The sequence below is a fragment of the Nitrospirota bacterium genome (assembly GCA_016207885.1).
Taxonomy (GTDB): domain Bacteria; phylum Nitrospirota; class Thermodesulfovibrionia; order UBA6902; family UBA6902; genus JACQZG01.
Map to the genome: position 1 here is coordinate 1 of JACQZE010000019.1, position 50,960 is coordinate 50,960.

Here is a 50,960-nt window from a genome sequence, read left to right on the forward strand (position 1 = left end):
CCGCTTTAACTCTTTCTGACTCAAAATGATAATGTCCTTTCGTGCCACCTTGCCTCCTTATCAAAAAGAGGCAGTTTAGCATTTCCAATTTAGGACATTTCTATTTTGGTGAATTAGGACATTATCATTTTGGCGGGACATCAGTAATATTAGAAAGACAAAACAACATCCCTCAACGTCTCCGCAGCTGTTTCAGGACAGATCGTATTTACATAAAGTCCTGAACCGAGTTCAAAGCCTGTCGGGATGCTCGTGCGAGGGCAAATCTCTATATGCCAGTGAAAGGACTTTGCGTTACCTGAGTACTCTGTCCCGTGCGGAAGTGAATGCAGGAAGAAATTATACTGAACTCCGCCGAGCACGGCATTCAGGCGCGCCATCGTCCTTTTGAACAGGACTGCGAGATCTGCAAGGTCATCCGGGCTTGCGTCAAGATAATCAGCCTGATGCTCAAGAGGTAAAATATGTATCTCCCACTCATACCTGCTTGCAAATGGTTTTATGGCGACAAACTTTTTACTGCGCTCTATGACAAACTGGCCGGCATTGACCCTGCGCCGTATCTCGCCTGATTCCCTGTCATACAGTAACGCCTCAAAGGTAAATGCCTCATCGATCAGGCTGCAGAAGATACATTGATGCGATGCCTCGTAATGCGCCTTGCTGCTGCGGACCTCGGCCTGAACATTATCAGGCACCACAGGCATTGCGATCATCTGGCTGTGAGTATGTCCGATGCTCGCGCCTGCAGCAGGGCCGGAATTCTTGAAGACGAGAACATACTTCAGGCGGCCATCAGAATGATAGAGCTGATCCATACGGCTGCGGTAGAGGGAGAAGAGAAGCGCAAGATGCTCGTCAGCCATTTCATGTATACGTATGCCGTGAGATGCGTGATCTATGACCACTTCATGGCGCCCGTAACCGTCGATGGTGTGCTGCAAACCATAAGCGAAATTAGGGTTCGTCATATCATCATCAAGCACAGGATAAAGGTTCTCCACTATGCGGAGTTCCCAGTCACCTGCAGCAGGCACCTGCATGATGGAAGCCGGTGTCATGGCCTCGTTCCCCTTGCAAAAAGGACAGGCATCTACGCGCGGCCGTGAATCATGCTGCACAGGCGCTTCCTCTTTTTTGGGCCGCATGCTGCGGGCAGTGGCAATAAGCACAGATTCACTCGGCACGATCGGATTGATCCGTATCTCGCGGATATTTTTTTTAGGCAAATCGGCCTTATCAGTCTCTCCGGTCATTTAAAACCTCCTGACGCGCGGCGTCCATTATCATGTCCTTTAAGTTTTTCGATATCCATGGGAAAGCGCGAAAGATGATTTATCTACACAAGCCTTCTGCTGATCAGGGGTTCAAGGGTTGATACTGTATTGCCTTTTTCAAAGATCGTCACCTTGCCCGTGCTTTCAGAGACCACTATGGCAACAGCCTTTGAACGACGGGTAATTCCTATGGCTGCCCTGTGCCTTGCTCCCAATCCCCTGAATTTCTTTGGCGAGGTTCCGCCTGCGTCAAGATGCCTGCCCGCCGCCTCAACGATCCCGTTTTCCGAGATAATTATCGCGCCGTCAAGTTTCGCAAGCTCCTTTATGCTCTCCACCACTTCGGCTAAACTTATCATCCTCTCTTTGCGGGGATAACCCTTAAAGGCATTGAAGACAGCCTGATGCGAAGACTTCAGGACATTCTCCGTATCGCCGATAACGAATATTGTGCCGACTGATTTACCCTCCCTGCCGAGAGCTCCGATGTCGAGCGCTATATCAACAACCGCCATTATCGTGTGGAACGCGCTGTTCTTGATTATCCCTCTTACATCGAATGGGAATTCCTCGCTCCATGAGAGCGAAAGGTCGTGAATTGTGACCGTGTCGAGATGGCTTTTCCCGGATGGGCCGAGGACGCAGACGACCTTGCTGTCAGTGTTTATCATCCCCTGCATCACTCCATGAAGGAACGCGTATTTGATCCTGGAAAAACGTGTCTGGTTCCCGGCCCAGCTCCTGATGATCGCCGAACATGAGCATTTGAAGCCCTGCGCATTTAAATTGAGGTTCTTTGGTATTACGAGGATAATGTGTTCCCGTTCAGTAATGCCGGATTTAAGCCACCAGCGGCATTCGGGAATGGTGTTCAGGAAGAGAAACATCTTCCGGCTTCCCGTCTCCCTCATCAGCCTCAGGGCATTTTCTATAATGGTCTTTCTCTGGTCTCTCATAATGTTTTAAATATCATATCATACTGAAGCTTTGGCAAAAAGGCCCATCGAAAAGCGGAGAGAACAGAGAGAAGTATCAGGATTTGATCAGCCTGAGATGCTGGCCGCTGATAATCACATCAAGAAATATTTCAACAGCATAAGGGTCAAACTGTTTACCTGAGAACTTCCGGAACTCTGCTATCGCGTAATCCTTGCCTGGTGAAACCCTGTAGGGCCTGTCTGAGGTCATGGAATCAAATGAATCAGCCACATGGATTATTCTTGACTGCAAAGGGATCTCATTCGCTTTTAAACCGTCAGGATATCCCGTGCCGTCAAAGCTTTCATGGTGGTGCCTGATTACAGGCACTATATCCCTCAACTGTTTGATGCCTTCGATAATAGCGGCGCCCTGAGCCGGATGCCGCTTTATGATCTCATACTCCTCACCTGTAAGCTTCCCGGGCTTATCAAGAAGAGCGTCATAAGTCCCGATCTTTCCGATATCATGAAGTATGCCTGCCAGCCAGATGTCCTTAAGATCATCCTCGTTAAAATTCATATTCCTTGCCATGAGTTTAGCGTATTCAGCCACTCTCTGAGAGTGTCCCTTTGTCCATGGGCTCTTTGCATCAAGGGCATTTACCATGGCCTTGACCAGCCCAGTAAAAAGCAGTTCAAGCTCTCTATATGAGTCGCTGACATCCTCCAGCATATTGAAGAAAGCTTCCCTGTTCTTCAGAAGGAGAGCGTCTTTATCGCTGTCTTCAGCCATTGCCTCCTTACCATAAAGTCCGTCAAACAGCTTCTCTGTATCGATCCCGGAGACATCCGGGCCTTTTTTATCTCCCTTCATGTCCCTCTGTCCTGTATTTTAAAAGCTCTTCATTTAATGTCTTTATATCTTTCTTTAATTCCTTCATTCTGAGTTCCCTGTTAACCGCCATTTCATAAAACTTCTCAAGGTCATCCACCCTCTTCTTGAGTTCCTCTTCTGATCTCTTGATCCCTGTAATATCCTTCATATAATGTACAGACCCCTTGATCTCACCGGCCTCGTCAAAGAGCGGCGATACGGAAACCATAAGATAACGTCCAAGGTGGTCGTCATTAATATCTTTTGTTACGGTCTTCCCGGCTTTCAGCATCTCAAGATGCGGACAACCGGCCATCGGCTCGCTAAAGTTATGGAACACTTCATAGCAGTGCCTGCCCACAATATCCTGTATCCGGACTCCGAGAAAGTCAGCCAGCGCTTTATTCGCCTTCACTATCCTGAAATCCATGTCATGAACAGTCACGAAATCAGCAATAGCATCAAATGTAACCCGCCACTCCTCAGCGGCATGAATTATCTTTTTTTCAGTCTCTTCCAGCTTTCTCTCACGCGTAACTTCCTTTATGGCCTTCTCCAGCACAAAAAAGAGCATCTCCATAAAGCCTTTATCCTTGACTATATAGTCCTTTGCTCCCAGCTTCATCATCTCTACAGCTATCTTTTCATCGCCGTGGCCGGTGACAATGATGAAAGGGACATCATTGCTCTTCTCTCTAAGCGCCTCAACAAGTTCGCTGCCCTTCATGTCCGGAAGCTGATAATCAAGCAGCATCATATCGATATTATTGTCAGATGCTTTTGCAATGGCCTCCCTGGCGTCAAACGCACACTCAACCTTCATCCCCGCACGCTCCAGAGTTTTCTGGATAAGAGAATTCAGCCCCTTATCATCCTCAACAATAAGAATGGTCTCCTGCCGGCCCGGTTTATTGTCTGATACCTTTCCGTTATTCATAAATCACCCATTATAAATATATCATAATTTTACCCGTCATCATATAGGAAATTCAGTATCCTCTTTTTCACGCTGTAAGGATGCCCCTTTCCCTGCCAACCCGATATTTTTATTAAGAAAAAACGTACATAGCGGAGCCAATGAAAAAAGCAGAGCCACAAGAACCGCCCTGATTATCAATGAGGCGACCAGAACCTCGGCTGTTTTCAGGCCGACGGCATCCCCTGAGAAAATAAGAACAGTTTCAGCAATGCCGAGAGAACCCGGGGTTATTGAGATCAGTAAGCTCATGGAATATAAAAGATTCATCAACAGGGCCTTTGCAATATCTATTTTAAGCCCCACGGAATAAAATGCCGCAAGCAGGATCAGCGTGGATATAATGATATTGACACAAGACAGCAGGGTCAATTTCAAAAGCAGTTTTTTATCATTTTTAATAATGTTCCAGCCTTTCAATATCTTATTTAAGCGAAGAAGCAAAAAACCGGCCGGTTCCTTAAAGGGAGAAGCAAAAAGGATAATACATGTCAGTAAGATAAAGAGCGCGCCGAAAATACCGGCTGCAATCAAGCTGCTAATATGATAAATATTATAAATATATGTAAGACAGAGTATCCCGGTTATTGAGACCGCAAGATAGTTGATTATATAGTTGCCTGCAAATCCCGCTGCAAAATCAGAATAAGAATGGCCGTGCCTTTTTTTAAGATAGACCGCCCTGAACCCTGCCCCGCCGCTGAACGGGGTAGTGTAGTTCGCAAAAGAGGAGAGGATCGAGATACCGAATGATTCCAATAAACCGAGGGTCACATCAAACTTCCTGACCAGTGCCTTTAGAAACATGCCGTTAATAAATAGAGATAATAGATTCAATAAGCCTAAAAGAAAGAGATAGCCGAAGCTAAGTTGGGATAGCTTATCAAAATCCCCCTCATGGTTCAGATAGTAATTTACTGCCCACCAGGCAAATATGCCGAGCAATAACAACCCGGCTATTTTCAATATCTTCTCTTTCATTTAGTAAATTCTATCAAGCCGGCACTCCGGCAATAATTTATAACTTTTCCAAATACATCGCCGCCATCTTGTTCTGCGGGTCAAGCTTCACCGCATACCGTAATGCTTTTGACGCGTTCTCCTTGTCGTTGTCATGGAAATAAGTAACACCAAGCAGGCCGTACAGCTTTGAACTGGCAGGCCAGAGATTTATCCCCTTTTTAAGAATTGAGATTGCGGCGGCATAGTCTCTCAGATTGAAATACGCGGCTGCAAGATTATAGTGTCCGAGATGGCTCTCCGGGTCAAGTTCCAGCGCTTTCTTGAAATTCTCCACCGCCTCAGGCAATTGTCTTAGCTGAAGATTTATGACGCCGGAATTGATATAAGGGACAGAATATTCGGGGTCTATTCTAATGGCCTTGTCAATATATTCCTTCGCCTTTTCATAATCATGGAAATAGTCTATATATATTACAGCGAGGTTATCATATGCCCCAAGATATGCCGGATCTATACGGATAACCTTTTCAAACTCAACTCGTGCCTTCTCGAACTCATTATTATCCAGATACGCCTTTCCGAGATTTCCGTGAACCCTTGCCTTATCAGGAGACTTTCCCGCGTTATCTTCCCATAGTGTGACCTGGCTGTTCCATAAATAGTTTCTTTCATGCGTCCAAAAGGCAAAGACAAAAATAGCCAGCACTATCAGCGCCATGCCTACTTTCTTTATTTGGGAATTTTCAAGGGTGATAACATATCCTGCAAAAAGCATTGCTATCCCCATGGAAGGAAGATAAAGCCTGTGCTCAAAAACAAGGTCAAGAGGGTAGATAGTTGACTCAACTGCCAGATTCATAAAGAACCACAGGATGCAGAACGAGAAAAGCGGGGTCTTTCTGGCACGGTAAATTGCAAAAGCCAAAAGCCCTCCCAGGAAAATAAGGGAGAAGAGCGTTGATATCGGAGAAAAAATGCCGGTGGACAAAGTGAAGTCATAATCAACATTCAGCCTTGAAGGATGCGGATAGAGAAGCAATGTCAGATACATGACAACTACCCGGAATTCTGTAATAAGCCTCTGATACGGTGTAATGCCTCTTTCAATATATCGTGCATTTATTTCCTTCAGAAAATCAGGCCCGAGGTAAACAAGAACCAGTGCCATCAGTGATATAACGGCAACGGATGAAAAAAGCAATATCTTCTTTCTCTTCTCCTTAAAAGAAAGCACCTCAAAAAAATAAAATTCATATAACACCACCACGAAAGGCAGCACAGCCGCGTTCTGCTTTGTGCTCAAGGCTATAACACCGCAAATGACCGAAAGGCAGGAATGCAACAGCCTTTTAGATGAACTGCTTTGCCTTGCGGAAATATAACTTATCAGAGAAAGGAGAAAGAAGAGTGAGGAGAGACTGGCAAGCCTCTGGACTGTATAGGTAACAGCCATGATATGGACAGGCTGCACGAGCCACAGCAATGAACCGGCAAGCGCTATCTCGCCGGAAACAGACTTGAACCTTTCCGGCGCTGAAGGCAACGAGAGGGTCATTTTTACCAGATAAAAAAGCGCTAACGCGTTAAGGATGTGAATGATTATGTTGAAAAGATGATATCCGAACGGGTTCAGGCCGCCGAGATAAAAGTTCATGGCAAAGGTGATAAATCCCGCTCTTCTGTCAAGATTGCTGTCAAACAGAATATCAAGCAGTTGTGGCAGCCTGGAGATGTTGATCATCGGATTATCCAGAAACGCGACATCATCAAAGATAAAAGGAGCGTTAAGGATATTTGAATACATCAAAAAAGCTATTGATGGTATCAGCAATAAGGCAAAAAGAAAGAAACGCCCTGAAGCAGGAGCTGTATTTTTTTTTACTTTTATTTTCACAATATCAAAAGAGAACCATCTTATTTTATTAACCTTACCAGCAGCCCCTTCAGGACTCCAAAACCAAACGACAGGAAAATCACAGGCAGGAAGAAGAGCAGCACAAACCTCTCCATCATGCTTTTCCCTATGACAGCGGAAATAAAAATATCCAGACAAAAAAAGATGGCCAGCGCATAAAGAATGCCGGCCGGATAAATAATAAAAAGGCCTGAACATACTGCCAGCAAAAAAAGAAAAGACCTGATAACAGCTGTAATTCTAACATGGCGGCCGTAGTAGTAATCTACAAACCTGGGGCCCCTTTCAAAAAGATGAACGATATTACTCCGAAGCCCTGACCTTTGAAGATATGTAATCTTGAGATCAGGGTTCCGGAATATTCTGTATCCTTCTTTGACTACATGTAAAAGCAGGCCGGTATCTTCATTCACATATTTACTTTCATAATTGATCATGGAGCAGGCTTCCAGAAATATATCTTTGGAAATAAAAAGCGACGTACTTCCCTTTGGAACCCTGTCAAAGTTCTCTTCAGTTATATAGTCATATTGATCAGAGTTTCTGAATGCTAAACCTCTTAACAAGCACAAGGCGATATCCCATTCATTTTTATTGCCTTCCACGGTTCTTGGTATCTGGACAGGATCATCGTATCTGCATATGGCATTGATAGCATCCTTATCAACAATGACGCGGCTGTCAATAAAAAAAAGGTTGTCATTCTCAGCTTCGCTTGCTCCGCGAAAGCGTGTATATGCCCTGCCCTTATTTTCTTCATTGCTTATCACCCTGATCCGGCATGAGTTCAGTTCACCGATAATATTCAGCGTATTATCGGTTGAACCGTCATCAACAACAAGTATCTCAAGAAGGTTCTCAGGATAATTGATAAGCAATATCGCTTCAAGGCATTGGCGTATCGTCTCAGCGCCGTTATATACAGGAACTATTATGGTGATATTCTTCATAATTAAATCAGGCAAATTTTCTTATCTCATCTACGATGATCTCTGAAGGGCTGAATTCAGCTTTTTTCACAGGAATAATAAAATCCCTGTAATTCTTAACAAAAGAATTGATGGCTGTATCTTCCATTTTAGAGAGGCATACATTCCTGTTAAGTCCTTCAAGCCTCTCTGTCTTTCTTCTGAGCAGAAGGCACGGCTTCCCCATGTAAAAACTCTCCTCCTGGTTGCCGCCGCCGTCGGTGACTAAAAACTCGCAGTGACAGACCAGCTTAATGAACTTAAAATAATCATAACGTCCGCGCATCTCGATGGCAGGATTTTCTTCCACCCTGCTGTACAAATTATACGCATGAAGTTTCTTCTCTGTAACGGGATGAAGGACAAAAAGAACTTTACAGCTTAAAGCAATATCTTCGACTATCTCTATGATCCGGTTCAGCCTTTTTTTATTGAGAAGATTTTCATATCTGTGAATAGAGACGATGCAGTATCTCTCTTCAGGAATATTTACATCTATATCTTCCATCTTCGCAACAGCCGCCTGAAATGTATCAAACAGCGTGTTCTCAAATGTGTTTACCTTAATGCCTTTGTGTTTCCTCAGGTTATCTATCGCCCAATGCCCCGGACAAAAGAAATAATCAGACAGATAAGATGTCAGCACCCGGGTTACCTCTTCCGGAAAGGGATGAAAAAAATCAGAGGAACGCAGCCCTGCCTCGATATGCGCTACTTTCAATCCAGCCATCCTGCCCATCAGGGCGCCTATGAGTGTGGTAATCGTATCACCGTGAACAAGCACCACTCCGGACCTGTCGACTCTGAATACCCTGTTTCTCGAAAACATACTCTTGCACAAGAGCCATGCTGACCAGATCAGCATGGAGAAGAGCGAAACAATATCCTTGCCGCTGTAGAGCACAATATCAGGTTTTTTCAGGCTGAAGGCATCGTGGAGTTCATCAACACCTTTTTTATGCTGTCCGGTGAAAATGTAATTGTAAGGGATGCCTCTTGACTGCATCATCTGCATCAAAGGCGCCGTCTTGATGAGCTGTGCCTTAGTCCCCAGTACGATGTGGATCATTAAAGCCCCTGGGTATATCCATCTTTTTCAGCCGGTACAATATCTTTTCCTGATTGATCCTGATCCTGTATAAGATGTCAGCTATTACTCCTGTAACAAATAATGCCATGGCATTAATAAAAAAGAAGGCCCCGACAAATCCTGACCATATCTGGCCGGAGAATCTCCCGGTGCTGAAATAATGGAAGAGAAGTATCGAGCCGAACAGAAGAGAGACAACAAAGAGAATGAACGCGATAGACCAGAAGAACCTGAGCGGCCTGTAATCCCTGTATGTCCGGAATATTATCTTCAATGTCTGAAGGACATAATTGGGAATGCTCGAGGCAACCCGCGATTCCCTGTCTTTAAAATATTTTACCCTGACCGGAACTTCGCGTATCCTCACCTTTTTGAATGTCAGGTCAAGGAATGATTCCTGTGTGTATGTGAACGACCCGAAAAGATTGAGCCTCATCAGCGTGTCTCGTGAATATGCCCTGAATCCGCATGAAACATCATAGAAACGTTTTCCGGATAACCTGCTGATAAGTTCTGACATCCTCTTGTTACCCCAGAATTTGATCTTCGGCATGTCAGGTATAAGTTCAGGGTTCATGAATCTTGAAGCGGTCACAAAATCAGCCTTGCCTTCAACTATCGGATCTATCAGCTTGTGTATATCAAGCGCTGAGAACTGCCCGTCCCCGTCAATGTTTACCATGATATCAAAACCATATTTCATCACATACTCAAGGCCTGTGTTAAAAACAGTTCCAACTCCCATATTGACATCATGCCTTAAGACAACGGCTCCGGATGAAGCAGCCAGTTCAGAAGTCCGGTCGCTGCTGCAGTCGTCAATCACGATTGTCTTATCTATAAAAGGCGGGAGAGAATCCAGAACATCCTTTATATGGCCCTCTTCATTAAATGCCGGTATGATGACAGCTACTGAATAACCTTTATACATTAACTATCCTTTTGCTTAATTCTGAAATATCTATTCGCATCTAATTGTATTATAAAGGTTAAGAAGAGAACAAGTTTAAATCACAAGAACAAACTGACATAAAATGGCAATTTTGATATAATTTATTACTTTTTTAATCAATTAAAAGATCGATCCCGGAGGATGAAATGTCAGAGGAACTTTATGATGTAATAATAATCGGCGGCGGGCCGGCCGGCCTCAGCGCGGCTCAGTATGCGTCAAGGTCAAAGCTCAGGACCGTAGTTCTTGATAAGTCCCCTACCGCAGGAGCGCTGGCATTCACGAGCAAGATAGCGAACTACCCCGGACAGGCTGCGCCGCTGAGCGGAACCGAGCTTCTGAATATCTTCCGCAAGCAGGCATTGGACTTCGGAGCTGAATATGTCGAGACCCAGGTTGTCGGGGTGAGCCTCGAAGCTGAAGTTAAAGATGTCATCGCCATGGACAAAATATACAATGGCAAGGCAGTGATCATCGCCACAGGTTCAATGGGCAGGAAGCCTTCCATAAAGGGGGAGGCTGAACTTCTGGGCAGGGGCGTGAGCTATTGCGCGATATGCGACGCGGCCTTCTATAAGGGAAAAACCGTATGCATTGTCGGAGACTCTGAAGAAGCTGTAAAAGAGGCTGACCTTTTGACAAGGTTTGCAGAGACTGTATATTTAATAGCTCCGGCAAAGGAGATAAAAGGAGAACATCCCGCGCTTGAAGCAGGCAAGATAAAAGTTCTCACAGGACACAAAGTGCTGTCAATTGATGGTGACGACGGTGTGACAGGCATCAGGGTGCTTAACTCTGAAACCTCTGAAGAGATGGAGATGCCTATGGACGGCGTCTTTGTATACCTCCACGGAAGCCAGCCGATCGTGGACTTTCTGAATTTTTCAGTTGACCTCAGCGATGAAAAGTGTGTGCTTGCAAACAGGATGATGGAGACCTCGATACCGGGCGTATTTACCGCAGGCGATGTCTCATGCACTGAAGTGAGACAGGTGGTGGTTGCAGCTGCTAACGGTTGCCTTGCAGCGCTTTCAGCAGAAAAATATATTCATCATAAAAAGAGAAGAAAGTTAGACTGGGGATAATCCTCATTCTTTTATCCCGATCTCTATCATCTTCTGCTTTATCGCCTTTATCCTGTCCCTGAGCTCGGCGGCACGTTCAAATTCAAGCTTCCGGGCCGCCTCTTTCATCTCTGACTCAAGCTTCTTTATATCTGCCTCATTGGCATATTCGACTGTCTCTTCCGCTACAGCGGGAACCGTCCAGTAGTCAGCCTCATATATTGAGCCGAGAATATTCTTGATATCCTTTATGACCGACTTCGGGGTTATCCCGTTCTTCCTGTTATACTCCTTCTGTTTTTTCCGCCTTCTCTCTGTCTCATCCATTGCAGCCTTCATCGAACCGGTGATATTATCCGCGTAGAATATGACCTTGCCGTTGATATTTCTTGCAGCCCTTCCCGCAGTCTGAATGAGCGACCTCGATGAGCGGAGAAAACCCTCCTTGTCAGCGTCAAGTATCGCGACGAGCGAGACCTCCGGCAGGTCAAGCCCTTCCCTCAGGAGATTCACTCCGATAAGCGCATCAAACTTGCCAAGCCTCAAATCTCTCAATATCTCAACCCTCTCAATTGTATCGATATCAGAATGCAGATATCTCGTCTTAACTCCGAGCTCTTTATAATGTTCAGAGATGTCCTCAGCCATCTTCTTTGTAAGGCTTGTCACAAGCACCCTCTCGCCCTTTTCCGCCCTCTCTCTTATCTCGCCGAGCAGGTCATCAAGCTGTCCGCTGACAGGCCTGATCTCTATAACAGGATCAATCAAACCGGTAGGCCTTACTATCTGCTCCACTATTCTCCGCTCTGATATTTCAAGTTCATACTCCGCAGGTGTCGCGGATATATAGATCACCTCATTAACTTTCTTTTCAAACTCATCGAACTTCAAAGGCCTGTTGTCCAAGGCAGACGGCAGCCTGAAACCATAATCTATAAGCGTCTGCTTCCTTGACCTGTCGCCCGCATACATCCCACCTATCTGAGGGATGGTCGCATGAGATTCATCAATGACGAGAAGATAATCGTCCGGAAAGTAATCTATAAGGCATGCTGAAGGTTCGCCCGGCGCCCTGCCGCTTAAATGCCTCGAGTAGTTCTCTATACCGTGGCAATAGCCGAACTCCTTCAGCATCTCCATATCAAACCTCGTCTTCTCCTCTATGCGCTTCGCCTCAACCTCTTTTCCCTGTTTAAGAAAATATTTTATCCTCGCCTGCATCTCGTTATTTATCTCTGCAAAGGCGTTCTGTATCCTTTCTTTAGATGTTATCCAGTGGCTGTTAGGGTAGAGCACCGTCTTTGAGAGCCTTCTTATTACCGCGCCTGTGAGAGAATCGAACTCAGATAATGCGTCAATATCATCGCCGAAGAATTCTATCCTTATGGCGTTCTCTCCTGAAAATGAAGGGAAGACCTCGACAATATCACCCCTCACCCTGAAGTCTCCCCGCTTGAAATCTTCATCATCCCTGACATAGAGCATCTCAACCAGCTTCCTCAAAAAGACGTCCCGCTCAAACCTCATGCCTGTCTCTATCTGCATATGCATTCCGAGATAATCTTCAGGAGAGCCGATGCCGTAGATGCACGATACAGACGCGACGATAATGGTGTCATTCCTCTCAAGCACCGCGCGAGTAGCTGAATGCCTCATCCTGTCAATATCCTCATTGATCATCGCATCCTTTTCAATATAGGCATCCACAGACGGCAGGTATGCCTCAGGCTGGTAATAGTCATAGTAGCTGACAAAATATTCAACCGCGTTTTCCGGGAAGAACTCCTTGAACTCTCCGTAGAGCTGCGCGGCGAGCGTCTTGTTGTGAGCGATTACAAGAGTGGGTTTATTGAGGTTTGCTATCACATTGGCAACGGTGAATGTCTTGCCTGAACCGGTCACGCCGAGAAGCACCTGATGAGCATGCTTTTTCATCAGGCCTTCAGTCAACGACTCTATCGCAGCAGGCTGGTCACCGGCTGGTTTGAAATCAGAGACGAGTTTAAATTTGTCTGTTGTCTTATTATTTGGCTTGGACATTATAATATGCGCATCATTTGTCAGATAAATTCAAATCGTTAATTAATATTTTAACATTTTCGCAAAATGAGCTTTTAATTGTATAATTCAGTAAATCAACGACCATGGGAACAAGATGAAAGAGGATATTTTTTCATATAATGAAGCTGTGAGTTTCGGCTGGGAGACGATGAAGAAGAATATTAAATTCTTTGTCATCCTTCTCTTTATAGCCCTGCTTATCGTGGAGCTTCCGGGATTTATCGGAGAACTTGCAAAGAAACAGGGGCTGACCTTTGTAGGAATTGTTTTAATGACCGCGGGGGTCATTCTGAATTTCGTGGTCAAGCTCGGCTTTATCAGGATCAGCCTGAACTTCTGTGACGGGGTGAAGAGCGAGTTTGATGAACTCCTCTCATCATTCGGCCTGCTCACGAACTACATATGGGCAACGATACTTTATGTGCTCATCATTGTCGGCGGGCTTGTGCTCTTTATCGTTCCGGGGTGCATATGGGCGGTCAAGTTCAACCTCTTCTCTTATTTCATGGTAGAAAAAGGGCTCGGGCCTATCGAAGCTTTAAAAGCCAGCGCGCTTGCCACTGAAGGCGCCAAGTGGGATCTCGCAACATTTGGAGTGCTTATGCTGCTTATCAATATCGCGGGATTTCTCTGCTTTGTGGTAGGGCTATTCGCTACGATCCCGACCACCATGATAGCTTACGCTTATGTTTATAAAAAGCTTGCGGCGCGCGCGGCATTGTTAAACGGACCGATGCCGCTGAATCCTGAGATCTAAACGAGCTTCTTTAAAACCCTCTCATATGCCTCAAGGTTGCTTCTGCCGAACAGGACAAATCTTATAAGCTTTATTTCAGGATGAGCATGAAGAAAATCTATCGCAGTTTGCAAGGCGATATTCGCTGCGTCTTCAACCGGATACCGGTAGGCTCCGGTGCTTATTGAGGGGAAGGCTATGCTTTTAATACCTTTTGATGATGCGAGGTTGAGAGAGTTTTGATAAGCATTACGGAGAAGCGTAGGTCCATTGTGTTTTCCGTCTCTGTAAACAGGCCCGACCGTATGTATGACAAACTTTGCTTTGAGATTTCCTCCTGAGGTAATCACAGCCTCGCCGGTTTCGCAGTGTCCTATCTTGATGCATTCCTCAAGTATCTTCGGCCCGCCAGCCCTGTGGATCGCTCCGTCAACCCCGCCGCCGCCGAGGAGAGTTTTATTCGCGGCGTTTACTATCGCATCAGTATCCTGCTTTGTTATATCGCCTTCAACGAGGGAGAGTGTGCTTTTGTTGATTTGGATTTCCATAAGTTCCTAAAAAAATCAAACTGTCCAGTCTACAACCTTTAAATGTTTTATCTTCCGGAACTCTCTTACATTATTGGTTACAAGGGTGATGCCAAGGCTCAGGGCATGCGCGCCTATCAGCATATCCATGGAGCCTATCGGATTCCCTCTCTTTTCAAGCGCTGCCCTTAGATCGCCGTAAGACCTGGCAACCTTTTCGTCAAAATCAGCTATCTCAAGCGGCAGAATAAAGGCATCCAAAGCCTCCCCGTTCTTTCTGACATGCTGACTTTTTGCCACGCCGAATCTAAGCTCAGCAAGCCCTATGGATGAGATGCCGATCTCTCCGACAGAATATGCCTTGAAACGTTTCAGCACGCTGGGCGGCTTCTGCTTGATAATGTAAATGCAGGTGTTTGTATCCAGCATAAACTTCATCAGAATATCTCCCGTGTCTGGGCTTTGGGCTGCTTCCTTTCCTTCATGAAATCATCAGAAAACCTGTCGAGGCTGTCAATCAGCGACTCCCATGAATCCTTTGCAGGGATCAGCATGACAATATTGCCTGATTTTTTAACATAAACGTGGTCGTCTTTGAACCTGAACTCTTTTGGCAGCCTGACAGCCTGGCTTTGGCCGTTCTGAAATATCTTTGCGGTCTTCATATATCACCTCCCGAGATAGTATATATTGAGAATATATATTTATTCAAGGAGTATGACGTATCTAAGCAACGTCAGCAATGCGGATTTTGCAATCTTCTGCAACCAGCTTCAGCATGGTTATTTGAACGCCTCAAAACCTTTTAAGTAATCGTCATAATCTATCGGAGATTCAATTCCGAATTCTGATAATAAATCTACTGCTTCGCTTACCGAGAGTTCCAACTTCTCAGACAAAGCGCTTAATGACAGCTTGCCCTCTCTGTAAAGTTTTATCATCAGAAATTCCCATCCGTAATCTATGAGTTCTCTTGCAACTGCAGACCTGTCTTTATGTCCTGTTTTGGACAGTTCATTGATTCTCTTTATCTCCCTGTCTTTAAGCCTTAAACTTATTACTGACATTATTTGCCTCCTTTCAGCCTTTTTGCAGCATCATCTATTATTCGTTTATTGTACCGCCCGTATAAAGATAATTTTTCGAGTTTTACGACTGCCATCTCTTTGTCAATTCTCCCTTTTCCCGCAAGGTTTATTAAAAAGTGAATTGCTGTTGTAAATTGAATATTCAATATCTTGCACGCTTTTATAGTCGGCAAATCATCCGCAGCAAGAGGCAGTTGCTTTTTTAATGCAATAGTAATCGACTCAGCCTCACCAGCATGAATTTTGAAATCTCTGCACAGCGCTGCCGCAGCTTCCTTGCTTGCAGTAACCACTTCAATTTTATGGTTATCAATAAGAGCCGAAATTAATTTGGCATCAAAAGTATCCTTGCGCGTGCATTCGGTTCTTACCATTTTTGGAATTATTATTTGAGTGTCATTTGAGATAACACCTAATAGTTCAGCTTTTGCCAGTAATATCAGAGTGGAAGAATCAAAAACCATTTTCATATGTTTACAATATACTACATGTGTAATTAATTAATCAACTTTTTAATACAAATTGCCAATAGTTAGCCTTATAGGGCAAAATACTGGCAAAAGTATCTAAGTCTCTTTAGTTTCAACAATATGTGAGATGCATCGTTGTTCCAAGGTATTACTTTGAGGATGACTTCACATATTCCTCTTAAACGTCAGTATCGCGATCACCATCATCACATTGGTAAAAACTAACAGGAAGACAATGTCATTGAAGATAACGTTCATGCCCGCACCCTTGAATAAGACGGATTTCAGCGCGTGTACCGCGTATACTTCTGGATTAACCTTTGCGAACGCCCTGAGCCAGCCGGGGAAACTCTCTATCGGATATATCGCGCCGCTTGGGAAGAAGAATATTACATTAAGAAAACCGCTTGAGAGGCCTACGATCCTCGGATGTGTTGCCCTTCCGAGGATGACGAACATGAGGCTCAGCAGGGCGAGAGTGGTTAGAACTATTATCATAAAGATGGAGAACATCTGCTCAATACCTTTTGAAAAAGGGATGCCTGTGATCAGCATGCTCGCTATCAATACTACAAAGGCTATCACAGTCGTTATCAAAAGGCCGCTTATGACAAGCCCTGAAACGATGTCAGTCTTGGAGAGAGGCGTGAGAAGGTAGCTCTCATCTATGCCTAAGAACCTGTCCATCACAAGGTTAAAAACCCCGGCTGTCATGGTGCCTAAGAATATCGCCATTATCACAACACCGGGCACGAGCGTCTGGTAGTAATCAACCATGCTGTAGATCTCAATGTTCCTTACATAGAACTCATAAGGCTTCTCCCTTACAGAAACATGCTCCTCCCGTACACTGTTTAATACACTGTTCACAAGCGCTTTGATAGTCACGGTGGAGACAGTATCGGTGTTGTCAAGAAAGAGTCCGACATCAGGTTCGCTCTTCAGGTTTGCCCTCTTGGTGAAATCAGGAGGGATTATCAAAGCTGCTTTATATGCCCCGTTCCTGACGCCTGTGAGAGCGGCATCCTGATCATTCAGCATATGGATCGAGACAGTTTTTGCGCCTGCCTCGACAGCCCTGAGGTTATCGATCAGCCTTCTTGAGTAGACTCCGGAATCCTGGTCTACTATCGCAAGCGGAAGTTCCTTAAGCTTTCCCTGAAAAGAGTTACCGAGGATAAGAAGATAGACCATGGGCATGACAAGGCTCATCATCACAACGATAGGATTGCGTATGAACTTCTTGATATCTCTCTCTATAACAGCCAGTAATCTGGTCATCTTGAAAGTTTTTGAGGCAGGCCCGCGCCGACAAAGAAGTTTATCTTCTTTGCGCCTTCCTCGCGTATTGATTTTCCTGTGTGATGTATAAATACATCTTCAATAGACAACTGGTGGATGTTCACTGATGTCACTATCCCGCCTGCCTCTTTCACATTATCAACAAGCGGCGAGAAATCAAGAGCTCCGTTATCCACGTACACCCGTAAAGTAGCTCCGTCTATCACAATATTATGGACAAAAGACAGCCCTTTTATCTTATCTTCAACCGGACTGATCTTTGAAATATCAGACAGTGTAAGGTAGATGATGTCATTGCCCGGAAGTTCGGATTTCAGCTTTGCCGGAGAATCAAGCGCTATTATCTTTCCGTTATCAATGATGGCAAGCCTTTCGCACAACGCCTCGGCCTCTTCCATATAGTGGGTGCTCAGGAATATTGTCAGCGAGTAATCTTTTCTGAACTTCTCAAGAAACTCCCACACAACACGCCTGCTCTGAGGGTCAAGTCCTATGGTGGGTTCATCAAGAAAGAGAACTTTCGGAGCGTGGACGAGAACGCGCGCTAACTCAAGCCGCCTGCGCATACCGCCGGAGTAGGTGGCGACAAGGTCATTCTGCCTGTTGGACAGGCCGATGATCTCAAATAGATCCTTTATCTTTTCCTTCCGCTCCCTTGACGGTATGCTGTAAAACCTGCCGTACAGATCCATGTTCTCATACCCAGTCAGGTCAAGGTCGCTTGTCAGAGCCTGCGGAACAACCCCTATCTTCTTTCTTACTTCCTGAGGAGACGCGGAGACATCAATGCCTGCGACAACAGCCCTGCCGCTGGTGGGTTTAAGCAGTGTGGTGAGCATCCTGATCAGTGTGGTCTTGCCCGCGCCGTTCGGGCCTAAAAAACCGAAGAACTCGCCATCAGGAACATTAAAACTAACATCGTCCACTGCGGCAAGAGTGCCGAACTTCTTCACCAGTCCGGAAACCTCTATGGCATTTGTCTTTTGCATAAGTTCATAAGTTCAACTGTTGATGCTTCTATTATTAATGTCGTCCTATCTTTCATGTTTTGTCATTCCGGCTTGTCCGGAATCTCTCTAATCCCCATCCTTGGATTCCCGACAAGCGGGAATGACGACTTTTTACGAGTTCATCAAATGTTAGTTCCCTAAAAACGCCTTCTTTACTTCCTCACTTTTTAGAAGATTGCAGCCTGTATCTTCCATGAATATGCTGCCTATCTTGAAAACATAACCTCTATGTGCTATCTCAAGAGCCATGCGAGCGTTTTGTTCTACAAGCAATATACTTGTACCTGTTTTATTTATTTCAATGAGTTTCTCAAAAATTGCGTCAACATATAATGGGGAGAGTCCGAGAGACGGTTCATCAGCAAGAAGCAGTTTTGGTTTTTGCATCAATGCCCTCCCCATGGCAAGTAACTGTTGTTCGCCGGTAGAAAGGACGCCCGCTTTCTGTTTTCTTTTGTCTTTCAATGAAGGGAACATATCCATGATTTTTTCTATTTCGTCATTAACACTATTCCCTTTATTATTAATTGCTCCCATTTCAAGGTTCTCAATAACTGTCATAGATGAAAAAAGATGTCTGCCTTCGGGTACAAGAGATATGCCTTTTAATACATGCTCATCAGGTCTTAGGTCTTTAATGTTTTCTCCATTCAAACGAATATCACCAGTTTTGAGATCAACCATTCCAAATACAGCCTTAAGCGCAGTAGATTTCCCTGCTCCATTAGGGCCGATCATCGCTACTATCTCATTTGAATTAACATTGAACGAGACATCTTCAATGGCTTTGACCGCTCCGTAAGAAACACTTATGTTCTTAGCATCAAGTAGCAACTTTTCTCCTCTTCCCCATATACGCATCAATCACGGCTTCATTATTCTGTATTTCGTTTGGTGTACCTTCGGCTATTTTCATACCATGGTTCAAAACAATGATCTTATCCGAAATGTCCATAACAACTTTCATGTTGTGTTCAATAAACAGTATCGTCTTGCCTGAAGCTTTAAGACCTTCTATAATCTCAAGCAGCTTAGGAATAGTATTTGGAAAAACGCCCGCTGTAGGTTCATCAAAAAGGTAAAAATCAGAATCTGTTCCAAGTGTCCTTGCTATCTCAAGAAGCCTTCTCTGACCGTGTGAAAGATTATTAGCAAGTTCTTCTCTCTTATTCTCAAGTCCAACCGTTTTAAGCAATTCCATCGCCTTATCTTTGTTTTCCCTTTCCTCTTTGAGCATAGATGATGTTCTGAAAATTGCCGCTGAAAGACTCTCACCGTTGTTGTAATCAAGTCCAAGTAATACATTCTCAAGTACAGTCATTTGAGGGAAAAGCCTGATGTTCTGAAATGTCCTTCCTATCCCAAGATTGAAAATCTTATGAGGAGCAAGGTGTGTGATATTTCTTTCATTAAATATGATCTTGCCTGATGCAGGTCTGTAAAAACCTGTAATAAGGTTGAACGTAACAGTCTTCCCTGAACCGTTCGGCCCGATCAGCGCAGTAATTGTTCCTTTTTCTATTCCAAAAGAAAGGTCATCAACTGCCTTGACCCCGTCAAAGTTTTTGGATAAGTTTTCTAAATTAAGTATTCCCATCTACTTAAACCTGTATTCTCCTATTATTCCCTGCGGCCTTTTAATCATTAAAACGATTAAGAGAAGCCCATATATCATTTGCCTGAGAGGAGCTGCAATAGAACTCGGCATTCCAAGAAACCTCAGCATCTCAGGGAAGATTACGAGTATCAACGCACCGATAAAAGAGCCCTTGATGTTTCCCATCCCTCCGAATACAACCATCAGAAGAACTGCGATAGATTCCATCATAGTGAAACTTGAAGGGTCAATGAAGGTTATATAATGCGCATAAAGGCTTCCTGCTATTCCAGCAAAAAACGCCCCTACAACAAAGACGATGAGTTTATACCGGTTAACATCTTTTCCTATTGAAAGACTTGCAACTTCATCCTCTCTAATGCTTTTGAGAATTCTTCCAAAAGGAGAGTCCACAATCCTGTTGATTATGAATGCTGTAATTAAAACAAAGACTATAACCAAGACAAGATACGCCCAGACAGGCTGAAGCTCAAAACCAAGAACGCTGAACTTTGGAATTCCCGGCAATCCCATTGGCCCCCTTGTCAAATCAACCCAGTTTTTTGAAATGGAATAAACGATGACTCCAAATCCAAATGTGGCAAGCGCAAGGTAATCTCCTTTGAGTCTCATTGAGGGGAATCCGATCACAAGTCCGAGTATAGAAGCAAAACAAGCTCCGACCAATAGCCCGATCCATGGAGATATGTCGTAATTCAAGGCAAGAAGACTTGAGGTATATGCGCCAACACATGAAAAAGCAATATGGCCTAAGGCAGGTATGCCTGTATAGCCGAGAATGAGGTTCAGGCTGAGGGTCAAGATAATGTATATACCTGAGATAATCAATATGTGCAAAAGATATTCCATTACAATCTTTCCTTATCGTCCTTCTTTCCTAAAATACCTTCAGGTCTGAGGAGAAGAAAAATAATTAAAACAGCAAAAGCAATTGTATCCTTCCATCCAGCCTGAATCTTCCATATTCCGAGGTTTTCCACAATGCCTAAGAAGAAGCCTCCAATCACTGCGCCGGGAATGCTCCCGATCCCTCCGATAATGGCAGCGATGATTCCTTTAAGAATTGCATTCATGCCCATAGTCGGCTCAATGTTCGTTTCAAGGGAGATTAGAATCCCTGCCATTCCCGCAAGCGCGGAACCGATGCCAAAGGCATATAAAATTATCTTTTCAGGATATATCCCTGATACACTTGCACCAATAGCATCATCAGCAACAGCCCTGATTGCCTTCCCCATCTTTGTTCTGTCAACTATAAACCAAAGGATTGCAAAAAGAATTAGTGAGGCAGAGAGAATAAGAATCTGAATTGGTGTTATGACTGCTGATAATATTTGATAACCCTCAACAACAGGGCCTGTCCGTAAAGTGAGTATCTGTGCTCCGTATAGAAGCTGAAGAAGATTTTGAATGAATATGAATATACCGAATGAGGCTATCAGAAACACAAGCGCCGGTGAATTGCTTTTTCTCAGAGGCAGATAAACAAGCCTGTCAATAGCTATGCCAAAAATGGCTGCAAAGACCGAGGCCAAAAAAAAAGAGAAAAAGGGATTGATACCTAAGGATATTGAAAAGCTATAGGCTAAATATGCCGCCACTGCATATATAACGCCATGTGCAAAATGAAAAAAACGGACGGTTTTGTGAATTATCGTGAACCCAAGTGCGATAAGAGCATAAATACTTCCTGATATTATGCCATTAAATAAAAGCTGATTTAACACTTTATTAGTGAATATATTTCCACATATCCAAAGACTTCTCTAATAAAATTATTTTCAAAGGACAGTTCTCGACGTTCCACATATGGTCTAATCACCTTTGTGCCTGAGGATGCTCTAACTCTCCTTTTGAAAGTAACGGCAAGTGCTTGTTGATTTTTTTAAGCTTAAGTTTTATAGTTTTTTCTTTTTTAATTTTCATTGCAATCACCGCCTGTTATAAATAAATTATTTTTAATCAAGTCTCTTGTGAAAGAATCCGCTTCTTTTTTATTACTTATGTTTAACTTGTCTCTAACATATTGTTTCAATTCATCTATTGTAAATATTTTATCAGTGTCCTTTAAAAATCTCAATGTCTCCTTTGACGGCAATTCATAAAGACAATCGTAAACGAAATCATAGAGTAAATAGGAGCGTGGCTGAGAATTATAATTATTGAATGATTTCCCTGACAAATATGGATTAATATAATATACTTTTTGTTTATGTCTTACCTCATTTTCTTTCATGGCAGTTTTAAATGATAAAAAATGACTAATATTTTCTGGATATTTCTTATGTCCTATGAAGCCATCAATCATATCTTCTATCTCTTTTTTTATTTTCTCATAGTTAATACTTACTGATGAATCGCGTCGCTCATATCCATATAAATATTCTAAGTCATAATTTTCTTTCTTGAAAATATTTTTTATATTAAAACGATCAGGTTTATAAAAAACAGGAGTTAATGGTTTTAGCTGATAGATACTAATATAATAAGAAAAAGTATCCTTATCTACATACCGTAATATACTATTGATAAATTTCTTTGATAAATCCAAATCCGACATCGTTTCAGTCGGGAATCCTATCATAATAAAAAGATGTATACCTATGCCAACATCTTTTGAATTTTGTAATATTCTTCTTATTAATGCAATATCTGTCCCTTTGTTCATTTCGTTTAAAACTTTTTGATTACCACTTTCAAGTCCGAAGTAAAGCTTCTCACAACCGCTCTGCTTCAATAATTGCAAGGTTTCATTGTCAAATCTTTTATCAAACCTGGCTCCTGCATACCACCGTATCTTGTCCCCCCCATTTATTAACAGACTAGCAACTTCTTTCAATATGGTCGGCGGTAATGACTCATTAACAATTGAAAAATCATACGTTACGTAGGCTTGTGATAAGTATCTCAAATCACTAACAATTTCATCAGATTTTTTACTCCGTAATCCTCTGCCTGCTATAAGGAATTGGTTGCAAAAAGAACATTTCCCCCAATAGCAACCACGTGCAGGTTGATATGATAATACGGGGGTAGGAGAAAGATATTCGGCCAACGGCAAACCATTATAATCTGGTGGTGGGATTTGGTTAACATGTTCTCTATGCATAACTGACGTTTGATTTACACGTTTTTCAATAACGTCATAATACATAATATTCGGCACTTCTGTTATTCGTTTAGTACCGGATATGTGTTGCAATAAATTAAGGAAAGGAGTTTCTCCCTCACCGAGAATAAGATAATCTACGTAATGAAAAAACTGGGGAATCTGTTTGATATTATCTTCCAATCGATTAAAGACTTGTCCTCCAAAAACAATTTTCACCTTTGGCATCATATCCTTATACATTTTAGCCAAAGTGAAGGATGGTATAATCTGAGAAAGTGCGGTAACCGAAATGCCAATAATGTCATAAGTATTTTGGTTGTTTTTCTTAATAAAACTGTCCTTGAAATAGTCGATATAAGGATTTTCTGGTGAAGACGTAGCATCTATAATCTCATCAAAAGCCTGATTAGAAAATCTCATGGAAAAGTTCTTTGGTGTAATAAGTGAAGGATAATAAGCTGCTGAAATAATATCAAAACTCCTCTCTATAACATTTTTATGAAAGTTATATTCAGACATAGTTGTTTCTGCTCGATGTTTAAAATAGCGAAGAGAACGTGCGATGTTCTTTGCAACAATGGGATAATAGAGCATTACCTCACATAGATACTGGTACATCTCTTTTTTATCGATATCTAGATGTCCGCTAACTTTCTTGAGACTACTAGCGACACATCTTACACGTTTAATACATTTTTTCAAAAACTCTTTCTTTGTTAAATAGTAGAATGCATCAAGATTTGCATCAAACTGATCAACAACCTGAACACCATTTTGCTTTAAAAAAGCTTTGAGCATTGGGGTGCTGATGTACGGCTGATCAACGGAAAAGTTCGGTGGAAATATTAAGAGTATTTTTAATGTCATTTTTTATGTATCTCATACATTTGGAGCAATATTCGCAATCAGCTTTTGTTGTAATGCTATTACTTCATATTTAAATTCACTAGCGCTTATTTGCTCTACTTGAAGATCAGAAAAAATCGTTCCTGTACAACTATCCTTTTCTTCGCATAGGTTAGCTGTTGTTAATGCATAATAAAGTGAATCTTTAATATCCGTTACATCTTCCCCCAAAGAATACATAGCTAACGCTTCTACAACAAAATAATTAGCTCTTATGTTGAGACTTTCCGGAATATCCTGACGAAGAAAACGTAAGAGCAGATTAAGTCTTTGTTTAGTTATTTCTGCATCCGAGAATTCATCAACGCGTCTAGGAACAATAACTCGAATGTCGTGCCCCTCAACTTTTTCATAATAATAACGGCCAGGAATTAAGACATAATATAATAAAGCTGAGTAGTTCATTGGCTGATACTTTAAAACTTTATCAATGAGACAACTCGCTGCACCTATTAAATCAGCAGGGATAAGCTTCAACTTTCGCTCGCAACCTTTATTTCGCTCTCCCGTTTTTAATTTACTCAAGCATTTGATAATTTGATTTTGAGTCTTTTCAGTATAGTACAGCCACTTATCATTTATAGATATTGCAAAAATCGTTAATGCCAAGCCATATTCAGCTTGATTTTTTATGTTGTTATCTCCCCCAATATGCAGTTGTGTGAAAGTTTCAATTGATTTATCGTACTCACCTTGTTGCCTATATGCAATGCCTAATCTATATAAAACTTTACAATAAAGATCTGTATCTAAGTTTTTTTTTAAAAGTTCTTCAAATGTGTTAATTGCCCTTGGATAATCATTTTCTGCACAATAATTAATCGCTCGGGCAAACCTAAGTGTTGAGCCGTTTCCAACCTTATCCAAATATTTAAGGACATAGCTATCTTCGCGAAAGACTATTTTGTCTATTGATGTTATGACATCATAAGATGACTTTGAAATTTGATGACTTTCAGTGAAGTTAGGGAGATGAGCCAATGCAAGTTCAGCATTTGAAACAGTCAGTCGAGAAACTTCATCTAGTTTCTTGTCCATATCGAACAATTCTTTAATTTTATTACCAAAGAAAAGGCCGACTAAGCCAAATACTACTCCTATAAATGTTAATCCGATTTTTGCATAATCCGCTTGTAACTTATTTTCTGAATCTCTGTTCTTCCTTGGGGGATCTACCTGATTTACATTGTCTGGTATTTGTGCATTAACTGCTTTAGAAGAGTCTTGTGCGATTTTATCTAATCTATTGGCATCTTGACTATCATTATTTTTAAGTTTCTTATCAATTGCAGCAATGTTATCACTCAGGGCCTGAACTTTATTTTCAATGGTTAATGAATGAAATGACCACATTGATACTATCGATGAAATAATCACTATCATCAAGGCAAGAATATGCCATGCCGTTTTCCAATAATCCATGAGAATTGCAGCAACACCAGTAGAGACCAGCAGAATTGAAAACAACGTAGCCAACTGAGGATCAAACTCCAAAAAAGCTGCACCATAAACAAAATATCCTGCCGCAATTAATGCACAGGCCAAAATAAGTTTATCTAGCCTCTTTAATAACCATAAAAACTTTATAAAGTTACGAGTTAGATATTCTTTTGTTAGATATTTTTTTATATGTCTAACCATATCCATACTTTTTACTTAAAATCAGTAAAATTACCATTCTTAACAGTCATAACCCTCGACTGCTTAATAACGTCACCACCAGGCATAATCGAGGTACTACCTGTTGCTCCTTGATAATTTATTAAATTCAACAAAGCATTTCTTATATCATCTATTATCATGCCTTTTTCTTTTATAGTGCTGAAGATTATACTTGCAGCATCATATGCATGTGCAGCATATACACCAGCCTTACTTTTAAATTTTACCTCGTAGTTTTTGACAAACTTTTGAACCACGGGATCATTACTGTTTTCATCAAAAAAAGGCTGAACGAAGACAACGCCCTCAGCTGCATTGCCCGCAATTTTTAAAATTTCCGGCTCATGGAATGTTCCACAGCTCATAAACTGTACTTTGACATCAAGCTCTTTAGCCTGAATCAGTATTTTTGCAAATTCCTTTGCATAGCCAGCAAGATAAATACCATCTGGCGAGTTTTTCTTAATTTTTGTCAGTTGTGCCCTAAAGTCTGAGTCCCCTTCATTGTATGTTTCTACAATCACGACACTACCCCCAAGCTTGCTAATTGTTGAAGCAAAAACTTCTTTTAATCCAATTCCGTATTCATTGTTTCCATGAAGCACCGCAAGTTTCTTCAATTGTAATTTCTGCATGGCAATCTCTGCGGCAACAGCACCTTCAGCGATATCAGATGGCCATACTCGAAAAAAATATTGACTTGAATTAGATAGCTTGGGACTGGATGCAGACGGGGACATAAGGATAACTCTGTTTTTGTCGATAATTGGAATCATTGCCAATGTTGGTGAACTGAACGCATCACCAAAAACCACCTGAACTTTATCTTGGGTGATAAGTTTTTGTAGTGCTGATACCGCTGAGGTGGACTCACCCTTCGAATCCTCATAAATCACTCTGACTTGCTGCCCTTGTATTCCGCCTGTGCTATTTACTTCAGAAACTGCTAAGTCAATACCTTCTTTTTCCTTGATGCCATATACAGCCCCATCCCCTGTTAGCGGTAATATCGCCCCTATTTTTATTTCTGTATCCTCTTTCTTAGTACACCCGAAAGAAAAGACCATAATGAAAGCCATGAAGATTGAGATTATTACTGGAAATACTAAGGACTTATAATGAATTCTTTTCATGACACATTCCTCCAAAAATAAGATTTATCGGATACCATAATAATATTCTTCATCATTATAATTCGGCTCTCTTTGTTCTTTTACGCGAGGATAGGTAAGTGAACTTGTTTCTATTTTGGCATACTCACCATCTTTAGTCCTTTTCAGAAAAGTAATCAGAGCATTTTCTTCTTTTTCTATCTTCATTATCTTATGCCACTTTCTGTGTGACCAACGGCAGTATATAAATATCGTATTTATCTTCAAGCCTGATACATTCTTTATGACATTCAGATTCGACTTCCTCAATCGAAAGCCGGGGAGGGACTTCAACTTCTATTGTAAAGTCCTCATCTTCAACAGGCGGAATTGGTTTTGTTTTTATGCCGGGATATTTCTGATAGAGAGCCTCTATTAATTCAGCAACTGCGTCAGCAAGCAATGTTTTATCACTCATTACCGCTTTCATTTTAATAGGCCCCTTTTAGATAAAATGGTTTTTATAGTATCGTCAACTAACTCTATCATATTTTTCATATGCTTCGGGTTAAACCAGAAACCATGAACAAAAGGTTTGATGATAGCAAGATGTTTCCATACCTTCCCCTCATCCGGCTCGCCAATCGCAGCCCACATCGCCTGATAGGATGCATAATATAACCGTGAGATTGCACTATTATGTCTTTTGTTTTCATAAAGAAATTTTGCATCTTCAAGATAAATTTGAGCGTATTTGAGCCTTAATTCAATCATATTCTCGTTCTTTTTAACTCAAGCTCGTTACCGCTCATTCTTTTCTTGATATATTCGTTTAATAAGCTCATGTGGTAAATTTCTTACAATTTCCTCTAAAAACTATTGGATATTATTAGCAGAATTATATAGGTTTTCAACATAGTTATTCAACAATAAAATTGTAATGCCAGCCCGCCGAAATAATCCCCCTATTTAAATGGTATCTCAGCATTGACCGTCATGCCGGGTTTAAGCATCTTTTCGGTATCATCAACCTTGATCTTTATGTGGAATGTCTTTATGTCCTGCTGCCCGCTCTTAACATCTCTTTGAGTGGCGAACTCAGCATACCTTCCTATCTCAGAAACCTTTCCCTTAATCGTCCTGCCGGGCATTGCATCGCTGCTGATGACCGCATCATCTCCAACGGCAACCGTTCCTAACTTGGTCTCTTCAACATCTATCCTCACCCAGATATCATTCATATCAACAAGCGAGATAATTGAAGCGCCCGGAGAAACAAACTCTCCGGGTTCAATAGATTTGTAAACAACCGTTCCTGATATCGGCGACTCAATGACGATGTCCAGCAATTGTGCCTTTCTGACCGACAACATCGCCTCTGCTTCATTCCGCGCGGCTACTGCGGAAGCCAGCCCGCTGAGTGTTGCCTTATAATTTGCCGAGGCTGTGCTGCTGTTTCTTTCTACAATGTCAAAGTCAGACTGGGATATCAGCCCTTCTTTCAAAAGTTCTTTCTTACGTTTTAACTGCGCGGATGCCTCCTCCATGCCTGCCCTAGCCGCCTCTCTCTTTGCCTTGGCAGTCTCTATGTCAGCCGCAGCTCTCTGCACAGAGGCTTCGGCCTGTTTAATAAGCGCGTCAAGGTCATTATTCTCAAGACGCGCGACAACTGAACCTTTGTCAACAGAATCTCCCTCATTGCAGCATAGGAAAGATAACTTCCCTGCGACCTTTGAGGTAATATTGACCTCAAGCGCCTGGACGATGCCGGCTTTGCTGATAGATGTCACCGGCTTGTTATTCGCTTTGCGAAAGTAAACAACAGCAGTTGTCACTATTACAATAAGAACTAATATGGCCAATCGTTTCTTCATCTCTTCACCTTTCTTTTAAAAAGTCAGCTTTCTCCGCTTATTGTCATTCCGGCTTGTCCGGAATCTATTTTTTACAATATTTCATGCTGGCTTGTCCAGCATCTTGAAACGAGTTTTACCGACTTTTTTCAAGACGATTCCGGACAAGCCGGAATGACACTACACTTGACATGGCACAATATCAATTACAGTCACTTCCGGCTGGGATAAGAAACGCACCGGAGGCCCTGCTGTTCCAGCGCCTCTGCTGGTATATAGCGCTGAACCTTTGGCAAGCTTATAATATCCTGCGTAATAAGGATAGAAAGTTCTTATCGCAAAGTGAACAGGGAATATCTGCCCTTTATGAGTATGTCCTGAAAGCTGAAGGTCGAAAAGCCCGAGCGAATCTCTATTAATGTCAGGCCTGTGCTTCAGCAGGAGCGTAAACAATCCTGTTTTGAACCCTGAAAGCATATCGCTCTCTTTCAACTCATTTTTTCCCTTTCCTGATCTCATTGCCTCGATCGCCGGGTCATCAACGCCGGCAATGTTGATAATATCCTTCACTGTCACTCCTTCTCCGCGAAGAAGCCTGAAACCGGAATCAGCAATAAACTTTTTGGCATGATCCAGGCCTGAGTATGATTCATGATTACCTAATACCGCATATTTACCAAGCGGCGGCATTATGGCATTAAGCTCACCGGAGAGGAAATCAATATGATCCATCTCAGCGTTAAGCATATCGCCGGTTGAAACAATAAGGTCAGGTTTTTCCATCTCAATTATATTCATCACTTTATCCAGCATCTCTTTCCCGAGAATAATTCCCAGGTGGAGGTCTGATATCTGGAGTATTCTGACTCTATGCAGGCCGGCAGGAAGTTTTGAATTGTTCACGGTAAGCCTTTCAGTGCGGATCTTTTTTGCGTCAAAAAAACCATATGCCGTGCAAATTATGGAAACAGAAAGAGATGTAAATAAAATCTGCGCAGGTGAGAGAATAATGCCTGCGTAAGGTTTACTAAAAAACGGCGCTGTAAATTTTACTAACAGATTATAACAATCCAAAGAAAGAGCAGACGAGAAGAACAGGATAAGCAGCGCGACCCACATGTGAATGGCCAATGTGATTGTTCTTGAGCGGTTTCCTTTGCCTCTGGCAAAAAAATGTATCAATAAGGGAGATGCCGCTAAGAACAGGAGAACTAGCGCCAGGAAAAAAGTTCCCGCCGCACCAAATTGAAAGGCATCAGTGATCTTGTAAAACAGGTGTACATGAGCCGTAATAAATACTGCGCAAAATATTAATAAGATCATGAAGTCGTTTTAAACATCTTGCGTGTCTTGGACTGTAATCTGTCCATGTAATAATAAACCACCGGCGTTATGTAGAGGGTCAGCAGCTGCGATACAAGCAGGCCGCCGACAACCGCAAGGCCGAGAGAACGGCGCGAATCAGCGCCAGCGCCGAATCCGACAGCTATCGGCAAGGTTCCCATGAGCGCGGCCATAGTTGTCATCATGATCGGCCGGAAACGCACAATGGCACCCTCATAGATCGCCTCAAGCGGCGTCTTGCTGCCCTGACGCTCGGCCTCAAGCGCAAAGTCTATCATCATGATGGCGTTCTTCTTCACGATACCGACGAGCATGATGATACCGACAAAGGAGTAAAGGTTCAGATCCTTGCCGAATATAAGAAGTGTTATAAGCGCTCCGAAACCCGCAGCAGGCAATCCTGAAAGTATGGTCAAAGGATGTATATAACTCTCGTACAGTATTCCGAGAACGATATATATCACTACAATAGCAAGGAGCAGGAGCATGGCAAGCCCGACCGTTGATGCCTTATAGACCTGTGCCGTGCCCTGAAATCCTGTTGTGATAGAGGACGGCAATGCCTTTGCCTCCTTCTCAACAGCGGCAACGGCATCGCCAAGCGGAGTGCCGGGTTTGAGGTTAAAAGATATAGTCACAGCTGTGATCTGCCCGAGATGATTAACTGACAGCGGCCCGAGCCCTTTCTTTATTATGGCAAGTGAAGAGAGAGGAACTAAACTGCCTGTGTTTGAGCGGACATAGAGCATACCGAGCGCTGACGGGTCCAGCTGATACTGCGGCTCCAGTTCCATGATCACCTGGTACTGATTTGTAGAAGAGTATATGGTCGAGACCTGGCGCGCGCCGTAGGCGGAATAGAGAGTGTCTTCTATCTGCTGTGCTGTTATGCCGAGCGTTGCAGCACGGTCGCGGTCTATCTCAAGGTTCACCTGCGGGTTCTTGATCTGAAGGTCGCTGTTCACATCCTGGATCATGGGCAGTGCGCGAAGCTTTTTCTCAAAGTCAGCGGCGTTAGCGTAGAGATCCTTTATATCCGGGCTCTGAAGCACGAACTGATACTGCGCTTTCGAAAGGGTCGCCTCAAGGCGTATAGGCGGCGGGTTCTGCATGAACATCATAACGCCCGGAACACCCATCACCTTCGGCCTGAGATTCATTATTATCTGATCCGCGTTCATCTTGCGTTCTTCCCTCGGCTTCAGCTTCATGAACATCAGGCCTCCGTTCGAAGCCACCCTCGGGCCTGCTGCGCCTACAACCGACATAAATGCTTCAACATTTGGATCCTGAAGCACAATATCTGCAAGCTTCTGCTGATGTCGCTTCATCTCATCAAATGAAATGCCCTGAGCAGCTTCTGTGAAGGCGAATATCCCGCCAATGTCATCCGATGGGAGCAGGCCTGTAGGCATTATGGTAAAGAGCCAGACCGTTACAGCAGTCAATGCAAGTGTCACCACAATGGTTGTGCGGCGGAAATGGAGAACCCCTTTGAGCGTCCTCTCATATAGGCTGCGCATACCGTCAAAGAACCTCTCCATAAAATTATAGAGCCTTCCGTGCCGCTCTTCTCCCAACGGCCTGAGAAAACGGCTGCAGAGCATTGGTGTGAGCGTCAGAGAAACAAATCCCGAGATGAGTATCGCCACCGTAATGGTCACGGCAAATTCGTGCAGCATTCTGCCTAACATTCCTGCCATAAAAAGAATGGGGATAAACACTGCGACAAGCGAGAGTGTCATGGAAAGAATTGTAAATCCAATCTCTTTTGAGCCGCGTAATGCTGCATCCATGGGCTTCTCGCCATGCTCCATGTGCCGGACGATATTTTCAAGCATAACTATCGCGTCATCAACTACAAAGCCGACAGAAAGTGTAAGCGCCATCAGAGTTATATTGTTTACAGAGAACCCGAGGCCGTACATCGCGGCAAACGTACCAATGATGGATAGCGGAAGCGCAAGGCTTGGGATCACCGTAGCTGACACATTGCGCAGAAATAAGAAAATAACAAGTACAACAAGTGCGATGGTAAGCAGCAGTGTGAATTTAACATCCGAGACTGACGAACGGATCGACTCTGAGCGGTCGAAAAGTATATTCAGTTCCACGGCAGCCGGAAGCTGGCTTCGGAAATTCGGGATCTGCTGCTTGACGCTGTCCACAACTTCTATAGTATTGGTTCCGGGCTGACGCTGGATCGCCAGAACAACAGCCCTGACAGACTTGCCTTTTGTGTTATACCATGCTGCGATCTTGTCATTCTCAATACTGTCAGTTACCGCGGCTATGTCCTGCAGGCGCACTGGCGAGCCGTCTCTGTAAGCAACAATGATCGTCTTGAATGACTCAGCATTATAGAGCTGCCCGCTTGCCTGGATAGTAAAGGCCTGCTTATCTCCCTGCAGCCCGCCTGTCGGCAGGTTCACGTTCCAGCGTGACAATGAAGAGGCTACCTCGTCGAGTCCGATCTTACGGTTCGCCAAGGCCTTTGGATCGACCTGAACACGCACCGCGTACTTCTGTGAACCATAGATCGCCACTTGAGCAACGCCCTTAATCATGGAGATGCGCGGCGAAATGATTGTGTCGGCATACTCATTCACGTCAGAGAGAGGAAGTGTCGGCGAACTGAGAGCCAGATAAATTACAGGCTGGTCAGCCGGGTTGACCTTCTGATATGACGGAGGGCTCGGCATGTCCCTCGGCAGCTGACGTGCAGCCTTGGATATAGAGGCCTGAACATCCTGCGCAGCTGCATCAATGTTACGCTCCAGCGCGAACTTTAGTGTAATGACAGAAATCCCCTGTCCATTGGTGGATGTCATGGCGTCCAGGCCGGAGATCGTTGAGAACTCGCGCTCCAACGGAGTAGCGACAGCGCTTGCCATCGTCTCAGGGCTCGCGCCCGGCAGGCTTGCGCGCACCTGTATGGTCGGAAAATCAATGTTCGGAAGATCATTAACCGGAAGTATCCGGTAAGCAAAGACCCCGAAGATCATTACCGCAATCATGACCAGGCTCGTCATGATAGGGCGTTTTATAAATAGTTCAGAGATATTCATAGTTATTTATTTTTATAATATTGCATCAGATTTTACTCTGTCATTCCGACTTGTTCGGAATCTCTCTTTTAAGATATAAAACGATTCCCGACAAGCGGGAATGACAAAACAATTTCTTACTATTTCTGCAACTCATTCTTTATCACAACCTTTGCGCCGGGCATAAGCATCATCTGTCCGTCTGTAACCACCTGCTCTCCGGGCGCCAGGCCATTCTCGATTACAGTCATATCTTTGTAAATTATGCCTGCGCTGACCGGGCGAAGCTCTGCTGTATCTTCCTTGATGACAAAGACGAACTGTCCCTGCTGCCCTGTCTGCACAGCCTGAGAAGGCACGACCACCGCGTTCTGAATAGTTGATAGAGCGATTGTGACATTAACGAACTGTCCGGGCCATAAAGCCAGTTCCCTGTTCTCAAAAGAGGCCTTAAGCTTGATGGTCCCGGTTGAAGCGTCCACCGTATTATCCACAAATGTAAGAAGGCCATTTTCAGATGTCGTATCCTCTTTGGATAACAATGCCTCGACATTTAATCTCCCAGAGGCCATATATCTTCTTATCTCTGAGAGGTCATGCTCCGGAACTGAGAAATTAACATAAACAGGCTGGATCTGATTTATGATAACCATCGGATTGCTGTCATTTGCCTTGATGAGATTACCCTTGTTCACAAGAAGGCTGCCGGTACGGCCTGCAACAGGCGCATAGATGTAACAATATCCAAGCTGAAGTTTTGCATTATCAACGGCTGCTTTGTCCGCCACGACAGTTGCCGCAGCAGCGTCAGCATTTGTCAGTATCTTTTCAAGGTCATTTCTGCTTACAAGGTTTTCATTAGAGAGAGCCTTATACCGCATCACATCATCTTCAGCTTTTTTTGCAACAGCCATGTCCCGCCTGAGATTGGCCTCTGCTATCTCATATGCTGCCTGATAAGGCCCGGGGTCAATGGTAAAAAGCAGCTCGCCTTTTTTGACATCCTTCCCCTCGTGAAAACCAACGCTCAAAAGCTCGCCTCCCACACGCGCGGTTATCCTGACCGAGGAATATGCTTCTACTGTCCCGATAGCTTTTAACTGCACAGGCACATCTTCATTTGCCACAGGCGCGACCGTTACAGGGACAACCATGGATTTAAGAGCTTGTTTCGGCTTTTCCTTTGAACATGCCGCAAGAAAAAATGCAGAGCAGACAGCAAATAATGCACAGCATATAATTGTCAGGAACCTATTCTTCATTTATAAATTCTCCTTTCGCCTCTTCTATTTCCCGGCCACGGCCTTTAACAGTGTCCCGGTTGCGCGCTGCAATATTAAAAGAGCGAGATGTTGATCATACTGTGCATTTGCAAGCTGCCTTTCAGAAGTAACAAGCAGTGTGTTCGCATCCATGACATTTATGCTGTCGGCAAGGCCGAACTCAAACTGTTTTGTAACAGAGTTGTAATTGTCTCTGGCATATTCCACTTCCGCACGCAGTTTTTCAAGGACTCCTGAAACGGTTGCAAGGTTAAGATATGCATTCTCAACCTCGACATTAACAGAATCCTGCAAATCCTGAAGCCTGTAATCAGCCTGTCTGAGCCTTGCCTCTGCCTGGCTGACTTCGGCCTTTCTCAATCCTCCGTCAAATAACGGATAATTGATGCTCAGAACTCCGTAAATGTTTTCACTGTTTGAAGAGCTTACAGAAGGATCATCCTCTTTCCTTGAATACACTCCTTCAACGGAAAGGCTCGGCCAGTATAATCCTTTTGTATATTTGATCTGCTTATCAGCGATCTCTTTCTGAAGGCCGGCACTTTTCAACTCCGCCCTTTCCGATAATGCTGTCTGCTTGAGACTATCGAGTGTCATTGTTGAGATTGCAGACGGCTGATCTTCTTTCAGGCCGAAATCATTGCTGATCCCGACGGTTCTTGCAAGGATCACCTTTGCAAATTTCAGCGCGTTATCTGCCCTGATCAGATCCGACTGCGCGCCTGAGAGCTCTGCCTCAGCCCTCAAAAGAACTGTCTTTGTGCTCTCGCCGACCTTAAGCCGTACTTTAGCCGCATCCCTGTGTTTCGTCAATCGCTCTACATTTGCATTTATTATCTCAAGCGCCTTCTTTGCCTTGAGCACGTCATAATACGAAGCGGCAACTTGCAGTAAATAATTCCCCCTGACAGTATCGAGATCAAATCTGCTTTTGACTATACTTTCTTTTGCTATGTCAAGGGCTGTCACTTCCCTGCCGCTCATTGAGATAGACTGTCCCAGCTTCAATCCCCACGCCGTGCTGTTATCAGGCAGTGAGCTGCCGCTATTGCTGTATTCAGTGCTGCTTCCGAATGCTGAGAGCGCAGGTGTCAGTACTGCCGCAGCCCTGTCTTTGTCGCGTTCCGACAGATAAAGCCCTTCCTCAGCGATCTTGATGCTCTTGCTTTTTTCAAGCGCGATGGAATAAAGTTCGCTGAGGCTGTACTCCTGCGCCGGCAATGTCACGGGAACTGCGGCCGTCAATAAAACCAGAAACAAAAGAGTTCGTTTTATCATATCGTATCCTTCCTTATCCCCTTAGTTATCAGATCATAAAGCGAATCGCCCATCTTTTTTTCATCTCCCGCCTCAAACCTGAGCCTCAATAAAATGCCGCCTCTTATACATGCGAATATCATCAGGGCGGTATCATCAACATCAAGAGGCCTGAAGTCCTTGCTCTTTATCCCTGCCTTAAGAATTTCCATAATTATGCCGTGCTGGGTCTTTAAAAAGTTCTTCCTGAACGGCTTTAAAAACGGCATGTCATGTTCCTTGATTAAAAGAGAGATGAGCTGCTTCTTCTTAAAAGCGACTTCAAGGTTTGTATCAATATATATTTTTAACGCCTTGAGCGGCGGCTCAGCATGAAGGCTTTTTGTAAACTCGCTGAAATCCTTTGTCTGGTCCTTTATCAGCTCAAGACAGACTTCCTCTTTGCTTTTGAATCTAAGGTAAAGCGCGCCGACACTAAGCCCGACCTCCTCTGCTATATCGGTCATCTTTGTGCCTGAATATCCTTTAGAAGAAAAAAGCTTCAGAGCAGTCTTCAGTACCCTTGCTTTAGAGACATTATTAGATGAACGCTGATTCATATGAACGATGGTTCAGTTTATAACAGTTGCGAAGGGGATGTCAAACAGGGTCAGAATTTATATGTATATTAAATCACCATAATCAGCTCACCATAACCGGATAACAAAGCATCATGGGTGATCAATATCATAGGCTCGCACTTTGCCTGAGAAATCAGGATACGGTCAAACGGATCTGAATGGATCGGCAAAAGCTTTTCCACATAAGCAGCATGTTCAGCAGTGACAGGAAGCAGACGATATCCCGCCTCTTGAAAATACCCAAGCGCATCCTCACCGGAAATAGGCATATTCCCACGGCCAAGGCTGTGCTTGATAGATATCTCCCAGATCGAGGCAGCGCTCACAATGATCTCATTATTAGCGGACATGATCAGGCTGAGGGCTGATTGTGGCAGTTTAGGATCATCAGTTATTGCCCAGAGAGCTACATGGGTATCAAGCAGAAGCTTCACTCATGCACCCCGGTAAAGAGCTTATGAATGGCATCGTTATCAGCATCGATCGATTCCGGCACATTAAATTTTCCCTTTGCAACCCCTATCCGCTTATCCACAGGAAGGGGGTTTAAAGATACAAGGCGGGCAACCGGCTTGCCGTTTCGGGCAATTACAACCTCATTCTCGCGGCCACTTTCGATTGATTCAAGCAGCTTGGAAAGGTTTGTTTTGGCTTCAAATATGTTTACAGATTGCATAAGACACCTCCGTTTTTCTGTCATTCCAGCGTAGGTCGGATCGACCCTCAGAGAAGACCCGATTCGGGCGGGAATCCAGTCTGTTTAGAACCAAAATAGCTTAGCTAAAGTTAGTTTAGCAGATAAAAAAGAGTATTGCAAATTCACTCTTTTGTCAACATAACCGTGAAAAAGCCATAACAAATCGGCATGTTTCACGGTTATGAACTATAATTGCCCCAAAGCTCTCCTTTGAACACCTGATGCAGCCGGACTGATTTCTGGTTGATTACATCGCAAATTGTAAAAACCGTATACGCCAAAAACAGAAAGATGGTTTATTGACCGTTTTTGTTAATATGGTATAACGTTACAGCTAACCCATATTAAGGACTATATTTGGCGCGTAGCGGAAAGCTGGAAGCACACAAGGATGGCCGCAACTGACTTTCATCTAAAGATGCGTTAAAAAAATATTTGGATAGCCGGGAGAGGAAATGAAAATGAAGGTTTGTAAAATCTCTGTTGGGATTCCCCTCTTAAGGAAAGACTTAGGCAGATGCAGGGTCTACATAAACGACCTGCAGAAAAATATCGTTCAGATGATCAAAGTCCCGATCCGTTGTCAGCAATGTTGCGTTGAGAACTGATGCTGTCGCAGCTATCCAGATGTCGTTGTTGCTCATACTTCGTGCCGATGAAGGTAGTCTATGCTCCGGGTGTTTCCCGTGATTGTATGCATCTATTTCGGCATATTTCTGAATTATTGATTGATGGCGAATAGGTGTGGCAGGAATGGATTGCAGAAGTTCACTCAGTATCTGCCGTTTCGGCTCTCCCCATTTTCTCCTTAAAGCAAGTGAGTATATCTCTCCGACACTGGCGATCGAGACTGTGGCAATGTTAGGATTTTTAGCCGGGGCATAATGTCTATCGACATAAGTGGCATAAGCTGCGCCTCTGATGTATCCGATAAGGATATTAGTATCCAGTACATACGTCGGCATTCTTAGTTCTTAAGTTCCTGCAATATTTCCTCAATCGATTCATCGCCAGGCCATTGTCCCCAAACTTTATGTAGCCAGTCTTTTCCCCCAGGCCTTTGCAGGACATCGCCAAAAAGCTCAGCATTAGTGTAAGCCTGTGGCATCTCTTCGAAAATCTCTTCACCACGTTCTTTGTGCTTGATAATATGTGCTTCCAGAAGCTGAATCTTACCTGAAGGTTTAAAGTGGACTATCCCCTTAATGGTTACTTCTTTGCCCCAGTACTCGCGGAGATTTTCCGCTGTAAGATGTTTGTCATCAATCCGACCCTGTATGGTCTGGTCAGACAAGAGAAGGAGAAAACGCCGCCTGCTGTGCTGAATGGCATCAAGCTGGCCGGAGATGATAACAGCTTGGGGTTCAGGGGTTTTGACCTTGAGACGTTCTACCTTTTCAAGAGCAGACGATGTCAACGTAATCCGGTCAGACGGTCTGCTCTTAGCGACTATCTCGACTGAACTGACACCCGTCTTCATAAACCGTCTGAACGAGAGCAGGCTATTCAAAACACCGGCATCATAATAATCGCTTTCAAGGTTTTCTTTTGTCGTGTCATTCAATGATTTGGCAAAGAGCGTGATAGCAGTGTCTTCGGATGCAGGAGGAGTGATCCAGAAGTCCTGCTGCCGCAGTTCATCATCGATTACCTCGCCTAATTGGGGAGCATCCATGCTGAGAATAGTTGAGCCTTTTTTAATTCCTGAGATCGTAAAATCAACAGCACGCTCAAGCCACGCAGGCGTGCGGCCCGTCTTAACGCTGCTGCCTTCAACTGCAAGGCGCAAGCCCTTCTCAGCGCAGTCAGTAAGACTGCCCATAAACTCAAGAAGCGCCTTGGCTGAAATCGTGCCATCAGGCGTCGCAAGACCTTTTAGTCTTATTTCATATTTAACCGTTTTCATACCCTCATAATGGAAAGAAAATTATGCTTAACTATGCCATAAGAAGGCATAATAATCAATCGGTGAAGATACACAAAAACTGAGAACCTTTATTCGCCCCATACACGGGCGAGCGTCGCCTGGATCTTCTTTTCGAAGCGGGTAATCAGTTCACGATTGGCCCCTTGCAGGTCTTCATCCTTAGACTTCGCGGTTACCATGCCCAAAGTCTTTCGGGCAAGAATCAACTTTGGATTGTTATCCCTAAGTGAACGGAGGACATTGACAAAGGTGGTCTTGCCATAAGCGTTTGGGGCAAATACAAATGTGTTCTTGTGCCAATCAAGATCGTTTGCACTGGATGAGAAGTCATAGAACTTTCCGATGCTCTTCAGTCGCTTGGCTTTCGTAATCATGATTCACCCCAAACTAAGGCCAAGGTAGCTTGAATCTTCTTCTCAAAGCGGGCAATTAGCTCGCGGTTAGCGAACACGCACCTTTCAGAAAAAAAGCGCCTGCCTGCCGCTTCTAACAGCTTGTTGATCTTGATACGGGCTATGGCTTCTTTATTTTTCCATGATGTCTCAAAATCATACCTGATGTTCTGGTTAATTGACAAGAAATATTTTGTCTTCATAATGTGAAATATGTGGGAAATATTAGCCTCGTTTAGCTATTTGACAAGATATGTCGAATTTCCTTATAGTATGGCAAGGAAATAGATAACAGTAGGGAGAAGATATGCCGGTTTCAATAATTACATCCAAGGGACAAACACCTGCCTCGCTTGATATTAAAGACCTCAAAGGCGCGCTTTACTCGCCAAATAGAAAACCTGTTTCTATTGAAGAAATGAAGCTCGCTGTCAGAAAACATATCTCGGCAGAAATGATCAGAGATGATGAAAGGAGACATCCGAAAAAAACATAAAACGCTTTATTCCCCGAACAACGCATCTACAAACTCCTGAGGGTTAAAGTCCTGAAGGTCCTCGACAGCCTCGCCCACGCCGATCAGTTTGACTGGTATTCCGAGCTCTTTATTTATTGCGATTATGATGCCGCCCTTGGCTGTCCCGTCAAGCTTAGTAAGGGCTATGCCTGTCACGCCTACGGTCTCGTTGAACATCCTTGCCTGATTTATCGCATTCTGCCCTGATGTCGAGTCAACTACAAGAAGCACTTCATGAGGGGCTGACGGATGCTCTTTGGCTATGACACGTTTGATCTTCTTCAGCTCTTCCATGAGGTTTGATTTTGTATGAAGCCTGCCGGCGGTATCAATTATCACAACATCGATACCTTTTGACTTGGCAGAGGCTATAGCGTCAAAGGCTACGGCTGCCGGGTCTGCCCCGCTGCGGTGCTTTATGATATTTGCGCCGGCCCTGCCAGCCCAGATCTCAAGCTGTTCGATAGCGGCAGCCCTGAATGTATCGCCTGCGGCAAGGGTCACTGAAAAACCATGATCAGTAAAACGCCTCGCAAGCTTTCCGATGGTGGTCGTCTTGCCTACGCCATTGACCCCGACGGTCAGTATCACATACGGTTTTTCTCCTGAACACATTAACGCCGGGCCCCGTTTCAGTATCTTCTTCACTTCCTCTTTAAAGGCTGCAACAAGGTCCTTCTCATTCTTTATGCCATCCTGCCGGGCACGTTCCCTCAAGGCCCCTGTTATTGCACCGGCAGCCATAGGCCCTATATCAGCCATGATCAGCAGGTCTTCAAATTCATCAAGAAGGGCGTCATCAACTTTTCTCCCCTTGGCAAGTTTTTCAGTATCTTCAATAAGAAACTTCTTGGTCTTTAATAATCCATTTTTAAGCTTTTCAAAAAACCCCACAATATTCTCCTGACTTAATTAATTGTTACGCTAAGATGGTAAAAAACTACCGTGGAATTTTAACAGGTTTGAATAAGAAATTGATATATCAGGAAGAGAAAAAAAGAAAGGCAGGATCTCTCCTGCCTTCCCATAACTGATTTATTAGCGAGCCGCGCTCTATATGCCGAACGGATTCGCAAAGAGAACGATAAGTACGACAACAAGCGCGTAGATACAGAGAGACTCGATCATGGCAAGACCGATGATAAGGGTTGTTGTTACCTTACCTGAAGCTCCCGGGTTCCTTGCAACACCTTCAGCAGCTTTGCTAAGGCCGATACCCTGGCCGATGCCTGTACCAAAAGCAGCAAGGCCGATAGCCAGTCCGCAACCGAGAACCGCCATTCCGAAATAAGCGAATTCTGCGTCTGTCTTGGCAGCGCCTTCAGCAAAAGCAGCAGGAGCCAGCAGGCATGTTACAGCAAGAGCAAGTAAAAATACAGCAAATGTCTTCTTCATTTTTTTCCTCCTTTCCTTTAAACTTTGGATTATTATTTATCTTTAATGCGCTTCCTCAACCGCACCAGCCAGATACAGAACAGTAAGCAGCACAAAAACATAAGCCTGAATCACAGATACGAGAACTCCAAGCCCCAATATTGCCGAAGGTATGAACGCCGGAGCCAGAAAGACCAATATCATGATTATCTTGTGTTTTGCGATCATGTTCCCGAAGAGCCTGACCGCCAATGTCAACGGCCTGGCAAGATGCCCTATCACCTCTATAAAGAACATCAGCACCATCAGAGGCAATGCGACTATCGACCTCATCGGGCCTACAAAATGTTTGATATAGCCCAGCTTGTGTATCTTGATCCCGTAAAAATGCGTAGCCAGAAATACGGGTATGGCAAGAGATGCCGTCATATTAAGGTCGCTGGTCGGAGCCTCAAAGCCCGGAATAAGCCCGAGAAAATTACAGGTAAGTATATAAAGGAAGAGTGTTGCTATAAGCGGAAAAAAGTAACGGCCCATATGGCCGATGGAGGCCTCCGCCAGGTCAAGCAGAAATTCGACCAAGGTTTCGGCAAAGTTCTGTACGCCTGTTGGTACGATTTTGAGCGATTGCCTCACAGCAACCGCAAAGATAAGAAGAATTATTGTAGCAATCCAGGCATATGATACTGAGCCCGGAATTCCGCTGATATGAAAAAATAAAGGGAGTTCTTTCATCCAATTCCTCCAAAAATTGCATTAATAATAATCCAGCATATTACTGCATGTCAAGCTATGAATTTAATAATTTAAAAAACTTATAGCATGAGCAATTTCAGCTATATAAATGAAGAAGGCCCGGTTAAAAAACCGAGCCTTCTTTTATAAATTTAATCCGGCGACTACCTACTTTCCCAGGGCCTCGCAGCCCAAGTATCATCGGCCATGGAGGACTTAACTGCCGTGTTCGGAATGGGAACGGGTGTTGCCCCTCCGGCATTGCCACCGGAAATTTTTCATACTTGGTGATGAACTATAACATTAAATAAAATAAAAAATCAATGGTGGAGGTGAACGGGATCGAACCGATGACCTCCTGCTTGCAAAGCAGGCGCTCTCCCAGCTGAGCTACACCCCCGTATTGATTCAATGGAGCACTATTCTAAATCAGAAAGATAAAATTATCAACTTCAAGAATAATGGTGGGCCTAGATAGACTCGAACTATCGACCTCACGCTTATCAGGCGTGCGCTCTAACCACCTGAGCTATAGGCCCAAATCAACCTAACTAAAATACATCAATAAAGGTTGATTGTCAATTTGCCAAAAAATCACGAATTACATATTATTTAATTATATTTTATGGAAAATATATCATTGATAGCCGCCATCATAAGCGCACTGACAGCATTGACAACGTCTCTGCGCGGGCTGGGAAGGACACGTGAGGAAGCTGCACCTGATATTGAAGTACTCAAGTCCGACGCCCGTTTATCAGATATCAAATCTGAGCACCACAGCTCGTCAAATAGAAATTTCTTTATTTATCGCTTAAGCACATTCATCTGGTTTATGCTCTCAATTTTGTTTGCCATACCTACATTTATAAGATACCGCGAAGAAAGCTATCGCCTTGGAATCATGATATGGACGTCATCATTTATTGCATTGGCAGCGGTTCTTCTGTTCATATGGAGAAAGATAAAAATATAGTTTATCGGAGTTGTATAAATGAATATGCTTGAAGGCATCTATTCCAGACGAAGCATAAGGCAGTACACTGATCGGCCTGTAGAAAAAGAGTATCTGCTTGAAATCATCAAAGCAGGAACATGGGCGCCTTCAGGCCTTAACAATCAGCCCTGGCGTTTCGTTATCATCACTGATAAAGATACCCGCTTCAAACTGGCGCTGCTCACTAAATACAAAAAGGTAATAGAGAATGCACCGGCATGTATAGCTGTCTTCATAGATAAAGATGCCATTTATAACGATGTCAAAGACCATCAGGCTATTGGAGCATGCATTCAGAATATGCTTCTTGCGGCTCATGCACTCGGGCTCGGCGCTGTCTGGCTCGGGGAGATATTGAATCGCGCTGATGAAGTAAGAACTCTGTTTGAACTTCCAGAGGCAATGGAACTTATGGCGGTTGTTGCAGTGGGACATCCTGCCTCAGGCGCGAAAGCAAAATCGAGCAGAAAAGATATCTCAGAAGTGCTTCTGAAGAAGATTTATTATTTTTAAATAATCATCAACCTAATCATCAACCTAATCATCAACCGATTATACGAGGATATAATGGAGGGTTCTGCCTTGTCCTACAGGCTTTATGACTTTAAGGTCAACAAGCTTTACCAATTCCTTATGCACAGCCTGAGATGAAATGCCGAAAAGAACTTGCAGATTATTATTTGTAACCTTGCCGTTTAAATTAATATGCTCGATAATTTTCATTTGTCGCATGGTTAACGCGATCTGGGATTTATCCGCCTTCTTTCCCTTAATGCCCATCTTGGTTATGGCATCTTTCACCTCTGTAACTGACAATGCCACACCCGCAGTAAAATATTCCAGCCATTGAGTTATATCATAATTGCTGTTTTGTGCTGTCTTCAATGCCGCATAATACGCCTTTCGGTCTCTGTCATAAAAATCATCAAGGGCAAATATGCGCCTGTGATCAAAGCCGCTCAGATAAAGAATCATCGTGGCAAAAAGTCTTGCTGTCCTGCCGTTGCCGTCAATAAATGGATGAATGCGGGCTATCTCATAATGAACTATTCCGGCAAGGATAACGGGATTAATTTCCCATGTTTTCTCTGTATTAAGCCAAGCGATAAAATCCCTTGCAAGGCCGGGGACTTTTTTTGTCGGAGGCGGCATGTATTCAACCACCTCATGAATGCCAGTGCCGTCAATAACCCTGCGTCCGACAAAAACCTGCCTGTTGCGGAATACTCCTGAGTCCTTATTATTTTGCAATGTCTTTTTTGTGATAAGTCTGTGCATGGCAAGAAGATCTGCTGTCTTAATATTGCCCTTTTTTGCAAGATGAGGAATTTTATCGAGCGCTTCAAGATAATTAAGAACTTCCTGTTTGTCTTTATTTGTTGCGATAACGTCCTTACCTTCAGCTAAGGCCTCGACTTGCTCAAGAGTCAGTTTGTTGCCTTCAATGGCAGTTGATGAATGGGTATTTTGCATGAGAGCCTTATGCCTCAACTTCGCCTCCCATTTCGGCACAAAGTGTGACTGCTCGATAATCTCACGGGCTGAGACAATCACGGCAATATTGTTCAGTATTTTATTGGTTATTGTATATTTCGGTTTAAATGCCATTTAATGCTACCTTTTAAAACTCATTAAATATTCATGCCATTATATCAAAGCCTGTTTGCATCTCGCCTTACTTTGTAAATATATCTAATCGAAAAGATATTTCAGAAGTACTGCTGAAGGATATTTAACTAAATATTTTCATCAAAGCATTTTCAGCCTCTGATAATACGCCTGTCGAAATCCATAGCGACGTTTCAGAGAGCGCATGAAGGGCAGCTTTTGATTCTTTGTAATTCAAATGTCCAAGCGCCGCACACCATAACACAACGCCCAATGAACCATGCACTTCCAAGCCAAAAGATTTTCCTAAAATCCTTGCTTCCGCATCGTCGGTAACAAACCAGTCAGCTTTAAATCTTTTTGCAAGAACAATTGCCTCTGCCTCTCCATAATCCAAAAAGTCAGATAGGAATAAAAGTTCTGCTTCTTTTAATTCTTTCGGCGTTAAAGTTTTGACTGTTACCCATTTGGGCCTGAGTTTATCCCATCGGCTGAGTAGATCCTTCATCTCCTTATCTACTATCTCAGGGATATATACATCTCCGGTTTTTTGCAGCAGGTCTAACAATTTTGCCTCAGCCAAATGAAGCAACGGGCCGGTATCACATACAACAAGCATTATTTTTTACCCTTTTTTATTTTCAATGCCCATTCAATGTCTTCCATCATAAAACGTTCTGACAGCTTAAGTTTGTTATGACGGATAAATTCCAGAAGCGCCGTCTTAACTACTTCGGTCTCATCGGAAAACCAGCCGCTCTTCACATAGTTCTCAATCTCAATCCCCAGTTTATCCGGAAGCGAAACATTAATTGTTTTCATCTTTAACCACCTCCCTTAATAAATTCAACCTCATATCATTATATCAAAACCTGTGCTTAGGTCATCAGATTGTACTACCATGGCAGGGCGACGCTTAGCGGTTATAAGATCAGAATTCGGGAACAAGACCAATACAACTGTCCCCTTCTTATATTTTGTCATAAAGCTCCATCCCAGGCGCATTCCAGTCATCTTCAAATGTCCTTAATCTATCTCTCAAATCCTGTGCGTCTTCTTTTGTGATCCCATGTGATTTAAGGTCTATGACTTCGCCATTTTCAATGAACGTTACAAGTATGTCACATTCTTCAACCTGCGGTTTCTCGTAAAGTTCAAATTCCCCTTGCCTGTAATGCCCCTTAACGGTCTTTAACATTTTATTCCTCCTTCTTTAATTATGTTTCTTACCGTTTATTATTACAGTAGTCTTCATCGCTCCTCCTTATTTACTTTTTACGCTTCTTATCTTTCCGATCTTTAAGCCACAAAACTAAGCACAGTATCATTACAGGCCAGAAAATAAAAGCATCGAAGTTTTGATTCACCGTGTAGCCGTTGTCCATCATTACATATTTCGTGGACTCACATCCGGCCATTGCAACCTCTATGAATATGGCCAGCGATAAATACCGTACCACTCTTTTAATCTTCGCCATCTCACCCTCCCACTTTTAATATATTTGTTGTTTAAATAACCCTACTGGCTATAAAAGGTGAGGTTTTCTTCCCTCCAATCTTCCGAAAGGAATCTCCAGGGTTCATCATAGTGCCATCTCCCAGCTTAACCGAATCCTTTAAGCGCTCCGCCTTCTTGTGAAAGCAGAAGATGTAATTCATCTCTGTATCTCATATCATTATATCAAAGCATATCTGCATTTCGCCTTCATTATTATCATCTTGCACCAAGCGAGAATGGAACTAATATTATTGCTTCAATGCTTTTATTCTGTCCTTGGAATACTGAACTTTTTCGTCCATATTTTGGGGCGACAGTTCAATGAATTTCTTAAATGAAAGATATGCACCAGTTCTTCTATAGATTTCATCTTGAACAAACGCTTTAGAATACCAAATATTTGCATTGGCAGGGTCTATTTTAAGCGCAATGTTAAAACAAGTGATAGCTTTTTTTCTGTGGATTCCTCCACGAAAATATAAATGAATACCCTTATTATGCCACGCATCAACAAAATCAGGATTTAACTTTGTGGCCATGTCATAACAGTAACCAATATTTTCTAATGATTGTTTAACAAATATTTCTGCTAAAGCGGTATTAGCATGTATTTTCACGAGAACATCAATATCTATATTGCGTATTTTCTCAAGGATATAACCTTTAAGAAACCAGCCATTAGCATCTTGAGGCAGGATATCTTGAATCTTTCGAATACAACTACGTGCCTCTTCATATTCTCCTGACTTACAATAAACAAGCAGTTTTTGATTCCAATCATTAAAATCGTTGGGGTCAATTTCCAATGCTTTGTCATAACATGTTATAGCATCGGAATAACATCCCATATCAGAAAAGGTAGCTCCTTTGCTTATCCAAGCATAATGGCAATCTGAATGATTTTCTATGGCTTCCTCAAAAGTGCACAACGCTTCAGAGTATTTACCAGAATATCTCAAAGCAAGACCTTTATGTATAAGAGCATCGTAGCTATGAGGCATCTTATCATAATAAATAATTGCATCATCATAGCGCTTAAGATTGAAGAGACAATTGGCTTTCATATAAATGGCTTCACTATTCTCCGGATCAATCTCAAGGATTTTGTCATAAGTGCGGATAGCTTCTTCATAAAGCCTTTTGCGAAACAAAACAATACCTCGATCGATTAATCGTATAGATGGTAAAAAAACAGATTCGATTTTGTGGAGAAATTTTAAACTTTGAGACATATCAGATTCTAATAAACTTAATGCCTGATCAAGACCCAATGCCGTCATATAGAAAAACATTTCATTTATGATTTCTGCAGTTGAAGCACTTTTCTCACAGTCTTTTAAATTGGATATTGTTTCACCACGATACAGTTTTAAATAAGCGAAAGAGTAGTCAAAATATTTTATATCTCGATCAGGGTTCTTCAGCTTTTCTTGTAGATTGTTGATGCTCATCATTAACATCTGGCTGAGAGACTTGAGAGGCCTCTTTGTAGCAGCCTTTAATACCCTGCTTCTTCTGCCGTTATCAAAAAGTGCGTCAACAGCCTCCTGGAGCATACTCTTTTCATTACGTATGATAACTCTTGGAGCCTTAAGCTCCATAAGCCGCTTCAGCCTGTTATTTCTGTTAATGACCCTTCTGTAAAGGTCGTTAAGGTCAGAGGTGGCGAATCTGCCGTCTCCAAGCGGAACGAACGGTCGAAGGTCTGGCGGAAGCACAGGTATGACATCCATTATCATCCAGTCAGGTTTGTTGCCGGATTTTCTGAACGCCTCTACTATTCTTAGCTTATTGATAAGCTTTACTTTTGTGAGTTGAGAATCTGTTTTACGTATATCAGTTCTTAATTCTTTTGCAAGTGAATCAAGGTCTATGATCCTGAGCAGTTCTCTTACAGCCTCTGCTCCTATCCCTGCCTTGAACGTATCGCCTAATTCCTGTGTCTTTTTTCTAAACTCCTCATCTGTGAGAAGGTCTTGTTCCTTCAGCTTCGTATCGCCGGGGTCAACAACAATATAGCTCTTAAAATAAAGCACCTTCTCAAGCTGGGGATTGTCATGCCAAGGAGCGTCCCGATTATGCTTTTGCCCCTTAAATGCCAAATGTGGGATACAGGCGTAGCAAGTTCTACATGCCCCATCCTTTCGCGTCTTGCCTTTGCCTGAATGACCTCAACGCCGCACTTATCACAAACCACTCCCCTGTGTTTTATCCTCTTGTACTTGCCGCATATGCACTCCCAGTCCTTTACAGGGCCAAATATCTTTGCGCAGAAAAGTCCATCACTTTCAGGTATAAATGTACTCTCGTTAATAGTCTCCGGTTTCTTCACTTCTCCGTATGACCATGCCCGAATCTTTTCAGAAGAAGCAAGCTTTATCTTTATCACCTCAAACTCTGTCGGGTTCTTCGGCTTTTCAAAAATAGAATATATATCTTCCAATTTTCACCTATCTAAATCATGTTTACATTTAAAATAAGCACATTACTATCCCGGCCACAACTTCACTTCAACCACTCCCAGCAGATCGTTAAGTGTCTCAGGATGCAAGGCAGAAACAGCGACGGCATCATATCTCTCACAAACAGACTCAACCATCTCTTTGTCTTTGACCATGTCCTCTTTGTTAAAGACCATAAGCACCGGCTTTTCAGTTATCTCCAGATCGGACAGGATATTCTCTACAGATTTTATCTGCTGCTCAAACCTCGGATTTGATATATCAACTACATGAAGAAGAAGGTCGGCATCCTCAAGCTCTTCAAGCGTCGCCTTGAATGCGGTAAAGAGGTCTTTAGGCAAGTTGCGTATAAAGCCGACTGTGTCGGTTATTATCACATCCCGCTCCTTTGGAAATCTCAGGCGCCTGCTTGCGGTATCGAGCGTTGCGAACATCTTGTTCTCCACAAAGGTCTTGCTCTTTGTCAGATTGTTGAGCAGAGTCGATTTCCCCGCATTGGTATAACCGATGATAGAGATGATAGGAATCCCCTGTGCAACCCTGCGGGACTTCCTCTGCTGCCTGGCAAGACTTAAAGACTCCAGCTGTTTTTCAAGGAGAGTTATCCTCTCCCTCACCCGCCTTCTGTCAACCTCAAGCTTCATCTCTCCCGGCCCTCTTCCACCGATACCGCCCATAAGCTTCGACATGGCGGTTCCCTTGCCCGAAAGCCTTGGGAGCCTGTATTTGAGCTGTGCAAGCTCGACCTGCACTTTGCCGTCCCTGCTGTGCGCGCGCCTTGCAAAGATATCGAGTATCAGCTGCGAACGGTCTATGACCTTTAATTCGACGATCTCACTGATAGAATTTGTCTGTGAAGGGTTGAGGTCCTGATCAAAAACAAGGAGCGTGGCTCCTTTATTCAGGGCGTTAATCACAAGTTCCTTTATCTTGCCCTCGCCCATAAGATATCGCGGATTTATCTGCTTTGCCCTCTGAAGAACCGTATCAAGCACGTTTATGTTGCTTGAGATTGCAAGCTCCTTCAGCTCTTCCATTGAATCTTCCTGCTCATATCTCGAGCCTGTTGAAACACTGACAAGAATGGCCTTCTCCCTGCTGTCCTTAACATCAAAGCCTGACCTCCCCGACTGTAATTCCTCTTCTATAGACAAGACCATTTCATTGAGATCATCAAATGCAGAATCAATGCGCTGAAATGGGACAGGTTCGGAAATTGTATATGCTGCTGAATCTGAAGGAGTAAGGTTTGCGAGATAAACCTTGTCAGGCTCGCCGTCACCCTTCATTCCTATGGCGACAAGAGCGTCAAGGCGCAGAAGGGAAAGGTCTGTTATATCATCTTTGCTGATAGCCTCGTTGTTGAGGTGGGTATGTAGCAGCCTCAGTCCGCGCAGAACCTTCCTGCCGAGCGGATAGTCTGTGAGTTCAGGGATAACCAAGCCCTTTGCATCACCCACGATTACATAATCGATATTGCCCTTTCTGTCAGCGAGGATTCCTATCTGCCTGCCGGTGGATGCGGAGCACGCAGCCATGTACCTCGCAAGCTCGATATTGATGAGCATTCCTTTTGGGATGCGCCGCTTGTAGAGCCTCTCAATATCATTCAGGTCACTCTTTTTAAGCCCTGATGTGTAGCCGTAAACTGTGGAAATAGGTTACTCCTTTTTTGCTGTCATTCTCGCGAAAGCGGGAATCCAGTTCCTTTATATTGTCATTCTGGCGGCTCCGTCCAGCCTACTGCTGGCTTGTCCAGAATCGTCTTTCAGATAGTTAAATATTTTTAACAGTTAAGGTATCACTCAAAACATCCAGAAAAGATTGTTTATTATTGAGAGCAAAATAACAAATAGAAATAAAACCCATAAAAGGAGCACAGAAAAATACTGCCCTTAAAAAAGCTGCTAAACAACTGATTCTTTCTTTGCTGATAGGAACAACTCTTATATTCAATAGCTTTTCACCAAACGACTAAGCAGATGGTCTGAATATTTGTGAATAATGAAGAATGAAGAAAATAATATACATAGGAAACAGAAATGAAGCAATTACACCACCATTGCTATTACCAAGACCAAGCTTAATAGAATCCAGTACAAAAATGGTGAGAAAATTAATAACTAACATTACAAAGAAAAAGACTGTAAAAAAAAGATAGTCTAATAACAGAGCCCATAGCCTATCTAAAGCATTAGCAGCGTCTTTCCCTTTAGAAACATTTTGAAATTCAAAATTGTTTATTACCATTTACTTTCTTTATTGTTTATGAATTAATTGAATTTACTTTATTAAAAACCGATTCTGGACAAGCCGGAATGACAAAAAATTTCTGGATGCCAGCCTCCGCGGGAATGACATCTCAAGTAAACTGTAGAAATAGATTACTCCTTTTAGTTTTTTTACCAAACTAATAAATAAAATATTTTTGATACTTTTTGTAAAACAAGCTCAACAAAATAACAGCCGGAATTATATAAAACATAATGCCCATATAAGACGTAAATAATAGTGTAAATATTGTGTTAAATGTTATAAGATTCAACGTATGACATACCAAAATTATAAACGTCCATTTTTTCATTTTCCATAAACCAAAAACCAATAAAGAATCCAAAACAACAAATATGAAGTTCCCCTGCTTCAACGGACACAAAGTTTAGTTAGGCTGCTATATCCTCCAGTTCAAATGATACCGGAGATTTATATCCCAGAGCTGAATGCCTTCTAATTCGATTATAGAACATTTCAATATATTCGAATATAC

The 50,960-nt window shown here is 43.1% G+C and carries 54 protein-coding genes, 2 tRNA genes, 1 rRNA gene and 1 pseudogene; 5 read left to right on the top strand and 53 right to left on the bottom strand.

The window, feature by feature from the left end; genetic code table 11:
- Window positions 1–149: 149 nt before the first annotated feature.
- The 9 genes from HY807_09400 to HY807_09440 form a co-directional block, all read right to left on the bottom strand.
- Complete coding sequence (locus tag HY807_09400; protein MBI4826616.1) at window positions 150–1,256, bottom strand: DUF4931 domain-containing protein; 1,107 nt, start codon at window positions 1,254–1,256, stop codon at window positions 150–152.
- 83 nt (window positions 1,257–1,339) lie between these two features.
- On the bottom strand, window positions 1,340–2,233 hold the full coding sequence (locus HY807_09405; GenBank protein MBI4826617.1) for a DNA integrity scanning protein DisA nucleotide-binding domain protein: 894 nt from the start codon (window positions 2,231–2,233) through the stop codon (window positions 1,340–1,342).
- A gap of 76 nt (window positions 2,234–2,309) precedes the next feature.
- Window positions 2,310–3,071, bottom strand: a complete 762-nt coding sequence (locus tag HY807_09410; protein MBI4826618.1) for an HD-GYP domain-containing protein — start codon at window positions 3,069–3,071, stop codon at window positions 2,310–2,312.
- Window positions 3,058–4,008 (bottom strand): response regulator, encoded by a 951-nt coding sequence (locus tag HY807_09415; protein ID MBI4826619.1) that lies wholly within the window; start codon window positions 4,006–4,008, stop codon window positions 3,058–3,060. Before HY807_09415 ends, HY807_09410 begins: the two co-directional genes overlap by 14 nt.
- 39 nt (window positions 4,009–4,047) lie before the next feature.
- Window positions 4,048–5,028 (bottom strand): flippase-like domain-containing protein, encoded by a 981-nt coding sequence (locus HY807_09420; GenBank protein MBI4826620.1) that lies wholly within the window; start codon window positions 5,026–5,028, stop codon window positions 4,048–4,050.
- A 37-nt stretch (window positions 5,029–5,065) separates the two neighbouring features.
- A complete protein-coding gene (locus HY807_09425; protein ID MBI4826621.1) occupies window positions 5,066–6,904 on the bottom strand; it encodes a tetratricopeptide repeat protein in 1,839 nt (612 codons plus the stop codon).
- Between the two features lie 20 nt (window positions 6,905–6,924).
- Window positions 6,925–7,890: a glycosyltransferase gene (locus HY807_09430; GenBank protein ID MBI4826622.1), complete on the bottom strand. Its 966-nt coding sequence runs from the start codon at window positions 7,888–7,890 to the stop codon at window positions 6,925–6,927.
- Window positions 7,883–8,962, bottom strand: coding sequence for a UDP-N-acetylglucosamine 2-epimerase (locus HY807_09435; protein MBI4826623.1), 1,080 nt, complete (start codon window positions 8,960–8,962; stop codon window positions 7,883–7,885). The genes HY807_09430 and HY807_09435 overlap by 8 nt, the downstream gene beginning before the upstream one ends.
- On the bottom strand, window positions 8,937–9,914 hold the full coding sequence (locus HY807_09440) for a glycosyltransferase (GenBank protein MBI4826624.1): 978 nt from the start codon (window positions 9,912–9,914) through the stop codon (window positions 8,937–8,939). Before HY807_09440 ends, HY807_09435 begins: the two co-directional genes overlap by 26 nt.
- Before the next feature lie 167 nt (window positions 9,915–10,081).
- Here HY807_09440 and HY807_09445 point away from each other — a divergent pair, with 167 nt between their 5' ends.
- Complete coding sequence (locus tag HY807_09445) at window positions 10,082–11,020, top strand: FAD-dependent oxidoreductase (GenBank protein MBI4826625.1); 939 nt, start codon at window positions 10,082–10,084, stop codon at window positions 11,018–11,020.
- A 3-nt stretch (window positions 11,021–11,023) separates the two neighbouring features.
- Here HY807_09445 and uvrB read toward each other — a convergent pair whose 3' ends face one another.
- Window positions 11,024–13,039 (bottom strand): excinuclease ABC subunit UvrB, encoded by a 2,016-nt coding sequence (uvrB, locus tag HY807_09450; GenBank protein ID MBI4826626.1) that lies wholly within the window; start codon window positions 13,037–13,039, stop codon window positions 11,024–11,026.
- A gap of 115 nt (window positions 13,040–13,154) precedes the next feature.
- Between uvrB and HY807_09455 the strand changes: the two genes are divergently transcribed.
- Window positions 13,155–13,817 (top strand): hypothetical protein, encoded by a 663-nt coding sequence (locus HY807_09455; protein ID MBI4826627.1) that lies wholly within the window; start codon window positions 13,155–13,157, stop codon window positions 13,815–13,817.
- Here HY807_09455 and HY807_09460 read toward each other — a convergent pair.
- From HY807_09460 to HY807_09600, 29 genes are all read right to left on the bottom strand, one after another.
- A complete protein-coding gene (locus HY807_09460) occupies window positions 13,814–14,344 on the bottom strand; it encodes an O-acetyl-ADP-ribose deacetylase (protein MBI4826628.1) in 531 nt (176 codons plus the stop codon). The two genes, HY807_09455 and HY807_09460, sit on opposite strands and share 4 nt — an antisense overlap.
- 15 nt (window positions 14,345–14,359) lie before the next feature.
- Window positions 14,360–14,761 (bottom strand): type II toxin-antitoxin system VapC family toxin, encoded by a 402-nt coding sequence (locus HY807_09465; protein ID MBI4826629.1) that lies wholly within the window; start codon window positions 14,759–14,761, stop codon window positions 14,360–14,362.
- Complete coding sequence (locus tag HY807_09470) at window positions 14,761–14,988, bottom strand: antitoxin (protein MBI4826630.1); 228 nt, start codon at window positions 14,986–14,988, stop codon at window positions 14,761–14,763. Before HY807_09470 ends, HY807_09465 begins: the two co-directional genes overlap by 1 nt.
- 117 nt (window positions 14,989–15,105) lie before the next feature.
- Window positions 15,106–15,390, bottom strand: a complete 285-nt coding sequence (locus tag HY807_09475) for a ribbon-helix-helix protein, CopG family (protein ID MBI4826631.1) — start codon at window positions 15,388–15,390, stop codon at window positions 15,106–15,108.
- Window positions 15,390–15,881: a hypothetical protein gene (locus HY807_09480; protein MBI4826632.1), complete on the bottom strand. Its 492-nt coding sequence runs from the start codon at window positions 15,879–15,881 to the stop codon at window positions 15,390–15,392. Before HY807_09480 ends, HY807_09475 begins: the two co-directional genes overlap by 1 nt.
- A gap of 165 nt (window positions 15,882–16,046) precedes the next feature.
- A complete protein-coding gene (locus HY807_09485; GenBank protein MBI4826633.1) occupies window positions 16,047–17,162 on the bottom strand; it encodes an ABC transporter permease in 1,116 nt (371 codons plus the stop codon).
- Window positions 17,159–18,172, bottom strand: a complete 1,014-nt coding sequence (locus HY807_09490) for an ATP-binding cassette domain-containing protein (protein ID MBI4826634.1) — start codon at window positions 18,170–18,172, stop codon at window positions 17,159–17,161. The genes HY807_09485 and HY807_09490 overlap by 4 nt, the downstream gene beginning before the upstream one ends.
- Window positions 18,173–18,322: 150 nt before the next feature.
- Window positions 18,323–19,054, bottom strand: coding sequence for an ABC transporter ATP-binding protein (locus HY807_09495; GenBank protein ID MBI4826635.1), 732 nt, complete (start codon window positions 19,052–19,054; stop codon window positions 18,323–18,325).
- Window positions 19,017–19,790 carry an ABC transporter ATP-binding protein gene (locus tag HY807_09500; protein ID MBI4826636.1) on the bottom strand — a complete coding sequence of 258 codons (774 nt, stop codon included), beginning with the start codon at window positions 19,788–19,790 and terminating at the stop codon, window positions 19,017–19,019. Before HY807_09500 ends, HY807_09495 begins: the two co-directional genes overlap by 38 nt.
- Window positions 19,791–20,660 carry a branched-chain amino acid ABC transporter permease gene (locus HY807_09505; protein ID MBI4826637.1) on the bottom strand — a complete coding sequence of 290 codons (870 nt, stop codon included), beginning with the start codon at window positions 20,658–20,660 and terminating at the stop codon, window positions 19,791–19,793.
- Window positions 20,660–21,538 carry a branched-chain amino acid ABC transporter permease gene (locus HY807_09510; protein MBI4826638.1) on the bottom strand — a complete coding sequence of 293 codons (879 nt, stop codon included), beginning with the start codon at window positions 21,536–21,538 and terminating at the stop codon, window positions 20,660–20,662. Before HY807_09510 ends, HY807_09505 begins: the two co-directional genes overlap by 1 nt.
- Window positions 21,539–21,726: 188 nt before the next feature.
- On the bottom strand, window positions 21,727–23,790 hold the full coding sequence (locus tag HY807_09515; protein ID MBI4826639.1) for a radical SAM protein: 2,064 nt from the start codon (window positions 23,788–23,790) through the stop codon (window positions 21,727–21,729).
- A gap of 12 nt (window positions 23,791–23,802) precedes the next feature.
- Window positions 23,803–25,476 carry a tetratricopeptide repeat protein gene (locus tag HY807_09520; GenBank protein MBI4826640.1) on the bottom strand — a complete coding sequence of 558 codons (1,674 nt, stop codon included), beginning with the start codon at window positions 25,474–25,476 and terminating at the stop codon, window positions 23,803–23,805.
- Window positions 25,477–25,481: 5 nt separating this feature from the next.
- Window positions 25,482–26,624, bottom strand: coding sequence for an ABC transporter substrate-binding protein (locus tag HY807_09525; GenBank protein ID MBI4826641.1), 1,143 nt, complete (start codon window positions 26,622–26,624; stop codon window positions 25,482–25,484).
- Window positions 26,625–26,648: 24 nt separating this feature from the next.
- On the bottom strand, window positions 26,649–26,810 hold the full coding sequence (locus tag HY807_09530) for a hypothetical protein (GenBank protein MBI4826642.1): 162 nt from the start codon (window positions 26,808–26,810) through the stop codon (window positions 26,649–26,651).
- Window positions 26,811–26,814: 4 nt separating this feature from the next.
- Complete coding sequence (locus tag HY807_09535) at window positions 26,815–27,072, bottom strand: hypothetical protein (protein MBI4826643.1); 258 nt, start codon at window positions 27,070–27,072, stop codon at window positions 26,815–26,817.
- Complete coding sequence (locus HY807_09540) at window positions 27,069–27,356, bottom strand: hypothetical protein (protein MBI4826644.1); 288 nt, start codon at window positions 27,354–27,356, stop codon at window positions 27,069–27,071. Before HY807_09540 ends, HY807_09535 begins: the two co-directional genes overlap by 4 nt.
- Before the next feature lie 191 nt (window positions 27,357–27,547).
- Window positions 27,548–28,456: an efflux RND transporter periplasmic adaptor subunit gene (locus tag HY807_09545; GenBank protein ID MBI4826645.1), complete on the bottom strand. Its 909-nt coding sequence runs from the start codon at window positions 28,454–28,456 to the stop codon at window positions 27,548–27,550.
- A gap of 159 nt (window positions 28,457–28,615) precedes the next feature.
- Window positions 28,616–29,617, bottom strand: a complete 1,002-nt coding sequence (locus HY807_09550) for a metallophosphoesterase (protein ID MBI4826646.1) — start codon at window positions 29,615–29,617, stop codon at window positions 28,616–28,618.
- A gap of 137 nt (window positions 29,618–29,754) precedes the next feature.
- Window positions 29,755–32,847, bottom strand: coding sequence for an efflux RND transporter permease subunit (locus HY807_09555; protein ID MBI4826647.1), 3,093 nt, complete (start codon window positions 32,845–32,847; stop codon window positions 29,755–29,757).
- A 119-nt stretch (window positions 32,848–32,966) separates the two neighbouring features.
- Complete coding sequence (locus tag HY807_09560; GenBank protein ID MBI4826648.1) at window positions 32,967–34,088, bottom strand: efflux RND transporter periplasmic adaptor subunit; 1,122 nt, start codon at window positions 34,086–34,088, stop codon at window positions 32,967–32,969.
- Between the two features lie 24 nt (window positions 34,089–34,112).
- On the bottom strand, window positions 34,113–35,387 hold the full coding sequence (locus tag HY807_09565; GenBank protein ID MBI4826649.1) for a TolC family protein: 1,275 nt from the start codon (window positions 35,385–35,387) through the stop codon (window positions 34,113–34,115).
- Window positions 35,384–35,965: a TetR/AcrR family transcriptional regulator gene (locus tag HY807_09570; GenBank protein MBI4826650.1), complete on the bottom strand. Its 582-nt coding sequence runs from the start codon at window positions 35,963–35,965 to the stop codon at window positions 35,384–35,386. The genes HY807_09565 and HY807_09570 overlap by 4 nt, the downstream gene beginning before the upstream one ends.
- A 68-nt stretch (window positions 35,966–36,033) precedes the next feature.
- Window positions 36,034–36,420 carry a type II toxin-antitoxin system VapC family toxin gene (locus tag HY807_09575; GenBank protein MBI4826651.1) on the bottom strand — a complete coding sequence of 129 codons (387 nt, stop codon included), beginning with the start codon at window positions 36,418–36,420 and terminating at the stop codon, window positions 36,034–36,036.
- On the bottom strand, window positions 36,417–36,662 hold the full coding sequence (locus HY807_09580; protein MBI4826652.1) for a type II toxin-antitoxin system prevent-host-death family antitoxin: 246 nt from the start codon (window positions 36,660–36,662) through the stop codon (window positions 36,417–36,419). Before HY807_09580 ends, HY807_09575 begins: the two co-directional genes overlap by 4 nt.
- Before the next feature lie 530 nt (window positions 36,663–37,192).
- Window positions 37,193–37,648: a type II toxin-antitoxin system VapC family toxin gene (locus HY807_09585; GenBank protein MBI4826653.1), complete on the bottom strand. Its 456-nt coding sequence runs from the start codon at window positions 37,646–37,648 to the stop codon at window positions 37,193–37,195.
- A gap of 2 nt (window positions 37,649–37,650) precedes the next feature.
- Window positions 37,651–38,589: a hypothetical protein gene (locus tag HY807_09590; GenBank protein ID MBI4826654.1), complete on the bottom strand. Its 939-nt coding sequence runs from the start codon at window positions 38,587–38,589 to the stop codon at window positions 37,651–37,653.
- 89 nt (window positions 38,590–38,678) lie between these two features.
- Window positions 38,679–38,984 carry a hypothetical protein gene (locus HY807_09595; GenBank protein MBI4826655.1) on the bottom strand — a complete coding sequence of 102 codons (306 nt, stop codon included), beginning with the start codon at window positions 38,982–38,984 and terminating at the stop codon, window positions 38,679–38,681.
- On the bottom strand, window positions 38,981–39,205 hold the full coding sequence (locus HY807_09600; protein ID MBI4826656.1) for a hypothetical protein: 225 nt from the start codon (window positions 39,203–39,205) through the stop codon (window positions 38,981–38,983). The genes HY807_09595 and HY807_09600 overlap by 4 nt, the downstream gene beginning before the upstream one ends.
- A 104-nt stretch (window positions 39,206–39,309) precedes the next feature.
- Between HY807_09600 and HY807_09605 the strand changes: the two genes are divergently transcribed.
- Complete coding sequence (locus tag HY807_09605) at window positions 39,310–39,498, top strand: hypothetical protein (GenBank protein ID MBI4826657.1); 189 nt, start codon at window positions 39,310–39,312, stop codon at window positions 39,496–39,498.
- A 6-nt stretch (window positions 39,499–39,504) separates the two neighbouring features.
- Here the strand turns inward: HY807_09605 and ftsY are convergent, their stop codons facing one another.
- The 6 genes from ftsY to HY807_09635 all read right to left on the bottom strand — a co-directional run bounded on the left by ftsY (window position 39,505) and on the right by HY807_09635 (window position 42,167).
- Window positions 39,505–40,413: a signal recognition particle-docking protein FtsY gene (gene ftsY, locus HY807_09610; GenBank protein MBI4826658.1), complete on the bottom strand. Its 909-nt coding sequence runs from the start codon at window positions 40,411–40,413 to the stop codon at window positions 39,505–39,507.
- Between the two features lie 159 nt (window positions 40,414–40,572).
- Window positions 40,573–40,914, bottom strand: coding sequence for an ATP synthase F0 subunit C (gene atpE, locus HY807_09615; protein ID MBI4826659.1), 342 nt, complete (start codon window positions 40,912–40,914; stop codon window positions 40,573–40,575).
- Between the two features lie 42 nt (window positions 40,915–40,956).
- Window positions 40,957–41,628 (bottom strand): F0F1 ATP synthase subunit A, encoded by a 672-nt coding sequence (atpB, locus tag HY807_09620; GenBank protein ID MBI4826660.1) that lies wholly within the window; start codon window positions 41,626–41,628, stop codon window positions 40,957–40,959.
- Window positions 41,629–41,783: 155 nt separating this feature from the next.
- Window positions 41,784–41,900: ribosomal RNA gene (gene rrf / locus HY807_09625) — 5S ribosomal RNA — on the bottom strand.
- Between the two features lie 52 nt (window positions 41,901–41,952).
- Window positions 41,953–42,028 (bottom strand) — tRNA-Ala (locus tag HY807_09630).
- Window positions 42,029–42,090: 62 nt separating this feature from the next.
- Window positions 42,091–42,167, bottom strand: a tRNA-Ile gene (locus HY807_09635).
- Window positions 42,168–42,253: 86 nt separating this feature from the next.
- Here HY807_09635 and HY807_09640 point away from each other — a divergent pair.
- Window positions 42,254–42,604: a hypothetical protein gene (locus HY807_09640; GenBank protein MBI4826661.1), complete on the top strand. Its 351-nt coding sequence runs from the start codon at window positions 42,254–42,256 to the stop codon at window positions 42,602–42,604.
- Between the two features lie 18 nt (window positions 42,605–42,622).
- Window positions 42,623–43,138, top strand: coding sequence for a nitroreductase (locus HY807_09645; protein MBI4826662.1), 516 nt, complete (start codon window positions 42,623–42,625; stop codon window positions 43,136–43,138).
- A 39-nt stretch (window positions 43,139–43,177) separates the two neighbouring features.
- Here HY807_09645 and HY807_09650 read toward each other — a convergent pair whose 3' ends face one another.
- The 8 genes and pseudogenes from HY807_09650 to HY807_09685 form a co-directional block, all read right to left on the bottom strand.
- Window positions 43,178–44,233, bottom strand: coding sequence for a Fic family protein (locus HY807_09650; protein ID MBI4826663.1), 1,056 nt, complete (start codon window positions 44,231–44,233; stop codon window positions 43,178–43,180).
- A gap of 124 nt (window positions 44,234–44,357) precedes the next feature.
- Complete coding sequence (locus HY807_09655; protein MBI4826664.1) at window positions 44,358–44,852, bottom strand: hypothetical protein; 495 nt, start codon at window positions 44,850–44,852, stop codon at window positions 44,358–44,360.
- Window positions 44,852–45,055, bottom strand: coding sequence for a hypothetical protein (locus tag HY807_09660; GenBank protein ID MBI4826665.1), 204 nt, complete (start codon window positions 45,053–45,055; stop codon window positions 44,852–44,854). Before HY807_09660 ends, HY807_09655 begins: the two co-directional genes overlap by 1 nt.
- Before the next feature lie 148 nt (window positions 45,056–45,203).
- Window positions 45,204–45,431 carry a hypothetical protein gene (locus tag HY807_09665; protein MBI4826666.1) on the bottom strand — a complete coding sequence of 76 codons (228 nt, stop codon included), beginning with the start codon at window positions 45,429–45,431 and terminating at the stop codon, window positions 45,204–45,206.
- Window positions 45,432–45,501: 70 nt separating this feature from the next.
- Window positions 45,502–45,711 (bottom strand): hypothetical protein, encoded by a 210-nt coding sequence (locus HY807_09670; protein ID MBI4826667.1) that lies wholly within the window; start codon window positions 45,709–45,711, stop codon window positions 45,502–45,504.
- 1,474 nt (window positions 45,712–47,185) lie between these two features.
- Window positions 47,186–48,174 (bottom strand): annotated as a pseudogene (locus tag HY807_09675) (DNA-directed RNA polymerase subunit beta').
- A gap of 45 nt (window positions 48,175–48,219) precedes the next feature.
- Complete coding sequence (hflX, locus tag HY807_09680; GenBank protein ID MBI4826668.1) at window positions 48,220–49,761, bottom strand: GTPase HflX; 1,542 nt, start codon at window positions 49,759–49,761, stop codon at window positions 48,220–48,222.
- A 1,095-nt stretch (window positions 49,762–50,856) separates the two neighbouring features.
- Window positions 50,857–50,960: IS3 family transposase (locus tag HY807_09685; protein ID MBI4826669.1), on the bottom strand; the 104-nt coding region annotated here is incomplete at its 5' end.

What these genes read in the sequence shown, in the direction of transcription:
- HY807_09400 (MBI4826616.1), bottom strand. Translation starts at nt 1,256, where the DNA reads ATGACCGGAGAGACTGATAAGGCCGATTTGCCTAAAAAAAATATCCGC.
- HY807_09405 (MBI4826617.1), bottom strand. Translation starts at nt 2,233, where the DNA reads ATGAGAGACCAGAGAAAGACCATTATAGAAAATGCCCTGAGGCTGATG.
- HY807_09410 (MBI4826618.1), bottom strand. Translation starts at nt 3,071, where the DNA reads ATGAAGGGAGATAAAAAAGGCCCGGATGTCTCCGGGATCGATACAGAG.
- HY807_09415 (MBI4826619.1), bottom strand. Translation starts at nt 4,008, where the DNA reads ATGAATAACGGAAAGGTATCAGACAATAAACCGGGCCGGCAGGAGACC.
- HY807_09420 (MBI4826620.1), bottom strand. Translation starts at nt 5,028, where the DNA reads ATGAAAGAGAAGATATTGAAAATAGCCGGGTTGTTATTGCTCGGCATA.
- HY807_09435 (MBI4826623.1), bottom strand. Translation starts at nt 8,962, where the DNA reads ATGATCCACATCGTACTGGGGACTAAGGCACAGCTCATCAAGACGGCG.
- HY807_09440 (MBI4826624.1), bottom strand. Translation starts at nt 9,914, where the DNA reads ATGTATAAAGGTTATTCAGTAGCTGTCATCATACCGGCATTTAATGAA.
- HY807_09445 (MBI4826625.1), top strand. Translation starts at nt 10,082, where the DNA reads ATGTCAGAGGAACTTTATGATGTAATAATAATCGGCGGCGGGCCGGCC.
- uvrB (MBI4826626.1), bottom strand. Translation starts at nt 13,039, where the DNA reads ATGTCCAAGCCAAATAATAAGACAACAGACAAATTTAAACTCGTCTCT.
- HY807_09455 (MBI4826627.1), top strand. Translation starts at nt 13,155, where the DNA reads ATGAAAGAGGATATTTTTTCATATAATGAAGCTGTGAGTTTCGGCTGG.
- HY807_09460 (MBI4826628.1), bottom strand. Translation starts at nt 14,344, where the DNA reads ATGGAAATCCAAATCAACAAAAGCACACTCTCCCTCGTTGAAGGCGAT.
- HY807_09465 (MBI4826629.1), bottom strand. Translation starts at nt 14,761, where the DNA reads ATGAAGTTTATGCTGGATACAAACACCTGCATTTACATTATCAAGCAG.
- HY807_09470 (MBI4826630.1), bottom strand. Translation starts at nt 14,988, where the DNA reads ATGAAGACCGCAAAGATATTTCAGAACGGCCAAAGCCAGGCTGTCAGG.
- HY807_09475 (MBI4826631.1), bottom strand. Translation starts at nt 15,390, where the DNA reads ATGTCAGTAATAAGTTTAAGGCTTAAAGACAGGGAGATAAAGAGAATC.
- HY807_09480 (MBI4826632.1), bottom strand. Translation starts at nt 15,881, where the DNA reads ATGAAAATGGTTTTTGATTCTTCCACTCTGATATTACTGGCAAAAGCT.
- HY807_09485 (MBI4826633.1), bottom strand. Translation starts at nt 17,162, where the DNA reads ATGACCAGATTACTGGCTGTTATAGAGAGAGATATCAAGAAGTTCATA.
- HY807_09490 (MBI4826634.1), bottom strand. Translation starts at nt 18,172, where the DNA reads ATGCAAAAGACAAATGCCATAGAGGTTTCCGGACTGGTGAAGAAGTTC.
- HY807_09495 (MBI4826635.1), bottom strand. Translation starts at nt 19,054, where the DNA reads ATGCGTATATGGGGAAGAGGAGAAAAGTTGCTACTTGATGCTAAGAAC.
- HY807_09500 (MBI4826636.1), bottom strand. Translation starts at nt 19,790, where the DNA reads ATGGGAATACTTAATTTAGAAAACTTATCCAAAAACTTTGACGGGGTC.
- HY807_09505 (MBI4826637.1), bottom strand. Translation starts at nt 20,660, where the DNA reads ATGGAATATCTTTTGCACATATTGATTATCTCAGGTATATACATTATC.
- HY807_09515 (MBI4826639.1), bottom strand. Translation starts at nt 23,790, where the DNA reads ATGACATTAAAAATACTCTTAATATTTCCACCGAACTTTTCCGTTGAT.
- HY807_09520 (MBI4826640.1), bottom strand. Translation starts at nt 25,476, where the DNA reads ATGGATATGGTTAGACATATAAAAAAATATCTAACAAAAGAATATCTA.
- HY807_09525 (MBI4826641.1), bottom strand. Translation starts at nt 26,624, where the DNA reads ATGAAAAGAATTCATTATAAGTCCTTAGTATTTCCAGTAATAATCTCA.
- HY807_09530 (MBI4826642.1), bottom strand. Translation starts at nt 26,810, where the DNA reads ATGAAGATAGAAAAAGAAGAAAATGCTCTGATTACTTTTCTGAAAAGG.
- HY807_09535 (MBI4826643.1), bottom strand. Translation starts at nt 27,072, where the DNA reads ATGAAAGCGGTAATGAGTGATAAAACATTGCTTGCTGACGCAGTTGCT.
- HY807_09540 (MBI4826644.1), bottom strand. Translation starts at nt 27,356, where the DNA reads ATGATTGAATTAAGGCTCAAATACGCTCAAATTTATCTTGAAGATGCA.
- HY807_09545 (MBI4826645.1), bottom strand. Translation starts at nt 28,456, where the DNA reads ATGAAGAAACGATTGGCCATATTAGTTCTTATTGTAATAGTGACAACT.
- HY807_09555 (MBI4826647.1), bottom strand. Translation starts at nt 32,847, where the DNA reads ATGAATATCTCTGAACTATTTATAAAACGCCCTATCATGACGAGCCTG.
- HY807_09560 (MBI4826648.1), bottom strand. Translation starts at nt 34,088, where the DNA reads ATGAAGAATAGGTTCCTGACAATTATATGCTGTGCATTATTTGCTGTC.
- HY807_09565 (MBI4826649.1), bottom strand. Translation starts at nt 35,387, where the DNA reads ATGATAAAACGAACTCTTTTGTTTCTGGTTTTATTGACGGCCGCAGTT.
- HY807_09570 (MBI4826650.1), bottom strand. Translation starts at nt 35,965, where the DNA reads ATGAATCAGCGTTCATCTAATAATGTCTCTAAAGCAAGGGTACTGAAG.
- HY807_09580 (MBI4826652.1), bottom strand. Translation starts at nt 36,662, where the DNA reads ATGCAATCTGTAAACATATTTGAAGCCAAAACAAACCTTTCCAAGCTG.
- HY807_09585 (MBI4826653.1), bottom strand. Translation starts at nt 37,648, where the DNA reads ATGCCGACGTATGTACTGGATACTAATATCCTTATCGGATACATCAGA.
- HY807_09590 (MBI4826654.1), bottom strand. Translation starts at nt 38,589, where the DNA reads ATGAAAACGGTTAAATATGAAATAAGACTAAAAGGTCTTGCGACGCCT.
- HY807_09595 (MBI4826655.1), bottom strand. Translation starts at nt 38,984, where the DNA reads ATGATTACGAAAGCCAAGCGACTGAAGAGCATCGGAAAGTTCTATGAC.
- HY807_09600 (MBI4826656.1), bottom strand. Translation starts at nt 39,205, where the DNA reads ATGAAGACAAAATATTTCTTGTCAATTAACCAGAACATCAGGTATGAT.
- HY807_09605 (MBI4826657.1), top strand. Translation starts at nt 39,310, where the DNA reads ATGCCGGTTTCAATAATTACATCCAAGGGACAAACACCTGCCTCGCTT.
- atpE (MBI4826659.1), bottom strand. Translation starts at nt 40,914, where the DNA reads ATGAAGAAGACATTTGCTGTATTTTTACTTGCTCTTGCTGTAACATGC.
- atpB (MBI4826660.1), bottom strand. Translation starts at nt 41,628, where the DNA reads ATGAAAGAACTCCCTTTATTTTTTCATATCAGCGGAATTCCGGGCTCA.
- HY807_09640 (MBI4826661.1), top strand. Translation starts at nt 42,254, where the DNA reads ATGGAAAATATATCATTGATAGCCGCCATCATAAGCGCACTGACAGCA.
- HY807_09645 (MBI4826662.1), top strand. Translation starts at nt 42,623, where the DNA reads ATGAATATGCTTGAAGGCATCTATTCCAGACGAAGCATAAGGCAGTAC.
- HY807_09650 (MBI4826663.1), bottom strand. Translation starts at nt 44,233, where the DNA reads ATGGCATTTAAACCGAAATATACAATAACCAATAAAATACTGAACAAT.
- HY807_09655 (MBI4826664.1), bottom strand. Translation starts at nt 44,852, where the DNA reads ATGCTTGTTGTATGTGATACCGGCCCGTTGCTTCATTTGGCTGAGGCA.
- HY807_09660 (MBI4826665.1), bottom strand. Translation starts at nt 45,055, where the DNA reads ATGAAAACAATTAATGTTTCGCTTCCGGATAAACTGGGGATTGAGATT.
- HY807_09665 (MBI4826666.1), bottom strand. Translation starts at nt 45,431, where the DNA reads ATGTTAAAGACCGTTAAGGGGCATTACAGGCAAGGGGAATTTGAACTT.
- HY807_09670 (MBI4826667.1), bottom strand. Translation starts at nt 45,711, where the DNA reads ATGGCGAAGATTAAAAGAGTGGTACGGTATTTATCGCTGGCCATATTC.
- hflX (MBI4826668.1), bottom strand. Translation starts at nt 49,761, where the DNA reads ATGCTCATCAATATCGAGCTTGCGAGGTACATGGCTGCGTGCTCCGCA.